The organism is Mesorhizobium sp. M4B.F.Ca.ET.017.02.2.1 (genome assembly GCF_003998955.1).
Classification (GTDB): Bacteria; Pseudomonadota; Alphaproteobacteria; order Rhizobiales; family Rhizobiaceae; genus Mesorhizobium; species Mesorhizobium abyssinicae.
Window position 1 is genome coordinate 1 of sequence record NZ_RZOF01000012.1, and the last position, 44,559, is coordinate 44,559.

Sequence of the window (44,559 nt, forward strand, 5' to 3'; positions counted from 1 at the left end):
CCCACCCCGGCACAGGATTTTGGCTTAATGTATAACCGCCACATTGAAGACCCAGATGGCTATGTTTGGGAGATCGTATGGATGAATCCGGCAGCCTGAACGCGGAAGGGCAACGCGATGAGAGATGACATAAAGGTGTGGGCGCACGGGTAGCGCCATGGCCTTCTAATAAGCCTTGACGGCCCAATGATCCAGGCGGCTGTCGCGCAACTCGCGCAGCGAACTCAGTCCTTCGCGCTCCACAAACCGCGCCATGCCGGCAACGATGCGCCCCGGCAGTGAAGGCCCGGCATAGATCATGCCGGTATAGAGCTGCACCAGATCGGCGCCGGCGCGGATCTTTTCCAGCGCTGTCTCCGTGGAATCGACGCCCCCGACGCCGATGATCGCCATCTCGGGACCGACGAGCTTGCGCATGCGTGCAAGGACAGCGGTCGAGCGCTCGAACAGCGGCTTGCCGGACAGCCCGCCGGCCTCGCCGGCGACGGTCGCGCTCCGCAGCCCCGTCCGCGCCAGCGTGGTGTTCGAGACGATGACGCCGTCGATCCTTTTCTCGGCGACCTCGGCGGCGATGTCTTCCAGTTCCGCTTCGACCAGATCCGGCGCGATCTTGAGGAAGACCGGCGGCGTTGCCGCAGCCGACGCCCGCGCCGCCATGACGCGCGACAGAAGCTCGCCGAGCTGCTCGCGCGCCTGCATGTTGCGCAGGCCCGGCGTGTTCGGCGAGGAGATGTTGACCGTGAGATATGTGGCATGGGGCGCGAAGCGGGCGACGCCGCGCTCATAGTCAGCGATGCGGTCGGCGCTGTCCTTGTTGGCGCCGATGTTGACGCCGACGATGCCAAGGCGACCCTTTCGGGCTGCAAGGCGCTTCTCGGCCGCCTCATGGCCCTCATTGTTGAAGCCCAGCCGGTTGATAACCGCTTCGTCGGCCGTCAGCCGGAAGATGCGCGGCTTCGGATTGCCCGTCTGCGCCAGCGGCGTGACGGTGCCGACCTCGGCGAAGCCGAAGCAGAGGCCGAGCAGCGCGTCCGGCACTTCGGCATTCTTGTCGTAGCCCGCCGCCATGCCGAGCGGGTTCGGGAAATCGAGGCCTGCGACGCGCAGCTTCAGCCGCTCGTCGCGCGGCGGGCGCGAGGTGACCGGCAGGCCACATCTCAACGCGGCGATCGACAGGCCATGCGCCGTTTCCGGATCGAGCGTGAACAGAACCTTTTGGCCGATCCGGTCGAGCACGCTCATTCGGCCTCCAGCGCGGGAAACTCGTGCCGGCCGTCGGCACCGAGCGGCAAGGGGCGGACCCAAAGCACTGCCGAGAGATCGAGCGGCGCATAGAGATGCGGGAACAGCGCGCCGCCGCGCGACACCTCGTATTTCAGCGCTTCGCCGAGGCGCTCGCCATCGATGGCGACAAGCAGCAGGCCGGTCTGGCCGGCAAAATGCTTCGCCGCCGTCTCCCGCACCTGATCGGCGGTCGAGAAATGGATGAAGCCGTCGGCGATGTCGATCGGCGCGCCGGTGAAGCGGCCGCTTCTCTCGGCCTCGCGCCAGAGCGCTTCGGGCGCGATCTTGTAGATAAACTGAGACATGGCTGCGCTATAGTCCGAACGAACCGCGCGGGAAAGGGTGCAGGCAAGGTCCGGAAAGATGTTGCACGGCTTTTCCGGCGGGAGCCTGCGTCGAGGCAAGGAACCACTCTTCCCCACTTCCGGCGCAAACCTATGGTAGAGTGCGCCTACTGGCTCATGGAGGACAACATGCGTCCGCAGCATATACTGATCCCCGCGGCACTTTTCTCGCTGGTCGCCGCGTCGGCCTTTTCCGAGGAAACCGACCGCTACCGGCTGGAAAAGTCGGCCAACGGCTATGTCCGCATGGACACCCAGACCGGCGCCATGTCGATCTGCGAGGAGCGCTCAGGCCAGCTCGTCTGCAAGACGGCCGCCGACGAACGCGCCGCCTACCAGGACGAGATCGACAAGTTGCAGGCCTCGGTCAAGGCGTTGGACGAGCGTGTCGCCAAGCTTGAGAACTCGCTTTCCGCCCGGCTCGAATCGCAACTGCCGAGCGAAGAGGATTTCAACAAGACGATGGGCTACATGGAGCAGTTCTTCCGGACGTTCAAGGACATCGTCAAGGACATGGACAAGGAGAGCGGCGACGACGGCGCCAGGCTCAACCAGCAAAAGACCTGAACTCCAAAGCGCTTCGCCTGAATCCGTTTCAGCGACGCGCCTTGTGTCCGCAAAAGGATGATTTGCAGACCTTCGACTGAATGGCCCCTACGCGTGGCGCCTCTCAAGGCTGGCGTCATCAGCCCGAGGGCGCACGGGTGAGAATGGAAGCATGCAGGTCGGTTCGACCTGAAATCTGGATCCGGCGCTAGGGTTGGGCATCTCAGGATGGTTCGCGTGTGTCGCGACGAACGACTGGGACGAAGAGCTACTTCACGATACGTTCCTGCATCAACAATAGCGCTTGGTCGTGTCCATACCGTGGAGCGGCCGGTCGGGTGCAGAGATAGAACTCGTCGCTCGTAGTCCGCATGACGCCGGGGTCGCCTTCATAGACATACTCCTTGCGGCTGGCGATGTATTAACCGCCGGGCTTGCGACGTCACTTAGCATCGTACACAGAAGCGATGGCCATATATTTCCTCTCACAAATGTAAGCGGTTGAGAGATATTTAAGACCGACAGGAGGAGTGGAAAATTCATATTGGCGTTTCAGGTATTTGCACTCGTCCTCTGAAACTAACACCTTGGGCGGGAAACCATTTTCATGATTGCCGACTACTACAGTGCCGTCAAAATTTAACAGAAGGGTAATTAAAAGAAACCGTTCCATCGCTATCTCCTAGTCTCCCTTGGTCAGGGCTGCAGAATTTCGCGATGCGGAATCCGCTTTTGCAGCCGTTTGCGCTGCCAAAAGAAGAGCGAGCGCGATGATGAGCTTGGTGCGATCCATGTCGCTCTCCGTCCCATCCGGTGCTGCTGGGATCGCTTGGAAGCGACGGTCGAATGGGCTAGGGTTAGGAAGCGCGCCAGGTGGGTGAAATGTCCCGAAAGGCTCCTGAAATTGACCCGAAACCTGCCGAAACGATCACGTTTGGCGGTTTTGTTTTCCTGACCAGAAACAGCGAACTCCGAACGGTCGAAGGCAAAGCGGTCGATCTCCGCAGCCAGTCCGCCGAGGTGCTCTCCGTGCTCGCGACGCGACCGGGCGAGATCGTGTCCAAGGATGCGCTGATGCAGGCGATTTGGCCCGATACCTTCGTGACCGACGACAGCCTTATCCAATGCATTGCCGATATCCGCCGCGCATTGGCGGACGACGCGCATGCGATCGTGGAAACCCTCCCCAGGAGAGGCTACCGGCTGAATGCCCATCCGTCGGATGCAACCGACCTAGACGCCGCGGCCGTCAAGGAGCGAGCCAAGACACGTCTTTCGCGACGCGGGGTCATCCTTGCTGCGATCGTTCTCGTCGCGGCGGCGATCGGCGCATACTACGGCGCGGAAGCATGGCGAGCCGCTCCGGTTCGATCGAGCGACATGCCGAGAATTGCGATCCTTCCCTTCGACGACTTCAGTGCCGGAGCGGACAAGGGATATCTCAGCGATGCCGTCGCCGAGGGGATCATCACCGAACTTGCGCGGAGCAAGACCTATGCCGTCATCGCCCGGAACTCGAGTTTCAGGTACCGAGGGAAGCCCACCGACACCAGGCAGATTGGCGATGAACTCGGCGTCGACTACCTGCTGGAAGGGAGCCAGCAGAAGATCGGAGACCGACTGAAAGTGGCCGCCCAGTTGTTGGATGCGCATGACGGATCGCTTGTCTGGGCCAACACCTACAACGGGGAGATTGGCGATCTTTTCGTCGTCCAGGAGAAGATCATCCGCACGCTTGCGGATCGGGTTGGACGGAGGATCGAGCGCCCCCTGCCACAGAGCGGTGCCGCCAAGGTCAGCGCGCTGCACTATCACCTGATGGGGATTGCCAAGATCCGAGAGGATTTCTCGGCCGCGAGGAACGAACTGTATCGGCAACTGAACCTCAAGGCGATCGAAGAGGATCCGAACTCGCAGTTCGGCTATATCGGGCTGGCCTGGTCCTATCGCAACGATGCGATGTTCGGCTGGAACGAACAGGACCGTGACGAGGCGTTGAAGCGCGCGGCCGAATACGCCGACAAGGCCATCCTGCTCGCCCCTGATGACGCTGAAGCGCATAATATCCGAGCCAGCATCCATACCGAAGCCGGCGAGGTCGAGCAGGCCCTTGCCCGGTACGATCAGGCAATCGCCCTGAACCCCAGCAATTCGGATATCCTGGTCCGCAGCACGGATCTGCTGCTCTATGTTGGCCATACAGACGAAGCGATCGATCGGATCAAGCAGGCCATGGGCATCGATCCCTTCTACCCGGACGATTTCAACTGGCAGATGGGCTGGGCGCTCTGGGAAAAGAACGATTGCGGGGCCGCGCTGGCGGCGATGCGGAAAATGTCCAGAATCCCGAGCGGCGCACACCGAATGCTTGCGGGCATCCACGCTTGTCTGGGAAACAAGCGAGAGGCAAAGGAAGCGCTTGCGGTTTTCCTCCAGAACACTCCCGACGAATCCATCAGTAAGGAGCGCAGGGAGTGGGAGAAGATATGGACCGCCCCCGGAAGCCTCGACCGCTGGATCGGACAGATGCGACTCGCGGGCTTGCCGGAGGAGTGATGGCTGACCGTACGCGGCCTGGCCGGGCGGCCGAGCAATGTCCAGGAAAACTCGGATCGCGACCTTGGCTGCGCCAACGCAAATGAGTTTCCGTCAAAACTGAACCGCCGTGGGAAAAACCCGCGCGCGGCCTTTGCCGCTTGAAAACGGCCAATATCGCCGCATAATCGGCCAGATCCCGTAAAAACAGACAAGCATGGGATTGGGGAGGACTATTTGCCGTCGGGTTACACCTTCGTCATCGCCGACGATCATCCGCTTTTTCGCGGCGCGCTGAAAGCGGCGCTTGTCGGCGTCGGTGACGTCGCCGCTATCCACGAGGCTGGGGATTTCGAAAGCGCCAAGGCGCTGGTCGTGGCCAATGAAGACATCGATCTGGTGCTGCTCGACCTGTCGATGCCGGGCGCCAGCGGCCTGTCCGGCCTAATCTCGCTGCGCGGCGTTCATCCGGCCGTGCCGCTGATCGTGGTCTCGGCGCATGACGATCCGGTGACGATCCGCCGCGCACTCGACCTCGGCGCCTCCGGCTTCATCTCCAAATCGGCCAGCATGGAGGAAATCCGCGGTGCCGTGCAGGCGGTGCTGGCCGGCGATATCGCCGCGCCCGTCGGCATCGATCTCGGCGTCGAGCGCGATCCCGAGATTTCTGACCTGATCAAGCGCCTGCAGGCGTTGACGCCGCAGCAAACGCGTGTGCTCGGCATGCTGGCCGAAGGCCTGCTCAACAAGCAGATCGCCTATGAGCTCGGCGTCTCCGAGGCGACGATCAAGGCGCATGTCTCGGCCATCCTGCAGAAGCTCGGCGTCGACAGCCGCACCCAGGCGGTGATCCAGCTTTCCCGGATCGGCGGCGACCCGCTGCAGCCCGCGAGCTGATTGGCGGGCGCCTGCCGTCGAAGCAGCATCAGCTGCTTGTAGCGAGGCTTGTTCAACTGAGCCGCACGGACAGCTCGACATCGTCGCCGAAGGGGGTGGAGATGTAGCCCGATGCCGGCGAGCGCACGCGCTCCAGATATTCGGGAGAGAGGTCGGCATTGTCGGCGATGACCAGCGCGCCCGGTTTCAACCGACTCTCGACCAGGCTCAAGATTTCCGGATAGAGCGCCTTGGCGCCATCCAGCAATAGAAGGTCTATCGCGTCGGGCAGGTCGGCGCTCAGCGTCTGCAACGCATCGCCCTCGCGGATTTCCACCAGGTCGATGAGGCCGCCTTCCGTCAGATTGGCCTTGGCGCGGACCACCTTGGACGGCTCGAACTCGGTGGTGATCAGGCGGCCGCCGCCATTGTCCCTGAGCGCCGCGGCAAGATAGAGCGTCGAGATGCCGAACGAGGTGCCGAACTCGATGATGACGCGCGCGCCGCTGCTGCGTGCCAGCATATAAAGCAGCGTGCCGGTTTCCGGCGAAACAGCGAGCCACAAATCCCTCAGCCGCCCGTAGAGATCGACATACTCGGTCTTGCTGCGCAGCAGGCGTTCCCGCTCGTCGTGCGAGATGCCGGCCATTGCCGGGCTGGTTGCGGTCTCGGCTTCCTTGAACAGGCGGGCGAGCAGGGGTGCAAGCGGGGCGTTTGTGAGCGTGATCATCGAAGTCTCCAATCGAAAATGGCTGTGTTCTTGTGTTGTGCTGAAAATACGAATAATCCTTCAGGTTTCCAATTCGCATTACCCGGCCGCGCCATGACCGAACGCTCAAGCCATTCTATTTCCTCGCGAAAGCAGCCCAAGCAGGCTCGCGCGACGGAGCTTGTTTCGGCGATCCTGGAGGCTGCTGTTCAGGTTCTGGCGAGTGAGGGCGCCCAGCGCTTCACCACCACGCGCGTGGCAGAAAGGGCCGGCGTGAGCGTCGGCTCGCTTTACCAATATTTCCCCAACAAGGCCGCGCTGCTGTTCAGGCTGCAGAGCGATGAATGGCGGCAGACGGGCGGTTTGCTGCGCACGATATTGGAGGACGACAAGCGGCCGCCGCTGGAGCGGATGCGCACGCTGGTCCATGCCTTTATCCGCTCGGAGTGCGAGGAAGCTGCCGTGCGCGTGGCACTCAATGACGCCGCCCCACTCTACCGCGACGCGCCCGAGGCGCACGAGGCAAGGGCCTCGGGTGAGCGCACCGTCCAGGCCTTCCTGCGCGAAGTTCTGCCCGGAACCCCGCAAGCAACCCAGGACCTGGCCGGCGATCTGATCACGATGACGTTGAGCGCGGCGGGAAAGGATTTTTCGGCAAGCCCGCGCACCGACGCGGAGATCGAAGCCTACGCCGATGCCATGGCCGACATGTTCTGCGCCTACATCGCAAGCCTTGGATACCGCTGAGACAGGCTCGGCCTGTGTTGTAAGCAGGCGCGGCTATTCCGCCGCCGAAGCCAGCGGCCTGATCCGCGCCATCATCGAGCGCAGCACGGCCGGCTTCAGCGGCTTGTTGATCACCGGCACGTCGAGCCGGCCTGCCGATGCGCGCACTTCGCTCGATCGGTCGGCCGTGACCAGCACGGCCGGCAAGTCCTGGCCGTGAAGCGCTCGCAGCGTCGCGATCACGTCGAGCCCGGTGCCGCCGTCGAGGTGGTAATCGGCCAGCACGATATCGGGCTTGCGGCCAACGGATGCCGCCAAATTCTCTGAGCCAGCGGCCGTCTCGACGCTGCATCCCCAACCCTCGAGCAAGAGCCGCATGCCGTCGAGGATGCGGGCATCGTTGTCGATGCACAGCACCTTGAGGCCGGCAAGCGAGGAGGCCGCGCGCGCCGGCGCCTTCTCGATCTCGCGCCGGGGCGCCGCGACCGCGGCCACCGGCAGGATGACGGAGAAGCGGGTGCCCTTGCCGGGATTGGAGAAGATGCGGATCTCCAGCCTCAGCACCCTGGCGATACGGTCGACGATCGAAAGGCCAAGGCCAAGCCCCTCGGCCTCGCGCGCGCCTTCGTCCAGCCGGGTGAATTCGTGGAACACCGTGTTCAGCTTGTCGCCGGCAATGCCGATGCCGGTATCGATCACTTGGATCTCGGCCAGCGACCCCCGCCGCCTGACGCCGACCAGGATGCGGCCATGGCGGGTGTATTTGATCGCGTTCGATACCAGGTTCTGGATCAGGCGGCGCAACAGGTTGCGGTCCGTCACCACGGTGAGCGACGACGGCATGATGGTGAGTTCGAGCTTCTTTTCGGCGGCCATCGGCCGGAAGTCGGTGCCGATCTGGCGCAGCAGCCCGTCGAGGCTGAAGGCGGTGTCGTCGGGCTTCATGGCGCCTGCGTCGAGGCGAGAAATGTCGAGCACGGCGCCCAAAATGGTCTCGACCGACTCCAGCGAGGATTCGATGTTGACCGCGGCCTTGCCGGCGGGACCCTTGCCGGCCTTCTCGATCAGCGACGAGCAGTAGAGCCGGGCGGCGTTGAGCGGCTGCAGGATGTCGTGGCCGGCGGCGGCGAGGAAGCGCGTCTTGCCGAGATTGGCCTCCTCGGCCAGCATCTGCGCCTGCGCCAGCTCCTCGTTGACGCGGGTCAGTTCGATGGTGCGGGTCTTCACCCGCTGCTCCAGCGATTCATTGGCCCGCTTCAGCGCCAGGTCCTGTTCGACGCGGCCGGAAATGTCGGCATAGGTGGCGACGATGCCGCCGTCCGGCATCGGGTTGGAGCGCAGTTCCAGGATGCGGCCGCTGGTCTTCAGTTCCATCTGCCAGGGGCCGGCAAAACTGGTCAGGCGGTTGAGCATCGCCACGCGCTGGTCGGCCGCGATATCGCCGCGCTCGGCGAGGTGGCGCAGGATCCGGTCGAGCGAGACGCCGACCTGGCCCATTTCGTCGGGCAGGCCGAACAGCGCCCGGTACTGGCGGTTCCAGCAGATGAGGCGGAAATCCCGGTCGAAGACGGTGATACCTTGCTCCATCTGGTCGAGCGCGATCTGCAGCAGGTCGCGATTGTGCTGCAGCGCCTCGGTGGCGTCGTCGAGCAGGCGGAAGGCGTCCTTGGAATCGCGGTCGTTGCGGCGAAACAGCAGCGACAGGATCAGCCGCGCCGAGGACGAGCCGACGGCGCTCGCCAAAAGCTGTTCCGAGAAACGAATGACATCCATGCTGGCCTGCTCGTTGCCATGCAGCGTCACACTGTTGTTCTTCTCGAACGACTGGAAGGAACGCTCGGTCCGCTCGACGCCGAGATAGCGGGAGATCGTGTCCTTGAGGTCGTTGACGGTCACGGCGGTGCGGAAGCGGCGCAGGCTCGGCATCGGGACGGCCTCACGCGGGACGAAGATCGCCGCCTGGATGCGCTCCAGCGGCACCGACGCGCGGGAGAGCGAGCCGAGCACGAAGAACAGCGCGTTGATCGACAGGCTCCACAGCACGCCATGGTTCAGCGGCTCGGCGACGGTACCGAACAGCGCCTGCGGCCGAAGCGCTTCGAAACCGAACAGGCCGTGGACGATGATGTCGGCGTCGGAACCCACCAGCGAAGGCAGGAGCAGCGTGTAAGCCCACACCAGAATGCCGGCGACCATGCCGAGCGCGGCCCCCCTGCCGTTGGCGCCGCGCCAGATCAGCCCGCCGATAAGGGCCGGCGCAAACTGCGCGATGGCCGCGAACGACATCAGGCCGATCGAGGACAGCCGCGCGCTGTTGGTGCTTTCGCGATAATAGAGGAAGGCGATGAACAACATGATGAAGATCGCGCCGCGCCGCACATTGAGGATCAGCGTGGACCAGTCCTCGTTTTCCGAGGTCGAGGTCCTGAGCAGGCGGCGCACGAACAGCGGAATGACGAGGTCGTTGGAGATCATGATCGACAGCGCCACGCTCTCGACGATGACCATCGCGGTCGCCGCCGAAAGGCCGCCGATGAAGGCGGCCATGGCCAGCAGATCATGGCCGCTGAACAGGGGCAGCGACAAGACGTAGAGGTCGCTGCTGGTCCTGTCGCCCACCAGCGCCAGGCCGGCGAAGGCGATCGGCAGCACGAACAGGTTGATCGCCACCAGGTAAAGCGGGAACACCCAAGTCGCGGTGCGCAGTTCCGCCTCGCTGCGGTTCTCGACGATGGTGACGTAGAACTGGCGCGGCAGCATCAGGATGGCAAAGCCGCTGAGGCAGGTCAGCACCAGCCAGGTGGCCAGCGAGGTGCCATAGCCCATCGCCTGACGCGCCTGTGCATTGTCGGCAAGCTTGTCGAACATGTCGCCGGGACCGCCGAAGATCAGGAACGTCACCATCAGGCCTATGGCGAGGAAGGCGGCGAGCTTGACCACGGTTTCCACCGCAACCGCCAGCACCAGCCCGTCCTGATGCTCCGTGGCGTCGGCATGGCGGGTGCCGAACAGCACCGCGAACAGCGCCAGCAGCATCGCCACCACCAGCGAGATGTCGCTCACAAAAGGATCGAAAGAGGGCGGCGAGCCGGTGTAATGCTCGACCATCAGGCTGACCGAGCCGGAGATCGCCTTCAATTGCAGCGCGATGTAGGGCACGGCGCCGATGGTCGCGATCAGCGTGGCGATCGCCGCGACGGTAAAACTCTTGCCGTAGCGGGCGCCGAGAAAGTCGGCGACGGAGGTGATCTTCTCGGTCTTTGCCAACCTGACTAGGCGGTTGAGCAGCGGAAAGCCGAACACGAACACCAGCACCGGGCCGGTGTAGATGCCGAGGAATTCCAGGCCGCGCTCGGAGGACAGGCCGACCGAGCCGAAGAAGGTCCAGGAGGTGCAGTAGATGGCAAGGCTGAGCGCATAGATGAAGGGTCGCGCCCGGCCGAGCCCGGCCGCCGCAGCGCGCCGGTCGCCGATGCTCGCTATGGCAAAGAGCAGCGTCACATAGGCGATCGCGATGATGACGATGAACCAGCCCTGCACGGTTCGAACCTCCTCCCTGGCCGGTCTCGCGTCGGCCCATGCCAGACGCAATCACAGCTTCGAGGTCGAGTCCATCGCGGCTTTCGGCGCATAGCGGCGGAGGGCAATGGCCGCGGGCGGCCAGCAGAAAGCGGTGCCCTGGCCCTTTTTCCCGTTTTGCAACCGGGGGTTTTTGTTATGCTAAGCGAGGGCCGGCGCCGAGTGGAAGCTGGGGACGGCAGCGTGGCCACGGCAAGGAGGGTCGAATGCTGAAAGAATTCCAGGAATTCATTTCCAAGGGCAATGTCATGGACTTGGCCGTCGGTGTCATCATCGGCGCCGCCTTCGGCAAGATCGTCACTTCGCTGGTCGACGACGTCATCATGCCGATCGTCGGTGCGATCTTCGGCGGGCTGGACTTCAACAACTACTTCTTCGGACTGTCCTCGAACGTCCATTCGCCCGCGCTGGCCGACGCCAAGAAGGAGGGCGCCGTTTTTGCGTATGGCAGCTTCATCACCGCGGTACTGAACTTCCTCATCCTTGCCTTCATCATCTTCCTGATGGTCAAGGCAGTGAACGGCATGCGCAAGCGGCTCGAGCGCGAGAAGCCTGCAGCACCTGCGGCGCCGCCGCCCGCCGATATCGCGCTGCTTACCGAAATTCGCGATCTCCTCGCCAGGAAATAGCGCGCAGCGGATTTCTGGACCAAAACCCCGGCCGCTCGCGGCCGGGGTTTTCTGTTTGCGGCCGTCGTAAAACACGCTAGCTGTCGGCAAACCAAGCGGATTTTTGCATGACCCTGATCCAGACCTTGCGCGCCGAGGCGCGCGCTGCGCCCGAAAGCGGCATCGTCGCCGTGATCAACCATGGCCGGCTGCGCGACGGCATGATCCCGCTTTGGGCCGGCGAGGGCGATCTGCCGACGCCTTCCTTCATCAGCGATGCCGCCGCCCGTGGGCTCGCCGCCGGCGAGACCTTCTACACCTGGCAGAAGGGCATTCCGGAGCTCAGGCAGGCGCTTGCCCGCTACTATGGCCGGCATTTCGCCAGGAGCTTCGCCGAGGAGGAATTCATCGTCACCGCGTCGGGCATGCACGCCATCCAGCTGGCGATCGACGCGCTTGCCGGCCAGGGCGACGAGGTGATCTATCTGTCGCCGGCCTGGCCGAATTTCGCCGCCGCGGCCGGTGTGGCGGGCGCCGTTCCGGTCGCGGTTACGCTCGATCCGTCCGGCAATGGCTGGTCCTGCGATGTCGACAAGATCGCCGCGGCGATCACGCCGCGCACCAAGGCGCTGTTCGTCAACACGCCGTCCAACCCGACCGGCTGGACCGCCGACAGGGAAACGCTGCAGGCGATCCTCGACCTTGCCCGCCAAAGTGGCGTCTGGATCATCGCCGACGAGATCTACTCGCATTTCCACTATGGACGCGGCCGCGCCCCGTCCTTCCTCGACATCGCGACGGCAGAAGACCGCATCCTGTTCGTCAACAGCTTCTCCAAGAACTGGGCGATGACCGGCTGGCGCGTCGGCTGGATCAAGACCCATCCCGCCTTGCAGCAGGTGTTCGAGAACCTGATCCAGTATTCGACCTCGGGTGTCGCCCAGTTCATGCAGCGCGGCGCCGTCGCCGCCCTCGACGAGGGGGATGCCTTCATCGTCGAACAGGTCGAGCGTGCGCACGCGGCGCGCGACCTGGTCTGCGGCATTCTGGGCGCGACCGGCAAGGCGCGCTTCACCGTGCCGCAGGGCGCCTTCTACCTGTTCTTCACCGTCGACGGCATCACCGATTCCCGAACTGCCGCCTTCGACATCGTCGACCATGCCAATGTCGGCCTGGCGCCCGGCACCGCCTTCGGCCCAGGCGGTGAGGCCTTCCTCAGGCTATGCTTCCACCGCCGCCTCGACCAACTCGAGGAAGCGGCGCATCGCCTGGCGAAGTGGATGACGACGATTTGAGCAAGGCTGGATTGTGGGTCAGGCAAGTTCTTGCCTGAACGGCTTACTTTCGAAGGGCGGTGCCGCCCCTCATCCACCTGCCGGCACCTTCTCCCCGTGAAGGACGGGGAGAAGGGAGGGCCGCAACCTCGCCGCTCTTTTCTGCGACGCGCCAAGTGGCGAAACCATCAACGCCAGCGCTTTTCTCCCCGTTCTTCACGGGGAGAAATGTCCGGCAGGACAATGAGGGGCAGCGCCAGCGTTCTATGATTGGCAGGACCTGTTACCCATCACCGCCCACAAACCACCAGCAGGTCACCCGCCCGACTTCGGCACCAGCAGGGGAATGATCCGGTCGGTCTTGGCGACGGCCGGCCGTCCTGTCGAGGCGTAGGGGATGCCGAGCGCGTCCCAGGTCTCGACCAATGCGTCCTGCAATTCGGCGATCAGCGCGTCCGAATGGAACGGCGTCGGCGTAATGCGTAGCCGCTCGGTGCCGCGCGGCACCGTCGGGTAGTTGATCGGCTGGATATAGATGCCGTGCACGCCGAGCAGGCGGTCGCTGGCCATCTTGCAGAGCTCGGGATCGCCGACCAGCACCGGCACGATGTGGGTGGGCGATTCCATCACCGGCAGGCCGGCGGCGGCAAGCACTTCCTTGGTCCGCGACGCCTGACGCTGCTGCGCCTCGCGCTCGGCCTGCGAGCGCTTGAGATGCCGGATCGAGGTGGTGGCGGCGGCGGCGACAGCCGGCGGCAGCGCCGTGGTGAAGATGAAGCCCGGCGCGTAGGAGCGCACGGCGTCGATCACAGCGCTGGTGCCGGTGATATAGCCGCCGAGCGTGCCGAAGGCCTTGGCAAGCGTGCCCTCGATGATGTCGATACGGTCGGCCAGCCCCTCGCGCTCGGTGATGCCGCCGCCGCGCGCACCGTACATGCCGACGGCATGGACCTCGTCGATATAGGTCATGGCGTTGTAGCGCTCGGCGAGGTCGACGATCTGCTTGATGGGCGCGATGTCGCCGTCCATCGAATAGACGCTCTCGAACACGATCAGCTTGGCGCGCTCGCGTCCCGCCGCCTGCAGCAGGCTTTCTAGATGCGCGATGTCATTGTGGCGGAAGATCTTCTTTTCGGCACCCGAACGGCGCACGCCCTCGATCATTGAGGCGTGGTTGAGCTCATCCGAGATGATCAGGCAGTTGGGCAGCAGCCGCGCGATGGTCGAGATCGAGGCCTCGTTGGAAACGAAGCCGGAGGTGAAGACCAGCGCTGCTTCCTTGTCGTGCAGGTCCGCCAGCTCCAGTTCGAGCTCGACCAGCGGGTTGCTGGTGCCGGAGATGTTGCGGGTGCCGCCGGCGCCCGAGCCCATCTTGCCGGCCGCCTTCTGGAAGGCGGCGATGACGTCCGGATGCTGGCCCATGCCGAGATAGTCGTTGGAGCACCAGACGGTGATTTCCTGGGCGCGGCCGTTGGAGCGCCAGATCGCGCGCGGAAACTTGCCGACGATGCGTTCGAGGTCGGCGAAGACGCGGTAGCGCCGCTCCGCGTGGAGCTGGTCGATCGCTTCCTCGAAGAACCGCTGGTAGTTCATGTCGCCTTCCCAATTTTGCGCCGGATCATAGTCACTGCCCAATTCGGCGTCCACCGGCCGCGTCCGGTCAAAATGCCACGCCCCGAGCCTGTTTCTAACGACCACGGATCGTGGCCTATTCCCTTGATGTGGATCAACTTTGTTTCAGTACGATGCCTTGGGCTCCGGCGACTGTTACGCATTTGACACTGGAGTTTTATTCGCCTTGCGGCGCGCTTTCCAGTAAGGCGGCCTTGAGACAGTTTCCAATAAATCTTGATCAGCGAGGATACGGATGGCGGTTTTGGTGACGGGCGGTGCCGGTTATATCGGCAGCCATATGGTCTGGGAGCTCCTGGACGCGGGCGAGAGCGTCGTCGTTCTCGACCGGCTTTCGACCGGTTTCGAATGGGCGGTGGCGCCGGAGGCCAAGCTCCTCGTTGGCGATGTCGGCGATCGTGAACTGGTCGGCCAGATCATCAGGGACTACAAGGTCGACGCCATTATCCATTTCGCCGGCTCGATCGTGGTGCCCCAATCGGTCGCCGACCCCCTCGGCTACTATGAGAACAACACTTCCAAGACGCGCACGCTGATCGAGACCGCGGTGCGCGAGGGCGTGCCGCATTTCATCTTCTCCTCCACCGCCGCCGTCTATGGCGGCGCCGGGCTGGAGCCGGTGCGCGAGGATGCGCGGCTGGCGCCGGTTTCGCCCTATGGCCTGTCCAAGCTGATGAGCGAATGGATGTTGCGCGACGCGGCGAACGCGCATGATATCCGCTACACGGCGCTGCGCTATTTCAACGTCGCCGGCGCCGACCCCAAGGGCCGTACCGGACAGTCGACGCCCGGCGCCACGCATCTGATCAAGGTCGCCTGCGAGACCGCGCTCGGCAAGCGCCCCCTCATGCAGGTGTTCGGCACCGATTATCCGACGCCGGACGGCACCTGCATCCGCGATTACATCCATGTCAGCGACCTGGCGGCGGCGCACCGGCTGGCGCTGCAGCGGCTGCGCGCCGGCGGCGAGAGCCTTGTCGCCAATTGCGGCTACAGCCACGGCTACTCGGTGCTGCAAGTCATCGACAGCGTGCGCCGCGCCTTCGGCCGTGATTTCGAGGTCAAGATGGGCGATCGCCGCCCGGGCGACGCCGCCGCCATTGTCGCCAATTCCGAGCTTGCCCGCGCTGAGCTTGGTTGGACGCCGCAGCGCGACGATCTCGATCGGATCGTTGCCGACGCGCTGGCCTGGGAACGGATTTTGACGGGGAAGAATTCGGCGAGGGGATAGGGGTGCTTTTGCCAGGGCCGAATTACATTTCGGTCCGCCAGCGCTGCCCCTCACCTGCCTGCCGGCATCCTCTCCCCGTATAGTGACGGGGAGAGGGGCGCTGTCACCAATGATTTCGCCAATCGCCAACGCTGCAGGGAAGGCGCCGGCGCCGCGGCAAGCCACCTTCTCCCCGTCACTATACGGGGAGAAGGTGCCGGCAGGCGGATGAGGGGCGGCGCGGCCCTCTGCAATCACAAGGGCTCGTCCCGCACCCCGAGACGCGCTATTGAAGGCATCGGAGGCGTGGAGGCGCTCCGCATATTTGTCTGGGGGGCGGCATGAAGGTTTTGGTGCTCGGGGCCGGCGTCGTTGGCACGGCGGCCGCCTATTACCTGGCGAGCGACGGCCATGAGGTGACGGTGATCGAGCGCCACCAGACGGCGGCGCGCGGCACCAGCCAGTCGAATGCCGGCCTTGTCTCGCCCGGCGACGCCACCGCCTGGGCCTCGCCGGCCGCGCTAAAGACCTTCCTGCGTGCGCTCTGGAACCACGATCTCGGCATCAAGGTCCGGCTGCGCTTCGATCCCTATTTCCTCGCCTGGAGCCTGCGCTTCCTGCGCCAGTGCACGGTGGCGCGCTTGCGCGCCAACAGCCAGGTCAAGTTGCGCCTGGCGCTCTATTCGCGCGACTGCATCAATTCGCTCTCCGAAGCGACTGGCATCCACTATGATGAGCGCAAGAAGGGCATCCTCTATTTCTTCCGCTCGCAGCACAGTCTCGACACCGGCACCGACAATTACCGCTACCTGGCCGAACATGGCCTGCCGATCGAGATCGTCGGCCGCGACCGGCTGATCGAGCTGGAACCCGGCCTCGCCGGCGCCAGGGACAAGATCGCCGGCGGCGTCTATTCGCCGATCGACCAGACCGGCGATTCCAGGCAGTTCGTGGAAAAGCTCGCCGCTTATTCTGCTGAAAAGCTTGGCGTCAAATTCCTTTTCGGCACGACCGTCGAGGGCCTCGACATCGAGGGCGACCGCGTGCGCGCGGTGATGACTTCTGCCGGCCCGGTCGCCGGCGACGCGGTGGTCATCGCCATGGGGCCGGAAAGCGGCCTGCTCGGCCGCCGCTACGGCATCGACCTGCCGGTCTATCCGGTGAAGGGCTACACCGCGACCATCCCGCTCGAGGACGAGAGCAAGGGGCCGACCATGGGCGGCGCCGACGAGGACCAGCTGATCGGCTACTCGCGGCTCGGCAACCGGCTGCGGCTTGCCTCGACCGCCGAGTTCACCGGCTTCGACCGCAGCTTCCGCCCGCGCGACTTCGCCGCCATGTTCAGGACCGGCAAGGATCTGTTTCCCGGCGCCTTCGACGAGAAGAAGGCGGAGCTTTGGGCGGGCCTCAGGCCAATGATGCCGAACTCCGTGCCGGTCATCGGCCTGGCGCGCTACACAAATCTTTATCTCGACACCGGCCACGGCCATGTCGGCTGGACGATGGCCTGCGGTTCGGGAAAATTCCTCGCCGACATCGTCGCCGGCCGCAAGCCGGAGATCGATCCGCAGGGGCTGGTCTACAGGAACTAGAGATGTCGGGACCGCAAGTCGCCATCGATCTCGGCCGCATCGAGCGCAATGCGCGCACCGTCGTCGAGCGCTGCGCGCAATCCGGCATCAAGGTCTTCGGCGTTACCAAGGGCATGTGCGGCATGCCGCAGGTGGCGCGCGCCATGCTGCGCGGCGGCGTTGCCGGCATCGCGGAGTCACGCTTCGAGAACATTCGCCGGTTGCGCGACAGCGGCATCAATGCGCCGATCATGCTCTTGCGCAGCCCGCCCATCGCCCGCGTCGAGGAGGTGGTGCGGACCGTCGACATCAGCCTGCAGTCGGAACTTTCGATCATTCGCGAGATCGCCCGCATCGCCGAACGCATGGGCCGCGTCCACGACATCATGCTGATGGTCGACCTCGGCGACCTGCGGGAAGGCATCTGGCCGAACGACCTTGTGCCGACTGTCGAGCAGATCCTGGAGATGAAGGGCGTGCGCATTGCCGGCATCGGCACCAATCTCGGCTGCTTCGGCGCCATCTTGCCGACCGAGGAGAATCTCGGCCAGCTCGTCGCCCATGCCTACAAGATCGAGCGTCTGTCGGGCAAAAGCCTCGATTGGATCTCGGGCGGTGCCTCGTCCTCGCTGCCGCTGCTGCTCGAAGGCCGGCTCCCCGCCGGCATCAACAATCTGAGGGTCGGCGAGGCGATCCTGCAGGGCGGGCTGGAAACTTTTCGCGATCCGCCCTGGGAAGCGCTGGAGCTCGATGCCTGCCGGCTTACCGCCGACATCATCGAGGTCAAGAAGAAGCCATCGCGGCCGATCGGCCAGTCCGGCTACGACGCGTTCGGCAACCAGCCGGTCTTTCCCGACGAGGGCGACAGGCTGCGCGCAATCACCAATATCGGCCGCGAGGACGTGCTGGTCGAAGGCCTGATGCCGATCGCCAAGGGCGTGCGCGTGCTTGGCGCCTCCAGCGATCATCTTTTGCTCGACGTGCAGGACGCCGATCCACCTCCCGTCGTCGGCGGCCGCCTCGCCTTCCGCATGAGCTACGGCGCCATGCTTCTCGCCATGACCTCCGAATATGTCGAGAAGGCCCCGATGCACGACGTCGAGGACTATTCCGGCCGCAAGATGGTGTCGATCTCGGCCGAGCCGTCGGCGGCGGGGATCCTCGCCCGAGAGGCGACTGGGGCGCGGCTTGAGGCGATGAACTTCGATGTCGTCGAATTGGCCGACGCGGAACGGCCGCCTTCGGGCCTGATCCGGCTGACCGCCGGCGCCGACCGCCGCATTGCCCACACGGCACTTGCCGCGACCGCGCGGGCGACACACTCATTTGGCCTGATCTGGATCGATTCCATCGCCGCGCTGATGCCGGAGGAGATCGAAGGCATCGACCTGCCCGAGGCTTCGGTGCTCGCCCGCATGTTGGGCCTGGATCACAAACCGGGCGCGTTGCAGCCGCAGCTTTCGCCGGAAAACATCGTCATCGTCGGCTTGCGCCACGCCGATCCGGCCGAGGCGCGCGTGCTGGCGGATTCGCGTGTCTCCGCCTTCACCATGACCGACATCGACGCCACGGGCATGGGGGAAGTGATGCGCGAGGCGATCCACATCGCCTCCTCAGGCACGCAAGGGTTCCACGTCGCCTATGCGCCCGAGGTCACCGAATTCGCCGGCTGGGCGGCAGGCTCGGGCGGGCTCACGGTGCGCGAAACGCATCAGGCGATGGAGGCGGTGGCACTCTCGGGCGGGCTCTTGTCGATGAGCGTCTCTGGCTTCACCGCCGATCTCGAACCCAGGATCGCCACCGATGCCGTCAGCTTCGTCATGTCGGCCTTCGGCAAGCGGATTCTATAGCTAAATTGACTTGCGATCGGCGCGGAACTTAACCTCAACCCAGAAATTTTGAATCCAGTTGGATGCGTGGGTGAGACTAATTGGGGACGTCGGCAGGGTTAATTCCATCTTGTTCGCTGGAATGGCATTTTTATCAGGATCGTCTGCTTGCATTTTTTAAAAAGCCAACAATTGTGGAAATTATGTTGAGGGGATGGAGGTTCGGAATGTGAATCGTATTTGTCTATTAAGTATTGCATAGATCTATTTCGCAATCCAGTGGCTTTCAGTTGGATTTCTTATTAATCCAGCTAATTATATACTTCTGTTTGGTTTCAATCATATTTTTAACATTTTCGTCAGTAAGCAAAGTGCATTTTCCGATCCGGCATGCTTTTTACGCCATTAATATGGCGATATTGTATTCTTCGTACTTCTTCTTATCATTCGTGACCTGATCAGATCCGCGCTTCGACCGCCCCGCGCCATGCGCTGAAATAGGCCGCCCAGATGGGATCAGTTTGCGGTTCTATTGTCTCGACCTTGCTGTGCGCGGGCGTCTCTTTGGATGCCAGAAGTGCTGCGCCGATGCTGGTGCCGGTGGCGGCCTCGGAGGCGATGACCGTGCGCCCCGTCGCCGCCGCCAGCATGCCGGTAAAGAGGCGGTTGCGGGCAAAGGGTCCTTCCACGGTTGTCGGCCCGTCGCCGCCGATGAGCCCAAGACAGGTCGCGGTCATCAGCGCCAGATAGAAGGAGATGGCGACGAAGCGCTCGCCGCCGCTCGTTCCGTCGGCATTGAGCCATTGTGCTTGCCGCAGCGGGAACGGCCCCGATCCCTGCTGGGTCGAGGGCAGAAGCAGCGTCCTGCGCGCCAGCACGGCGGCGACGCAGTCCTCGCTCCAGTCCTGCGGCTGACCGTCGGTCAGCAGCGAGAACTCGCGCCCGCCCATGAAGCGAGCCGAAGGCACCGGATCGCCGAGCGCGTTGACGTTGACCAGCGTGTCTCGGGCCGGATCGAGCTCGACCTTGCCGCCGCCGACCGCCATCGAAACCACCCAGGTGCCGGTCGAGACGACGGAGAAGGGTGGCCGGTCGGACAAGAGATGCGGCAGCAGCGAGGCGTTGGAATCGTGCAGCCCGCAGTACACCGGTGTCTGCGGGTCGAGCCCGATTCGCCGGGCGAGGGCCGGCAGGATCGGTCCTAGCCGCTCCTTCGCCGGTCGCACCGGCGCCATCAGCCGACGCCAGCCCATCTTGTCGACCAGCGACGAGTAGTCGGACGTCCACGGGTTCCACAGATCGGTGTGGCAGCCGAGCGATGTCACCTCGTTGACCGCGACGCCGGTTAGCCGAAGCGCCCAATACTGCGGGTACATCACAATTGCGGCCGCCTTGGCAAATTCCGCTGGAAAGCGCCTCTGCTGCCAGAAGAGCTGCGGGCCGATGTTCAGGCCGGCCGGCAGGCGCGGCGTGCCTGTCTCGACAAAGGGCGGACGGATGAGGTCATAGTCCTCGGCGAATTCGTCTGGTCCCGAAAATTCATAGTCGAGCACCGGCAGCGCCAGGCCGCCGTCGGCGTCGACCAGCACCGCCGTCGCGCCATGGGTGGTGATCGAGATGGCGTCGATGCGCTGCTCGCGGTGCAGTTCGGCGAGGCTATCGAGGATGAACGTCCACAGGCGCTCGATGTCGTGCTGCGGGTAGGGGCCGTCAGTGAGGGGCGCGTTGGCGCTGCGGCGCAGTGCCGTCTCGCGCAGGGTCGCGAGATCGACAAGCGCCACCTTGGCGTTGGTCTTGCCGATATCGATGACGGCGACGTGGCTTACCCGCATTTCTCACACTCGATCGAGGGTCGGTTGGAGAACCCGGCAGGCAGCGTGTGAGAAATGCGGGCCAATCATGCCATATGGAACACGGTTTCCAGCGGCACCGCCACCGGCTCGTTGTCGGCCCTGGTTTCCATCACATCGGCCATGTGCGCCCACCAGCGCTGCATCACCGGATGGCTGGGTAGCTCGGCCATGCCGTGGCTATCGCTGCGCCAGAGCACGCCGAACAAAATGTTGGTTTCCTCGTCGAGATGGATCGAGTAGTCGGAGACACCGGCTTGCTTCAAAAGCGCCACCAGCTCAGGCCAGATTTCGTCGTGGCGGCGCTTGTACTCGGCCTTCATGCCGGGATTGAGCTTCATCTTGAAGGCGTATTTTTCCATCAGGCGAAGCTTCCCTCGCGCAGGCGCCGCCAGACGATGGGCAGCGCAATGACGATGATCAGCAAGAGGCCGATGAAGATCGACATGACGATGCCCGGCACGTTGAGCAGCCCGAGCCCAAAAGTCACCAGCCCCATGATGAAGGCGGCGAGCACGACGCCCAGGATGCTGCCGGCGCCGCCGAGGATCGAGACGCCGCCCAGCACCACCATGGTGATCGCTTCCAGCTCATAGCCTTGCGCGATCGACGGCCTTGTCGAGCCGAGCCGCGAGGTAATCAGCACCGAGGCGATGCCGGACATCAGCCCCGTCAGGCAGAACAGGATGAACTTGATGCGGTCGACGCGCACGCCGGAGAACTGGCAGGCGACCGGATTGTTGCCGATGGCAAAGACGCGGCGGCCGAAGCTCGTGCGATGCAGCACGAACCAGTAGATGAGCGCGGCGACGAGGAACAGCGACAGTTCGAACGAGAAAACCCACCAGACATAGCCCTGGCCGAAGAAGGCGAAGCTCTCCGGATAGCCCTTGTAGGCCTGGTCGCCGAGGATGATGAAGGCGATGCCGCGGAACAGGCTCATCGTGCCGATGGTGACGACAATGGAAGGCAGGCCGAGCCGCGTGACGAGCAGCCCGTTGAAGGCGCCGCAGCCGAGCCCGACAACGATGCCGATGGCCACCAGCACCGGCGTTCCGGCGCCGGCCTGCACGGCCATCCCCATCATCGTCGAGGCGAGCGCCACGATCGCCGCGACCGATAGGTCGATCTCGCCGGAAATGATCAACAGCGCCATGGCGAGCGCGATCAGCGCCTTTTCGGTGAAGTTGAAAGTCAGGTCCGACAGCGACCACGGGTCGAGGAAATAGGGCGAGGCGAAGCTGTTGACCGTGAAGATGAGAACCGCGATGACGACGAGCAGCGCCTCCCAGGAAAAGATCGCGGACGAGAGCGGCTTGTCGAGCCGGGCGGGGGTGTGGCGCGGGTGAGGGGCGTCGGTCATGCCGCTTCCGCCTTTCTGAGGATGATGCGGCCCTGCCGGCGCTCACCGCGCGCATTCAGCACCACGGCCAGGATGATGGCGCTGCCCGATATCGCCATCTGCCAGAAGGGCGAGATGTTGATGACCGGCAGCGCGTTGGAAATGATGCCGAGAAACAGCGCGCCGAGCACCGCCCCGCCGACCGAGCCGATGCCGCCGGCGATCGAGATGCCGCCGATGACGCAGGCGGCGATGATGTTGAGCTCATAGCCGTTGGCGACCTCGACCGATGCGATCACATAGCGCGAGATCCACAGATAGCCGGCGAGCCCGCCGATCATGCCGGAAATGCAGAAGACGATGAATTTTGTCCGGCCGACATCGATGCCGGCATAGACCGAGGCGGTCGGGTTGACGCCGATGGCATAGATCGAGCGGCCGATCTGCGTGCGCGTCATCACCACGAAGAACAGCGCGATCACCAAAAGCGCGATCCACGAAAGCACCGGCAGGCCGAGGAAGGCGGCGCGCTGGAAGTTGATGAAGTCCGGACTCATCTGGTCGGCATTGACCCAGGCGCCGCCGGACACCACGAACGTCGCACCGCGATAGATGGTGAGCGTGCCCAATGTCACCACGATCGAGGGGATGTTCAGCCGCCACACCAGCAAGCCGTTGATGGCGCCGAGCACCAGTCCGACGAGAAGCGCGATGACGATCAGCACCGGGATCGGGATCGCCGGATGCGCGGCGTTGAGCATCGCCACCACCATGCCGGTGAAGCAGAGGTTCGACGCCATCGACAGGTCGATCGAGCGCGTCAGGATCACCACCATCTGGCCGAGCGCCAGGATCATCAGGATCGAAGTATCGTTGAACACCTGGCGCAGATTGGCCGGGTCGGCGAAACCCGGGAAGCGGGTCGAGATCAGGCCGATCAGCACCGCGATTGCCGCAAGCAGCCAGATCTCGCGGTATTTGCGCAAATTCTTCATGCCGCGATCCCCGCTGCGGTTCTAACCAGCGTTTCGGCATCGAGCCCCTTGTTGTCGTGGACGGCCGCGATGCGGCCTTCGCGCATGACGACGACACGGTCCGACATGCCGAGGATCTCCGGCAGTTCGGAGGACACCATGATCACCGACAGGCCTTGCGCGACGAGCTCGGCCATGAAGCCGTGCACTGCGGCCTTGGACCCGATGTCGATGCCCTTGGTCGGCTCGTCGAGGATGATCACCTTGGGCGCAGTCGCCAGCCATTTGGCGATGACCACCTTCTGCTGGTTGCCGCCCGAAAGCGTGCCGACATCCTGGCTGAGCGATGAGGCTCTGAGATCCAGCCGTTCGGTGTAGGAGCGGGCGAGCGCGAACTCCTCCGCCAGCCTGAGCACGCCGGATTTCGAGGTGTGCATGAGCGAGGGTAGCGAAACGTTCTGGAAGATCGGCATCCCGATCACCACGCCCTGCTTGCCGCGCTCCTCCGGCACGTAGACGATGCCAGCCTCGATGGAGTCGGCGGCGGATTTCGGCGCGATCGGCTTGCCGTCCAGCGTGATCGTGCCGCGGCTGGTGCGGGTGATGCCCGATATCGCCTGCATCACCTCGCTGCGCCCGGCGCCGACCAAGCCGTAGAAGCCGAGGATCTCGCCCTTGCGCAGCTCGAAGCCGATATCGTCGAACTCGGTCGGATGCGACAGGCCGGATACGGAAAGCACCGGCGCGCCGATCTTCGGCTCGCGCTGCGGGAAGATGTGGTCGACGTTGCGGCCGACCATCATGCGCACGATCTCGTTCTGGCCGGCATCCTTGAGCAGGCCCTCGCCGACCATCTCGCCGTCGCGGAAGACCGTGTAGCGGTCGGCGATGCGATAGATCTCATCGAACTTGTGGCTGATGAACAGCACCGCCTTGCCTTCGCTCTTCAGGAATTCGATCAACAGGAAAAGCTCCTCGATCTCCTTCATCGAGAGCGCGGCGGTCGGCTCGTCCATGATGACGATGCGCGCATCGATCGACATCGCCCGCGCCACCGCGACCAGATGCTTGTTGGCGATGCCGAGGTCCTTCAGCCTTGCGTCGGCATCGATATGGCCGGCGCGCATCGTCTCCAGCACCTCGCGCGCATTTTTCCGCATGGTGCGCCAGTCGATGGTGCCGAAACGGGTGCGCGGCGCGTGGCCGAGGAAGATGTTCTCGGCGACCGAAAGATCGTCGAACAGCACCGTTTCCTGATGGATGGCGGTGATGCCGTGGCCGAAGGCGGCATGCGCGCTGTGCAGCGTCGTCGCCTCGCCGTCGATGCTGATTTCGCCGGCGTCGGGCTGGTAGATGCCGGTCATGATCTTGACCAGCGTCGACTTGCCGGCGCCGTTCTCGCCGATCAGCGCCGTCACCTGGCCCGGATAGAGCGACAGGCTGACATTGTGCAGCGCGCGGACACCGGGGAAACTCTTCGAAATGCCGGAGAGCGTCAGGCGCGGGGTGGCCGGCTGGGCCGGGCCCGAAAGCGGCCGTTCCGTCTCCACTTTGTGCTGGGCTGTCGTGTCCATATCCGTATCAGGCCCTGAGAGAAGGTCCGTTTGAAGATGCGGCGGGACAATTGTCCCGCCGCACGAGCTTGAAGTCGACCAGGATCAATAGATCTTGGAGAACTTCTCGATGTTGGTCTTGTCGAACTGGAAGGGCGGAGCCATCGCAGCCGAGTTGGTGTCGTCGAGCGTCACCTTGCCGACGCGGCCGATCGACAGCGTGGCGCCGGGCTTGGCCTCTTCCTTCTTCACTGCCAGGTCATGGGCGAGGTAGATCGCCGAGTAGCCGAGGTCGATCGGGTTCCACAGCGCGACCGCCTGGCTGGCGCCGTTGTCGATGAACTTCTTGAACTCGGACGGCAGCGCCAGGCCAGTGACGTTGACCTTGCCGATCAGGTTCGCGTCGGTGACGACCTGTGCGGCGGCGACGACGCCGACGGTGGTCGGCGCGATGATCGCCTTGAGGTTCGGATAGGACTTCAGCAGGCCCTTGGCTTCGTCGGTGCTCTTGGCCGAGTCGTCATCGCCATAGACGGTGGCGACCAGCTTGATCTTCGGGAACTTCTCCGGCAGCACCTTCTTCGCCGCCTCGATCCAGGCATTCTGATTGGTCGCGGTCGACGATGCGGAGAGGATGGCGACGTCGCCGCCTTCCGGCAGGTAGTCGGCGGCGAGCTTGATGATGGTCTCGCCGATCAGGCCGGTGTCCGACGGGTTGAGGTGCAACTGCCGGCCTTCCTTGGCAACGCCGGAGTCCCACGAGATCACGGTGATGCCGCGTTCCATCGCCTTCTTCAGCACCGGCACCAGCGCGTCGGCGTCATTGGCCGAAACCGCGATCGCATTGACCTTCTGCGCGATCAGCGAGTTGATCACCTCGATCTGCGCCTCGGCGGTCGCCTTGGTCGGGCCCGTGTAGATCACCTCGACATCGCCCAGTTCCTTGGCCGCTTCCTCGGCGCCCTTGTTGGCGGCGTCGAAGAAGCCGTTGCCGAGCGATTTCACCACCAGCGCGATCTTGACGTTCTCTGCATAGGCGGCATTCACGAACATGGCGGCGGAAAAGGCCGCCGTAACCAGCAGTTTCTTCAAAAAGCTCATCGAATATCCTCCCTTGAGCGTTGCATTTCCATCGCCGCTGCGGGCCGCTCAGGCCTGCAGTGAAGATTCTTCCTGTGCCGCCTTGCGGGCGACGATCAGCGTTACCCCGGCGGTTTCGAGCATCTTGGCCTCGCGGTCCTCGATGCCGTCGTCGGTGATCACGGTGGCGATGCGCGTCAGTCCGCACAGGATCAGGCTGGAGCGCATGCGGAATTTCGAGGAATCGACCAACACCACCAACTCGTCGGCCTGGTCGATCAGCTTCTGCTCGGCCTGGATCAAGAGCGGGTCGCCTTCCATCAGGCCGAGCGGCCCCAGCCCTTGGGCGCCCATGAACATGCGGCGCGCGTAGAAGTTGCGCGTCACGTCATTGTCGAACGGCGACAGGATGATGTTCTGCTCGCGGTAGATGGTGCCGCCGGACAGCATCACCGTGTTCTTGGAATGCTTGAGCAGGTGCTCGGCGATCGGGAAGGAATTGGTGAAGATCGGCATGCGGCGGCCGGTCAGGAAATGCACCATCTGGAAAGTGGTGGTGCCGCCATTGATGATGATCGGTTCGCCGTCCTTGCACAGGTTCACCGCTTCCCGGGCGATCGCGCGCTTCTGCGCGGCGTTCAGCGTCTCGTTGACCGAGAAGGGGCGGCCGGCGAGGCCGATGAACTGCGGCGGCGAGATCGCCTCGGCGCCGCCGCGCACCCGGCGCAGGCGCTTCTGCACATGCAGCGCCGCGATGTCGCGCCGGATCGTCGCCTCGGAGGAGTCCGTTAGGTCGACCATCTCCTGCACCGTCACCACAGGCTTTTCCTGGACGGCGGACAGAATGATCCTGTGGCGCTCTTTTTCGTGCATGGTTCCTCCCTGCCTGAGCATCTAGGCACTCAAAACGAGCAGTGTCAATCATTTCCGATCATATAATTTCATTTGTGCAGTGCAATATGATCGATATTGATCGTTTATGATTGACAAGAGGGCGTCTTGCGTAGACATTCCCCGCGAAAAGGACCGCACCTTTTTGCGTCCCAAGGGAGGATACCTATGCTCGACAAGCGCTCCGGCTCGCGCCTCGCCAATCTGTGGGATGATGCGAAGGCCAAGGGATTGAGCGACCCGGAGCTGCTGGTCTATCGCTCCAACACGCTCGGCTCCGACAAGCGCGTCACCAACTATGGCGGCGGCAACACCTCGTCAAAGGTCTGGCAGAAGGACCCGCTGACCGGCGAGGAGGTCGAGGTACTGTGGGTCAAAGGCTCGGGCGGCGACAGCGCCTCGATCAAGCTCGACGGTTTCGCCACGCTCTACATGGACAAGCTGCGCGCGCTGAAAGGTCTCTATCGCGGCCTCGCGCATGAGGACGAGATGGTCGGCTACCTGCCGCACTGCACCTTCAACCTCAATCCGCGCGCGGCCTCGATCGACACGCCGCTGCATGCCTTCGTGCCGAAGCCTTGCGTCGACCATATGCATCCCGACGCTATCATCGCCATTGCCGCGGCGAAGGATTCCAAGGCGCTGACGAAGGAGATCTTTGGCGATGCTATCGGCTGGCTGCCCTGGAAGCGGCCAGGCTTCGAGCTCGGCCTGTGGCTGGAGAAATTCTGCCTGGAAAACCCCGAGGCGAAAGGCGTCATCCTCGAAAGCCACGGCCTGTTCAGCTGGGGCGACACGCCGAAGGAGTGCTACGAGACGACGATCTCGGTGATCAACCAGGCGATCGAGTGGTTCGAGCGTCGGTCCGAGGGCGTGGCTATCTTCGGCGGCGAAGTGGTGAAGTCGCTCGATGCGCCTGCGCGCCGCGCGATTGCCGCGAAGCTGATGCCGAGGATCCGCGGCCTGATCTCGGAGAAGAGCCACAAGCTCGGCCATTTCGACGACCAGCCCGCCGTGCTCGAATTCGTCAATTCGAGGGATCTGCGGCCGCTGGCAGCACTGGGCACTTCATGCCCTGACCATTTCCTGCGCACCAAGATCCGGCCGCTGGTGATTGAATTCGACCCGGCGAAACCCGACGTCGACGCCGTCATTGCGCGTCTCGCCGACGACATCGCCGAATATCGCGTCGGCTACCAGGCCTACTACGACAGCTGCAAGCATGCGGACTCGCCCGCCATCCGCGATCCCAATGCCGTTGTCTATCTGATGCCTGGCGTCGGCATGTTCACCTTCGCCGGCGACAAGGCGACGGCGCGTATCTCCGGCGAATTCTATGTCAACGCCATCAACGTCATGCGCGGCGCCTCGACCGTCTCGTCCTATGTCGGCCTGCCGGCGCAGGAGGCCTTCGACATCGAATACTGGCAGCTCGAGGAAGCCAAGCTGCAGCGTCTGCCGAAGCCGAAGGCGCTGGCAGGCCAGATCGCGCTGGTCACCGGCGGCGCCGGCGGCATCGGCCGCGCCACCGCCAACCGGCTGCTGCGCGAAGGCGCCTGCGTGGTGCTGGCCGACATCGACGAGGCTGCGCTCGCCAGCGCCAATGACGAACTGTCGAAAGCCTATGGCAAGGATTTCGTCCGGCCGGTGGTGATCAACGTCACCTCGGAGGACCAGGTCGTCGCGGGCTTCGCCGAGACTTCGGTCGAGTTCGGCGGTGTCGACATTCTCGTTTCGAATGCCGGCCTCGCTTCCTCGGCGCCGATCGAGGAGACGACACTGGCGCTGTGGAACAAGAACATGGACATCCTGTCCACGGGCTATTTCCTCGTCTCGCGCGAGGCCTTCCGGCTGTTCCGCGCCCAGAAGATCGGCGGCAACGTCGTCTTCGTCGCCTCCAAGAACGGGCTTGCCGCCTCGCCCAACGCCGCCGCCTATTGCACGGCCAAAGCGGCGGAGATCCATCTCGCGCGCTGCCTGGCGCTTGAGGGCGCTGAGGCGCAGATCAGGGTCAACGTCGTCAATCCCGACGCCGTGCTGCGCGGCTCCAAGATCTGGTCCGGCGAGTGGAAGGAACAGCGCGCCGCCGCCTACAAGATGTCGACCGACGACCTGGAAGAACACTACCGCTCGCGCTCGATGCTGAAGCGCTCGGTCTTCCCCGAAGACATCGCCGAGGCGATCTACTTCTTCGCCTCCGACATGTCGGCGAAGTCGACCGGCAACATCGTCAACGTCGACGCCGGCAACGCGCAGAGCTTTACGCGGTAAATTGTCAATGACGGCGCTGCCCCTCACCCTTACCCTCTCCCCGTAAGGACGGGGAGAGGGGGCTCGCCAGCGCTGGAGCGCTTCCCTTCTCCCCGTCACTCTACGGGGAGAAGGTGCCGGCAGGCGGATGAGGGGCAGCGCCGGCCGAACGCATTCTTGGGAGGAACAGCATTGTCTGAAGCCATAATTTCCGCCGACCTCGTCGCCAAACATAACGCCGCCCGCAAGGTCGACCTCGAGCGCGACTACGCCTCGCTCGGAGAGCGGCTCGACCGGCGCGGCATCGCCATCGACGCCATCCGCGACAAGGTCGAAAAATTCGCCGTGGCGATCCCGTCCTGGGGCGTCGGCACCGGCGGCACCCGCTTCGCCCGCTTTCCCGGCGCCGGCGAACCGCGCGACATCTTCGACAAGATCGAGGACTGCGCCGTCATCAGCCAGCTGACACAGGCGACGCCGACCGTCTCGCTGCACATCCCCTGGGACAAGGCCGACCCGAACCGGCTGAGGCAGGCGGCGTCCCGCTTCGGCCTTGGCTTCGATGCCATGAATTCGAACACCTTCTCCGATGCCAAGGACCAGGAGCTTTCCTACAAGTTCGGGTCGCTGTCGCACGCCGATGCCGGCACGCGCCGCCAGGCCGTCGAGCACAATCTCGAATGCATCGAGATCGGCGAGACGCTCGGCTCCAAGGCGCTGACGGTGTGGATCGGCGACGGCTCGAACTTCCCCGGCCAGGTCAATTTCGCCAAGGCCTTCGAGCGCTACCTCGACGCCATGCGCGAGATCTATGCTGGGCTGCCGGACGACTGCCGGCTGTTCACCGAGCACAAGATGTACGAGCCGGCCTTCTATTCGACGGTGGTGCAGGACTGGGGCACCAACTACATCATCGCCAGGGAACTCGGCGACAAGGCCTACTGCCTGGTCGACCTCGGCCACCATGCGCCGAACGTCAACATCGAGATGATCGTATCGCGGCTGATCCAGTTCAAAAAGCTCGGCGGCTTCCACTTCAACGATTCCAAATATGGCGACGACGACCTCGATGCCGGCTCGATCGACCCCTACCGGCTGTTCCTGGTCTTCAACGAACTGGTCGATGCCGAGCTTTCCGATGCCAAGGGGTTCGATCCCGCGCACATGCTCGACCAGAGCCACAACGTCACCGACCCGATCGAAAGCCTGATGCTGTCGGCGGTCGAGGTGCAGCGCGCCTATGCGCAGGCGCTGCTGGTCGACCGCAAGGCGCTGGAGGGTTCCAGGAAGCGAACGACGCGCTGATGGCGACGCAGACCCTGAAAGCCGCCTATCGCACCGACGTCGAGCCGATCCTGGCCATGGCTCGGCTGAGGACCGGCGGCGCCATCGATCCGGTCGTCGCCTATCGCGCCGCCGGCTACCGGGCGAAGGTCGCGGCCGAACGGCCGGCTGTCGCCGGCGGCGGTGGTGGGATTGTTTGAGGCCAAGTCGGCGATTGCTCCAGGCAGTTTTTCGATAATCGTCACTGTCGACGCTGCCCCTCATCCGCCTGCCGGCACCTTCACTCCGTGAACGGGGAGAAGAGCGCTGGCTGCGACCTCGGCGTCTGCTCTGCCAGCTTGGCGATTGGCGAAGCCACCGACGAGAGCGCCCCTTCTCCCCGTCACTATACGGGGAGAAGTGCCCGGCAAGGCGATGAGGGGCAGCGCTGACCTCGGCCATTTCCTATCCTTCGGACAAAGACCGAAGCGGAGGCCGGCCCAGCGGGCCGTTTCGATTATTCAATTGTTATTGGACTATCGCGCTCCAAGGGTCTTTCCTAGGCGTCCCCCACGCCCCGGAGTCCCCGCCATGCAACTCACCCGTCGGACGCTGATCGCCGTCAGCCTTTCGCTTACCCTCACCCTCACGCCATCGGCCGCCGTCTTCGCCGCCTCGCCGGCCCCAGCCAAGGGCGAGAACGGCATGGTGGTGACGGCCCAGCATCTCGCTTCGGAAGTCGGTGTCGATGTGCTGAAGAAGGGCGGCAACGCTGTCGATGCCGCGGTCGCCGTCGGCTACGCGTTGGCCGTCGTCTATCCCAACGCCGGCAACATCGGCGGCGGCGGCTTCATGACCATCCGCCTCAAGGACGGCCGTTCGACCTTCCTCGATTTCCGCGAGCGCGCACCGCTCGCCGCGACCAAGACCATGTATCTCGACAAGGACGGCAAGCCGGTGAAGGGCGCCAGCCTCGACGGCTATCTCGCCGTCGGCGTGCCGGGCTCCGTCGCCGGTTTCGAGATGGCACGCCAGAAGTATGGCACGCTCACCAGGCAGGACCTGATGGCGCCGGCGATTGCCTACGCCAGGGACGGCTTCGTCCTCAACCAGGGCGACGCCGCCTCCTTCGCCGGCGGCGCCGAACGGCTGGCCAAGGACCCGGCGGCGGCCGCCATCTTCCTGAAAAAGGACGGCAAGCCCTATGGCATCGGTGAGAAGCTCGTTCAGCCGGACCTCGCCGCTTCGCTGTCGTCGATCTCGGAAAAGGGGCCGGACGCCTTCTACAAGGGCGCGATCGCCGATGCGATCGTCAAGGCAAGCGGGGCCAAGGGCGGCATCCTCGCCAAGAGCGATTTCGAGCAATATGCCGTGCGCGAGCTGAAGCCGGTGACCTGCTCCTATCGCGGCTACGAGATCATCTCTTCGCCGCCGCCGAGTTCCGGCGGCGTCATCATCTGCGAAATTCTCAACGTGCTCGAGCTCTATCCGCTGTCCTATCTCGGCGCGGGGTCGGCCGGAACGGTGCATGTCATGGTCGAAGCCATGCGCTACGCCTATGTCGACCGCAACTCGGCGCTCGGCGACCCGGATTTCGTCGACAATCCGGTCGAGAAGCTGCTCGACAAGGGTTACGCCAAGGACATTCGTGACAAGATCGATCCGTTCCGCGCGGGCGTGTCGAAAGACCTGATGCCGAAAGGCTTCGGCGAGTCGAAGGAGACTACCCACTATTCGATCATCGACAAGGATGGCAATGCCGTCGCGGTGACCTATACGCTGAACGGCTCCTTCGGCGCCGGCGTCGTTGCCGACGGCACCGGCATCCTGCTCAACAACGAGATGGACGATTTCACCCAGAAGCCGGGCGTGCCCAATCTCTACGGGCTGGTCCAGGGCGAGGCCAACGCGATCGAGCCGAAGAAGACGCCGCTATCCTCGATGAGCCCGACCGTGGTCACCAAGGACGGCAAGCCGTTCATGGTCATCGGCAGCCCCGGCGGCTCGCGCATCATCACGATCACGCTGGAGGCGATCGTCAACGTCATCGACCATGGCATGAACATCCAGGAGGCGATCGACGCCCCGCGCATCCATCACCAATGGCTGCCGGACACGGTCTATGTCGAGCCGTTCGGGCTGTCGCCGGATACCGAGAGGCTGCTTGCAGGCATGGGCTACCATCTCGAACTCGCCGACAAGACCTGGGGCCAGGCAGCCGGCATCCTGGTCGGCGGCAAGAGCCTGGGCGAAATCGAGAAGGGCGGCGGCGCCCGCTACAACGGCGCCATCGACAGCCGCGCCGCGGCAGGCGAGGCGCTTGGATACTAGAGCAATTTCAGGAAAAGTGTGTAACGGTCAGGCTCGGCGACTTCGCCGTAGCCTTCCGTCCGGAATTGCGTCAAACCAAAGAGATAAAGCGGTTCCGCCGTTTCCGTGAAACGGTGAAACGCTAGGACTGGTCTAGGCCCGGGTCAGATGACCAGCGTCAGCGTGGAAGCCAAGAGCATAAGGGCGGCGATGCCGACGAACAGGGCATAGAGGCGGGGACGGTCGAGAAGCAGCGCGTTGCCCGATATCCAGGCGGATGTCGCGCCGCCAAGCGCGAACAGGAAGCCGTTGCGGTGGCCGAACGTCATCGAGGCGGCCATCAGCCCGCCAATGATCAGCGCGCCGAACACGATGATGACCGCGACGGCGTATTTCTCGAAGTCGTTGCCACTCCCCATGGCCGGGCCGATCGCGTTCAAACTCGACAGCTCGTCCGGATCGAAGGGGCTGGTCGACCCATATTCGTCATGACCGACGGGTTCTCGCATCACTCAATCTCCGCTGCCCGGCAACAAACCATCAACATCCGCCGAGCGCAACCCGAACGCGCCTTGCCGGGGGCATCCGCCGCGATCTTCAACATCTTCTGGTGCCGACGTGCCACGGTTTGCGGGCGCCATTCAACGATTGCGGCATGGCTTCCGTTCCACGCGCTTGAATTATCTGGAAAAATCGCTGCGCACGATGCCGTGCCGCTGCAGCTTGTCGTAGAAGGTCTTGCGCGGAATCCCCAGCGCCTCGATCGTGCGCCGGACATCGCCGTCATTGCGGCCAAGTGTCTCGCGGATGATCTCGGCCTCGTAGCGCTCGAGCCGTTCGGGCAGCGCCATGGCCGCATCCGATTCGGCCGGGGCAGGGCCTTCGGCGTGGCCGGCATCTTCAAGCCCCAGCACGAAGCGTTCGGCGAAATGGGCGAGCTCTCGCACATTGCCGGGCCAATCATGCTCCCTCAAATGCCGGTGCACGGCCGCCGGCACGGCCGGCATCGCGCGCCGGAAACGGGCGGCTGCGCGCTCGGCGAAATAGCCGAACAAAAGGGCCACGTCGTCGCGGCGCTCGCGCAGCGGCGGGATCGACAGCGTCACCACGTTCAGCCGGTAGTAGAGGTCCTCGCGGAAGGCGCCGCGCTGGGCTGGATCGCCGAGATCGACCTTGGCGGCGGCGACGACGCGCAGGTCTACAGGCCGAATTTCGTTGGTGCCGAGCGGCGTCACCTCGCGCATTTCCAGCACCCTCAGCATCTGCACCTGGGTCGAGGGCGGCATGCTCTCGATCTCGTCGAGGAACAGCGTGCCGCCGCTCGAATGCTCGATGCGGCCAATGCGCTTCTTCTGCGCGCCGGTGAAGGCGCCGGCCTCATGGCCGAACAATTCGCTCTCGATCACGGTCTCCGGCAGCGTGCCGCAGTTCAGCGCCACGAAATTGCCCTGCGCGCGGCGGCTCCAGCGGTGCAGAAGGCTCGCCACCACCTCCTTGCCGGAGCCGGTCTCGCCGGTCACCAGCACGTCGACGTCGGTGTCGGCGATCTGCCTCAGCGTCCGGCGCAGCCGCTCCATCGCCGGTGTCTGGCCGATCAGCGGCAGGCTGTCCTGTGCCTGCTCGGCCGCCTCGCGCAAGGCGCGGTTCTCCATCACCAGTCGGCGCTTCTCCGCTGCCCGCCACACACTCTGGGCCAGCCGGTCGGCGGCGAAGGGTTTGGTGATGAAGTCGTAGGCGCCGTCCTTGATCGCCTTCACGGCCATGGCGATGTCGCCATGTCCGGTGACGAGGATGACTGGAATGGCCGGATCTACCTCCACGATGTGGTCGAAAAGCTGCAATCCGTCGATCTCGGGCATGCGGATGTCGGACACCACCACGCCGGCGAACCCGGCGTCGAGCCCGGCCAGAGCCTCCCTCGCCACCGAAAACGCCGATACCGCGAAACCGGCGAGCTCCAGCGTCTGCCGCGTCGCCTTCAGGAGATCGGCGTCGTCGTCGATCAGGATGACCGGGGTGGGCTGGTTGGTCGTCATGCTAGGCTGCTTTCGCAAGATGGATGGTGAAACGGGTGCCCCCCGCGCCGCTCGCGACCTCGATGCGCCCGCCATAATCGGCGACGATGTCCTTCGAGATGACGAGGCCTAGCCCAAGCCCTTTTTCCTTCGAGGTGTTGAAGGGCGTGAACAGCGATTTCAGGATCGCCGGCGGAATGCCAGGGCCGTTGTCCGAGACGCTGAGCACCACGCCGTCGTCTCTTTCCTCGACCGAAACCTCGACCCTGGCGCCGTCGCGGCCGTCCAGTGCCTCTAGCGCGTTCTGGAACAGGTTGATCAACACCTGTTCCAACCGCACCCGATTTCCCATCACCTTGAGCGCAGGCGGCGGCAGCGTGATCTCGAGCGCGTCGAGCCGGCCGGCGAAACGGCTCCTGAGCAGCACCACCGCGCCCTCGATGACGCCGCGCAACTCGACCGGCTCGGCCGCGGTGCGGCCCTTGCGGGCGAAGGTTTTCAACTCTTCAGTGATGGTGCCGATGCGCTCGGTCAGCGCCGCGATTGCGCCGAGGTTTTCTCCGGCCGGGGCAGTCTGCTTGCGGTCGAGGAAGACGCGCGCATTGTCGGCATAGGCGCGGATGGTCGCCACCGGCTGGTTGATCTCATGCGCGACACCGGCGGCGACCTGGCCGAGGATGGCTAGCCGATTGGCCTGCACCAGCTCCTGCTGCACCACCTGCAGCTTGGCCTCGGTGCTGCGATGGTCGGTGATCTCCGCCTGCAGACGGTCGCGGGCGCGGCTCAGATCCTCGGTGCGCTCGACGACTCGACGTTCGAGCTCGGCGCGCGTCGCCTGTTCGGCGGCGATCCGCATCTGCGCGGATTGCCGGCGCCATAAGAGATAGGCGGCAAGGCCGATGAGCGGCCCGATGACGCCAAGCGCCAGGAGCCGCATCTCGCGCTGGGCGGCGGCGATCGGCGCCTCGGCCGGAACGAGATAGTCGAGCCGCCACGGCGTCGAGGCGACCGGCGTCGACAGCCTGAGATACTCGCCGTCGCTGCCGCCCGGCGTGATCGCATGCACTATGGACACGTCGGCGCTCAAGGTTTCCGGCCGCGCGATCGGCAGCGGCACCAGCGGCGCGTCGCCGAACTGCTGGCTGTCGCGGATTTCGGCAAGGGTGGCGCCGGCAAGCGGCGCCGTCGTCATGAAACGCCAGGACGGCACGCTGGTGATCAGCACGACGCCATGCTCGTCGCTGACATAGGCCGGGCGGTTCGCCTCGTGCCAGTCAGCCTCGAGCTGGTCGAACTCCATCTTGACGACGACGACGCCGAGCGGCGCCGAGGCGCTGCCGACCCGGCGCGAGATGTAGAGGCCCGGGCGCTTGCTGACATTGCCGAGCGCGAAATATTCGGCCGTCCCCGTCTGCATGGCGCGGGAGAAATAGGCGCGGAAGCCGTAGTCGTTGCCGACGAAGCTGGTCGGCTCGCGCCAGTTGCTCGACGCGACCGCCAGGCCGTTGGTGCCGGTGACGTAGAGCACCGACGCCTTGGTGCCTGACACCAGCCCTTCGAGCTTGCGGTTGAGCACGTCGATCGCGGCAGCGCTGCGCGCGGCCAGCGCGTCATGCACCTGCTGGTCCTCGGACAGGAGCAGCGGCAGCGCGCGCGGGTTTTCCAGCACGGCGCGCAGCAGCGCCACCTTCAGATTGGCGTCGGTGCGCCCCTGTGCGGCAAGCGCGTCGACCTCGACCGCGCGGCCATAGAGGCCGGCGCCGTAGAGTGCCGCGGCGATGATGGCGAGCGCCACGCCGGCAAACAGCAGCCAGGCCCGGCGCGCCCTTCTGCCGAGCTGCTCGGGCGTTGGAGAAAGGCCGGCAATAGAGCCGGCGGCGGGGCGCTGCAGCATCGCCCATCTGTGCATGATTTCGCACAAAACACAATTCGACCCATGCGGATGGCCGCACGTAGCCATCAGACCGGGCGGCCAGCGGATCGAAAAAAGCCAACAAAATCAAAGCAGCTGCCCGCCGGCGGAAACTGGCACGCGGGTTGCAACGACGGAGTCGGCAGTCGCGAGGCTGTTGGAGGTCAAATGCCCCGGGAGGTCGAGCCTTTCGATCGGGGCGCAACGGAGGACGTCATGCAGACAACATTCGCTGCCGCCGAGCCGCGCGGCAAAATGCCCTTTTATCGGCATCTCTATGTGCAGGTCCTGGCGGCCATCGCCGCCGGCATCCTGCTTGGCCACTTCTATCCCGAACTCGGCGCGTCGCTGAAGCCGCTCGGCGATGCCTTCATCAAGCTGGTCAAGATGGTGATCGCGCCGGTGATCTTCCTGACGGTGGCGACCGGCATCGCCGGCGTCTCCGACCTGCACAAGGTCGGCCGCGTCGCCGGCAAGGCGATGATCTACTTCCTGTTCTTCTCGACGCTGGCGCTGATCGTCGGCCTCGTCGTCTCCAACGTCGTCCAGCCCGGCGCCGGGATGCACATCAATCCGGCGACGCTCGATGCCAGCAAGGTGTCGACCTTCACCGAGAAGGCGCATGACACCACCATCGTCGGCTTCCTGATGAACATCATTCCCGACACGATCACCGGCGCCTTCGCTCAGGGCGATATCTTGCAGGTGCTGTTCTTCTCGGTGCTGTTCGGCGTCGCCCTCGCGCTGGTCGGCGATCGCGGCCGTCCTGTGGTCGACTTCCTGCAGGCGCTCACCGCGCCGATCTTCCGCCTCGTCGCCATCCTGATGAAGGCCGCCCCCATCGGCGCCTTCGGCGCCATGGCCTTCACCGTCGGCAAGTACGGCATCGGCGCGATTGCCAACCTCGCCTTCCTGATCGGCACCTTCTATCTGACGTCGCTGCTCTTCGTGCTGGTCGTGCTCGGCGCGGTGGCATGGTACAACGGCTTCTCGATCCTGGCGCTGATCCGCTACATCAAGGAAGAGCTGCTGCTGGTGCTCGGCACCTCGTCCTCGGAAGCCGCCCTGCCTGGCTTGATGGCCAAGATGGAGCGCGCCGGCTGCAACCGCTCGGTGGTCGGCCTGGTCATCCCGACCGGCTATTCCTTCAACCTCGACGGCACCAACATCTACATGACGCTGGCCGCGCTGTTCATCGCCCAGGCGACCGACACGCCGCTCACCTTCGGCGACCAGATCCTGCTCCTGCTCGTCGCCATGCTGAGCTCCAAGGGTGCCGCCGGCATCACCGGCGCCGGTTTCATCACGCTCGCCGCCACGCTCTCGGTCGTGCCTTCGGTGCCGGTCGCCGGCATGGCGCTGATCCTCGGCGTCGACCGCTTCATGTCGGAATGCCGGGCGCTGACCAACTTCGTCGGCAACGCGGTCGCGACCATCGTCGTGGCGCGCTGGGAAGGCGAACTCGACCAGACGCAATTCGCCGCCGCCATGGCTGGCCAGTTGCCGGAAGAGGCCGACCTGGCGCTGTCCGGGGGTCTCCAGCCCGCCTGATCCAGTCAGGCGCCTCCCAAGCCTGGAGAGGCCGCGGCCGGTAAAACCGGTCGCGGCCTGTTCTTTTTGCCGGTCGCCGCATAGGGTGGCGCGGGCCTTTCGTCCGGCCTGGTCGCAAGCGGCGAGGGGCCGGCATGAGCAGCACGTTTCCCGAGATCTACCTGATCCGCCATGGCGAAACCGAATGGAGCGCCTCGGGCAAGCACACCGGCCGCACCGACATTCCGCTGACGGCGAAGGGCGAGCAAGCCGCCCGCGGCCTCGCCGATCGGCTCAAGGGCCTCACCTTCCAGGCCGTATGGTCGAGCCCTTCGCAACGCGCCTTCAATACCTGCACCTTGGCCGGCTTCGGGGCGGCCGCGATCAAGAAGCTCGACCTGCAGGAATGGGACTACGGCGCCTATGAAGGCGTGACGACGAAGGAGATCGTCGTCGGTCGCCCTGGCTGGAACGTGTTTCGCGACGGCTGTCCGGGCGGCGAGCAGGCCAGCGATGTCGGCGCCAGGGCCGACGCCATCATCGCCGCGCTTCGCGCTGTCGCCGGCAATGTGCTCATATTTTCGAGCGCGCATTTCCTGCGCGTGCTAGCGGCGCGATGGATCGGACTGCCGCCTGACGGCGGCGAGCATTTCGTGCTGGACACCGCAAGCCTCAGCATCTTCGGCTACGAGCATGACCTGACCGAGCCGGTGATCCGCCGGTGGAACCAGAAATAGCTTGGCTTGGCAAAATCGATACCTTGGCGTTGGCCGAAACACCCGTCGGTTCGTCATTCTAGGGCGAAGCAAGGAGCGAAGCGACGCAGCGCAGACCCTAGAATCCATGCCGTTACTTCAACGCGTTGCAACGGTGCAGAACGATCTCAGTTCTGCACAGCCTCTACCTTTCGAGTGAGGTCACGGCATGGATCCTCGGGTCTGCGCGTTCGCTTCGCTCCCGCTCCGCCCGTGGATGACGAAGTTCGGGGCGCAGCCACTAGGCAACTAGCATCGCTACTTCCTCCGCCGTCAAATGCCGCGCCTTGCCCTTGGCGAGATCGCCGAGCTGCAGGCGCCCGATCGCCACCCTGATCAGCCTCAACACCTCGACGTCGAAGGCGCCGAGCAGCCGGCGGATCTGGCGGTTGCGGCCTTCGTCGAGCACGACCTCCAGCCAGGCCGTGCGGCCGCCGCTGCGCAGCAGCTCGATCGAGCGCGCCGTCAGCAGTTCGCCGTCGACCGTCGCGCCGTCGCGAAACCGTGCCAGCATGGCGTCGTCGGGCGCGGTGCCGATCTGCACGTGATAGGTCTTGTCGACATGCGAGGCCGGATCGAGCAGTCCGTTCGCCCAGCGCGTGTCATTGGTCATCAAAAGCAGGCCTTCGCTGGCCTTGTCCAGCCGCCCGACGGGCGACACGAAGGGCAAGTCGAGCCCCTCGAGGCAATCGTAGACCGTGCCGCGTCCTTCGGGATCGTCGCGGGTGGTGACCAGCCCGCGCGGCTTGTTGATCATCAGATAGACCTTGCGCTCGGCAACGACCTGCTCGCCGTCAACCGCGATGCGGTCGCGGTCGAGGTCGACGCGCAGCGACGGATCGCGCGCGACCTTGCCCGCCACCCGCACGCGGCCTTCCGCGATCAGCACTTCTGCCTGCTTGCGCGAGCACAGCCCAAGCTTCGACAGCGCGCGGCTGAGGCTGACACCCGCGCCCGGAGGTCGTCTGATGCTGTGCGGCGGCGGTCGTGCCATGATCCGGCGTTCTTTCCCGATGGACGGCGACAGATGCCACGGGCGGCGGCGGGATCGCAAGCCGCAGCGTTTGCGGTGAGGTGGGCCGGTTTTTGCCGAATGCCTGTCGGGCAGGATGATCGACGCGTTAAGACGTCATTCCACTGGCGGCGCGCTCAGTCGCCGGAAGGAAACGCCGTCGAACACTGCTGTCACGAAGTCGGTGACGGACATCTTGCGCTTGCGCCCGTCGCTGCAGGCATAGACCGGCCAGCCGTCGTCGCTGCATTCGCTGGCCAGGCAGATCTGGGCGAGGCAGTTCCCCGCGGTCAGCCGGAAACCGCCCTTGCCGGCGAAGCCCTGCAAGAGACTGCCGTCCGCCGCGCGCCACGTCCGTTGGCTGAATTCCGTCCGCAACAGGCGTGGTTCCAGGGGGACCGCAAGGTCGGCATCGCCGGAGCGCCCGGCAAGCTGAAACCGGAACCGCGCCATGGCGGTCGTGTAGGCCGTGACGGTATCCGATTCATGCGCATAGGCAGTCGCCAGACTGGCATGGTCGAGCAGATGAGACACACGCTCGCCTGCCTCGACCGGCATCATCAAGGCAACGATGGCAACAAAGGCGAAGCAAGCTCGCGACATCGATCTTCCAGCAGCCATACCGATCCGGCGTGCCGGTCTGCCCCCCGGTTCGCCTGCGGCAGCATCGTGCCAATCGGCGCACGGCGCAAGCCGCCCAAAAGCGGTTGGTTGCGCCTGGCGCAACATAAGAAATACGAGAGGCGATCGTTGCCTATGGCTCTTGATTCTTGTGGGAGAAAAATGGTGCCCAGAGGCGGATTCGAAGCGAAGGAAATCTGGCTTTGTTTCCAAATAGTTGACGCCCACACAAGAGCAGGGATAGCCAACAAAAATACCAACAAAATATTTCTGTGGATTGGTTCGGTTCCCGGAAATCGCTCTATTCGCTCAATGCCATCGCATCCCAACCTTATCTCAGAAGCGGAGCGTTGAGCAAGTCGCAGGTCCGCTGCTGCCTCCAATTTCCCCGAGATCTGATCGCCCTTACCACTTGAAGATGGCGGCGAGAGCGTCTTTCGACTTGACGCTTACGTCCTTGAAAATATTGAACTTTTCGCGGCATTTGTTACACAGTCTGTTACACGGCTACAGCGTTAATTTAAGCTCTCGGCATCTGAGCTCGCGCGCCCGAGCATCGACCTAATCCGATACTGGCTCGGGGCATCGTTGCTCCCGGAGCTTCAGCGTAGTCTCGCAAAAATTCCCAAGCCGCTTCGGGGCTGACGAGTCTGCGAAGCCGACGAGCGATAGGCAATACCGAGACGCAGACATTACGTGACGGCACTTGATATTGCAGTGCAGCAAGCGTAGAGCACCGCCCGCTTATGGGAGTGTCGTCCATGGCCCTTACCAATGCTGGTAACGAGGCAGAACCTGTCGAACAATCGAGCCATTCTGAGGTCGAGCAGCACAGCACCAAGGTGCTGATGCTGGGCGCGTTGGGCGTGGTTTACGGCGATATCGGCACCAGCCCGATCTATGCATTCCGAGAGGCGTTGCACGCATCGGCCGGTGGCAACGTCGCCAACCGTGGCGACATCCTCGGCGTACTCTCGCTGATCATCTGGTCGCTGACGATCACCGTCACCATCAAATACATCATGTTCGTGCTCCGTGCCGACAATCGCGGCGAGGGCGGGGTGCTGTCGCTGATGGCGCTGGCGCGCAACAGTTTCCCGACGCGCTCGGCGGTGATCCTCGGCATCGGCATTGTCGGCGCGGCGCTTTTTTTCGGCGACGCAGTCATTACGCCGGCGATCTCGGTGCTGTCGGCGGTCGAAGGTATGAATGTCGTCACGCCGACCTTCCAGCCCTATGTGGTGCCGCTGACACTGGCCATTCTGGCGGTCGTGTTTGCGGTACAGCGGTTTGGCACCGGCGGCGTAGGATTGGTGTTCGGGCCCGTTACCGCGCTGTGGTTCCTGGCCATCGGCCTTTCCGGCCTCAACCACATCATGGACGACCCGGAAATCCTGCTGGCAATCAGCCCGCATTATATCGTGTCATTCCTGATCAACTCGCCCGAAGTCGCCTTCGTCACGGTTGGTGCGGTTTTTCTCGCCGTCACCGGCGCTGAGGCGCTCTATGCCGACCTCGGCCATTTCGGGCGCAAGCCGATCGTGCTTGCCTGGCTGGCCATCGTGTTTCCTTGCCTGTTGCTCAACTATGTCGGGCAAGGCGCCTTCGTGCTGGCGAATGGCGGTGTCGTCGGTCATCCCTTCTTCGAGATGAACGAAGGCCGGATGCTTATCCCGATGGTGGTGCTGGCGACGGCGGCGACCGTGATCGCCAGCCAGGCGGTGATCTCCGGCGCTTTCTCGCTGACCAGGCAAGCAGTGCAGCTCAACATGCTGCCGCGCCTGGAAATCCTGCATACGTCGGAAAGACAATCCGGCCAGATCTATATGCCGCGCGTCAACATGCTACTGGCGCTCGTGGTGATGCTGCTGGTGGTCGGCTTTGGCGAATCTAGCAAGCTTGCCTCGGCCTACGGCATTTCGGTGACAGGCAACATGCTGGTGACGAACATACTGCTTTATGTCGTCATGACGCGCATCTGGAAATGGCCGCTCGGCGTCGCGATAGCCTTAATGGCGGTGTTCGTCTTCATCGATACCGGCTTCTTTGCAGCCAACATCGTCAAGGTATTCGAAGGCGGCTGGGCCTCGCTTGCCATTGCCGCAGTGATCGTGATGACCATGTGGACTTGGATAAGAGGCACCAGGTATCTATTCGACAAGACGCGCAGGAACGAGATTCCGCTCGATTCCCTTGCAGGCAATCTGTTGAAGAGGAAACCGCAGCTGATGTCCGGTACGGCCGTGTTCCTGACCAGCGATCCCGCCAGCGCGCCGACCGCGTTGATGCACAGCCTGAAGCACTACAAGGTGCTGCACGAACAGAATGTCATCCTCTCGGTGGTGACGGCGCAACAACCCGTCGTGCCCGACAGTGACCGGGTCAAGATGGAAACGATCAACGAGCTGTTCATGCGGGTGACGCTGACCTTCGGCTATATGGAGCAGCCCAATATCCCGCGCGCGCTGGCGATCTGCCGCAAGCAGGGCTGGAAGTTCGACATCATGACGACCTCTTTCTTCCTGTCGCGGCGCTCGCTCAAGGCCTCGCCCAATTCCGGCATGCCGGTCTGGCAGGACAAGCTGTTCATCGGGCTGGCGCGCACGGCGGCCGACGCAACGGAATATTTCCAGATCCCGACCGGACGCGTCGTCGAGATCGGAACACAGGTGGCGATTTAGTGCATGCCGCAGTTCAGCAGCTGAGAAGCCACTTGAGCGTGTCCATAGAAAGCGCCTCACTGAATACCAAACATCCCCATCCTCTGTTTGGTACGTTTCCAACTCTTGATATCTTGGAATTGACCAAGGATCGCTGCTTGGGTTCTGTCTCGGGAGGCGCGACTTCGGTGAGCAGAACTCTAGCAGCCCTTTCCCAGACTCTCCGCATGAATCGGAGTAGCCTGCTTCCATCGGCGATTTACATGTGGCATCGCCGTTGAGCGACGGCCACCCTTCCGCCCTAATGGGAGGAACAGCTATGGTCAGTAACACCAGCTCAATGAGTGGCATTGCCTATCCCAGCGACCTGGCTTTGTTGAAGCAGGTCTTTGATCGTGTCTGCGCCGAGGCAGGTATCTCCGTTAGTAGCATGCAGGCGGAGCGCCTGAGCGTGAGCGTAATGGCACTGTTCTCGGACGGCGAGTTCGATGAGGCCGTTCTTTATGAACGCCTTAAGCTTGATGCCCGCTCCTTGCCCAGAACGGGCAGCGTATGACCTCCGATCATCAGGAAGTCCTCACGAGCCTTGTAGCTCGTTATGAAACCGTAGTGTCGATACAGGACCGGATCGTTGAGCACGACCGGCGTTTCGGGCCTAGCATCCGAATTGGATGAAGTCCTACTGGAGCGGCTGCTCGTCTCGTTACGGAAGGCCCGCGTCGCCCTGGAGCTGGGCGGTGATCAGGGTGGATTTGCGGCGATAGCGTTCCTCGACGATTTCGAACAGATGGAAGCGCTGTTGGTCGGTGAGGCTGTGAGTTCCGAAGTCATCGAGGATGAGCAGTTGCGCGCGGGTGAGTTTGTCGATGAGGCGTGGGAAGCGGCCATCGAGACGAGCGAGCGCCAAATCCTCGAACAGGCGCGGCACGCGCACATAGAGCACGGAATGATCGAGCCGTGCCGCTTGCCGTCCGAAGGCGCAGGCCAGCCACGACTTGCCGGTTCCGGTCTGGCCGGTGACGATCAGGTTCTCATGAGTTTTCAGCCATTTGCCCTGGGCGAGCGCCATGGTGCTGCGCCGGTCGAGTCCGCGCGGCGCGGCAAAGTCGATGTCCTCGATGCAGGCTTCGGGAAAGCGCAGCCTGGCTGAGGCGAGCCGGTTCCGGACGCGCTTGTCGGCCCGCATGGCGACCTCGCGGTCGAGCATCAGGCCGAGCCACTCGTCACGGCTGAGTTCGTTGGCGTTGTTGCGTTCGGCCAGTTCGCGCCAGGCGGCAGCCATGCCGGCCAGACCGAGGGCCTGCATCTGGTCGAGGGTAGGGTTCGTCAGCATTCTTTCTTTTTCCTTCACGGTAATAGGTGGAGCCGCGGATGTTGGCGTCTGGGGTGTCGGCTTTGCCGGTTCTGCGGAGCTGGCCCGGTCGAGGCCGGCTTTGAGGATGGCGGTGACGGAGGAGTAGGCGATCGCGTTGATCAGCAGCGCCCGCTCGCAGGCGGCATCGAGACGCTCCGGCCCATAGCGCGGCGCCAGCGACAGGATGCCCATGGCCGAGCGATATCCCTGTTCCGGATGCGGCCGGTCGCGCATCATGCGCTCGACCAGGATGGCGGCGTTGGGGCCGATCCTGGCCGCCCTGCTGATCAGGCTGGCCGGCGTGGTGTTGGCGTAGCGCTGGTGCGCCTTGGGCATGTGTTCGTTGACGGTGACATGGCCGGAACGCTGTGAGCGACGGACATGGCTGGCGACACGCTGGTGATCGTGGAAGATCTCGACCACTCGATGCGTGAGCCGCACCTCGACGGTGCGCCCGATCAGCC

General features: G+C 64.0%; 33 protein-coding genes and 4 pseudogenes. 17 read left to right on the forward strand and 20 right to left on the reverse strand.

The annotated features are described in order from the left end of the window. Window positions 1–99, forward strand: a pseudogene (locus EN738_RS36100) (lactoylglutathione lyase); the annotation flags it as partial. Window positions 100–165: 66 nt separating this feature from the next. Here the strand turns inward: EN738_RS36100 and EN738_RS03170 are convergent. Next, window positions 166–1,242 carry a quinone-dependent dihydroorotate dehydrogenase gene (locus EN738_RS03170; protein WP_127282416.1) on the reverse strand — a complete coding sequence of 359 codons (1,077 nt, stop codon included), beginning with the start codon at window positions 1,240–1,242 and terminating at the stop codon, window positions 166–168. Then, complete coding sequence (locus tag EN738_RS03175; RefSeq protein ID WP_127282417.1) at window positions 1,239–1,589, reverse strand: DUF952 domain-containing protein; 351 nt, start codon at window positions 1,587–1,589, stop codon at window positions 1,239–1,241. Before EN738_RS03175 ends, EN738_RS03170 begins: the two co-directional genes overlap by 4 nt. A gap of 168 nt (window positions 1,590–1,757) precedes the next feature. Between EN738_RS03175 and EN738_RS03180 the strand changes: the two genes are divergently transcribed. After that, complete coding sequence (locus EN738_RS03180; RefSeq protein WP_127282418.1) at window positions 1,758–2,195, forward strand: hypothetical protein; 438 nt, start codon at window positions 1,758–1,760, stop codon at window positions 2,193–2,195. 421 nt (window positions 2,196–2,616) lie between these two features. Here EN738_RS03180 and EN738_RS03185 read toward each other — a convergent pair whose 3' ends face one another. Further along, the gene (locus EN738_RS03185) at window positions 2,617–2,847 is read right to left on the reverse strand and encodes a hypothetical protein (protein WP_127282419.1); all 231 of its coding nucleotides are present in this window, start codon (window positions 2,845–2,847) and stop codon (window positions 2,617–2,619) included. 209 nt (window positions 2,848–3,056) lie between these two features. On the opposite strand from EN738_RS03185, the gene EN738_RS03190 reads away from it, so the two are divergent. Together EN738_RS03190 and EN738_RS03195 are read left to right on the forward strand one after the other, a co-directional pair. Further along, window positions 3,057–4,730, forward strand: coding sequence for a winged helix-turn-helix domain-containing protein (locus EN738_RS03190; protein ID WP_245494332.1), 1,674 nt, complete (start codon window positions 3,057–3,059; stop codon window positions 4,728–4,730). A 216-nt stretch (window positions 4,731–4,946) separates the two neighbouring features. Beyond that, complete coding sequence (locus EN738_RS03195) at window positions 4,947–5,606, forward strand: response regulator transcription factor (protein ID WP_127282421.1); 660 nt, start codon at window positions 4,947–4,949, stop codon at window positions 5,604–5,606. Window positions 5,607–5,658: 52 nt separating this feature from the next. On the opposite strand, the gene EN738_RS03200 is transcribed toward EN738_RS03195, so the two are convergent. After that, window positions 5,659–6,315: an O-methyltransferase gene (locus EN738_RS03200; protein ID WP_127282422.1), complete on the reverse strand. Its 657-nt coding sequence runs from the start codon at window positions 6,313–6,315 to the stop codon at window positions 5,659–5,661. A gap of 93 nt (window positions 6,316–6,408) precedes the next feature. Between EN738_RS03200 and EN738_RS03205 the strand changes: the two genes are divergently transcribed. Further along, complete coding sequence (locus tag EN738_RS03205; RefSeq protein WP_127282443.1) at window positions 6,409–7,041, forward strand: TetR family transcriptional regulator; 633 nt, start codon at window positions 6,409–6,411, stop codon at window positions 7,039–7,041. 33 nt (window positions 7,042–7,074) lie between these two features. Here the strand turns inward: EN738_RS03205 and EN738_RS03210 are convergent, their stop codons facing one another. Continuing rightward, window positions 7,075–10,560 carry a PAS domain-containing hybrid sensor histidine kinase/response regulator gene (locus EN738_RS03210; protein WP_127282423.1) on the reverse strand — a complete coding sequence of 1,162 codons (3,486 nt, stop codon included), beginning with the start codon at window positions 10,558–10,560 and terminating at the stop codon, window positions 7,075–7,077. 245 nt (window positions 10,561–10,805) lie between these two features. Here EN738_RS03210 and mscL point away from each other — a divergent pair, with 245 nt between their 5' ends. After that, a complete protein-coding gene (mscL, locus tag EN738_RS03215) occupies window positions 10,806–11,228 on the forward strand; it encodes a large conductance mechanosensitive channel protein MscL (protein ID WP_127282424.1) in 423 nt (140 codons plus the stop codon). Between the two features lie 107 nt (window positions 11,229–11,335). Then, a complete protein-coding gene (locus tag EN738_RS03220; RefSeq protein WP_127282425.1) occupies window positions 11,336–12,502 on the forward strand; it encodes a pyridoxal phosphate-dependent aminotransferase in 1,167 nt (388 codons plus the stop codon). A 294-nt stretch (window positions 12,503–12,796) separates the two neighbouring features. Here EN738_RS03220 and hemA read toward each other — a convergent pair whose 3' ends face one another. Then, window positions 12,797–14,074, reverse strand: a complete 1,278-nt coding sequence (gene hemA / locus EN738_RS03230; RefSeq protein ID WP_127282444.1) for a 5-aminolevulinate synthase — start codon at window positions 14,072–14,074, stop codon at window positions 12,797–12,799. 274 nt (window positions 14,075–14,348) lie between these two features. Here hemA and galE point away from each other — a divergent pair, with 274 nt between their 5' ends. From galE to EN738_RS03250, 3 genes are all read left to right on the forward strand, one after another. Next, entirely contained in the window at window positions 14,349–15,344 is a 996-nt protein-coding gene (galE, locus tag EN738_RS03235; RefSeq protein ID WP_127282426.1) for a UDP-glucose 4-epimerase GalE, read from the forward strand. 320 nt (window positions 15,345–15,664) lie between these two features. Further along, entirely contained in the window at window positions 15,665–16,915 is a 1,251-nt protein-coding gene (locus tag EN738_RS03245; RefSeq protein WP_127282427.1) for a D-amino acid dehydrogenase, read from the forward strand. Window positions 16,916–16,917: 2 nt separating this feature from the next. Next, complete coding sequence (locus EN738_RS03250; RefSeq protein ID WP_127282428.1) at window positions 16,918–18,744, forward strand: alanine racemase; 1,827 nt, start codon at window positions 16,918–16,920, stop codon at window positions 18,742–18,744. A 437-nt stretch (window positions 18,745–19,181) separates the two neighbouring features. Here the strand turns inward: EN738_RS03250 and EN738_RS03255 are convergent, their stop codons facing one another. The 7 genes from EN738_RS03255 to EN738_RS03285 form a co-directional block, all read right to left on the reverse strand. Then, on the reverse strand, window positions 19,182–20,555 hold the full coding sequence (locus EN738_RS03255) for an FGGY-family carbohydrate kinase (protein ID WP_127282429.1): 1,374 nt from the start codon (window positions 20,553–20,555) through the stop codon (window positions 19,182–19,184). 65 nt (window positions 20,556–20,620) lie between these two features. After that, a complete protein-coding gene (rhaM, locus tag EN738_RS03260) occupies window positions 20,621–20,935 on the reverse strand; it encodes an L-rhamnose mutarotase (protein WP_187331374.1) in 315 nt (104 codons plus the stop codon). Beyond that, window positions 20,935–21,936 carry an ABC transporter permease gene (locus EN738_RS03265; protein ID WP_127282431.1) on the reverse strand — a complete coding sequence of 334 codons (1,002 nt, stop codon included), beginning with the start codon at window positions 21,934–21,936 and terminating at the stop codon, window positions 20,935–20,937. The genes rhaM and EN738_RS03265 overlap by 1 nt, the downstream gene beginning before the upstream one ends. Then, a complete protein-coding gene (locus EN738_RS03270) occupies window positions 21,933–22,910 on the reverse strand; it encodes an ABC transporter permease (RefSeq protein WP_127282432.1) in 978 nt (325 codons plus the stop codon). The genes EN738_RS03265 and EN738_RS03270 overlap by 4 nt, the downstream gene beginning before the upstream one ends. After that, window positions 22,907–24,463 (reverse strand): sugar ABC transporter ATP-binding protein, encoded by a 1,557-nt coding sequence (locus EN738_RS03275; protein ID WP_127282433.1) that lies wholly within the window; start codon window positions 24,461–24,463, stop codon window positions 22,907–22,909. The genes EN738_RS03270 and EN738_RS03275 overlap by 4 nt, the downstream gene beginning before the upstream one ends. 84 nt (window positions 24,464–24,547) lie before the next feature. After that, window positions 24,548–25,543, reverse strand: coding sequence for a rhamnose ABC transporter substrate-binding protein (gene rhaS / locus EN738_RS03280; protein WP_127282434.1), 996 nt, complete (start codon window positions 25,541–25,543; stop codon window positions 24,548–24,550). A 48-nt stretch (window positions 25,544–25,591) separates the two neighbouring features. Continuing rightward, window positions 25,592–26,395: a DeoR/GlpR family DNA-binding transcription regulator gene (locus EN738_RS03285; protein ID WP_127282435.1), complete on the reverse strand. Its 804-nt coding sequence runs from the start codon at window positions 26,393–26,395 to the stop codon at window positions 25,592–25,594. A 186-nt stretch (window positions 26,396–26,581) separates the two neighbouring features. Here EN738_RS03285 and EN738_RS03290 point away from each other — a divergent pair, with 186 nt between their 5' ends. From EN738_RS03290 to ggt, 3 genes and pseudogenes are all read left to right on the forward strand, one after another. Continuing rightward, window positions 26,582–28,684: a bifunctional rhamnulose-1-phosphate aldolase/short-chain dehydrogenase gene (locus tag EN738_RS03290; protein ID WP_127282436.1), complete on the forward strand. Its 2,103-nt coding sequence runs from the start codon at window positions 26,582–26,584 to the stop codon at window positions 28,682–28,684. A gap of 171 nt (window positions 28,685–28,855) precedes the next feature. Next, window positions 28,856–30,147: pseudogene (rhaI, locus tag EN738_RS03295) on the forward strand (L-rhamnose catabolism isomerase). A gap of 370 nt (window positions 30,148–30,517) precedes the next feature. Next, window positions 30,518–32,257, forward strand: coding sequence for a gamma-glutamyltransferase (gene ggt / locus EN738_RS03300; RefSeq protein WP_127282437.1), 1,740 nt, complete (start codon window positions 30,518–30,520; stop codon window positions 32,255–32,257). A gap of 143 nt (window positions 32,258–32,400) precedes the next feature. On the opposite strand, the gene EN738_RS03305 is transcribed toward ggt, so the two are convergent. The 3 genes from EN738_RS03305 to EN738_RS03315 form a co-directional block, all read right to left on the reverse strand. Then, entirely contained in the window at window positions 32,401–32,745 is a 345-nt protein-coding gene (locus tag EN738_RS03305) for a hypothetical protein (protein WP_127282438.1), read from the reverse strand. A gap of 171 nt (window positions 32,746–32,916) precedes the next feature. Further along, window positions 32,917–34,272 carry a sigma-54 dependent transcriptional regulator gene (locus EN738_RS03310; protein WP_127282439.1) on the reverse strand — a complete coding sequence of 452 codons (1,356 nt, stop codon included), beginning with the start codon at window positions 34,270–34,272 and terminating at the stop codon, window positions 32,917–32,919. A 1-nt stretch (window position 34,273) separates the two neighbouring features. After that, the gene (locus tag EN738_RS03315; protein WP_127282445.1) at window positions 34,274–36,145 is read right to left on the reverse strand and encodes a sensor histidine kinase; all 1,872 of its coding nucleotides are present in this window, start codon (window positions 36,143–36,145) and stop codon (window positions 34,274–34,276) included. Between the two features lie 234 nt (window positions 36,146–36,379). Here EN738_RS03315 and EN738_RS03320 point away from each other — a divergent pair, with 234 nt between their 5' ends. Continuing rightward, on the forward strand, window positions 36,380–37,714 hold the full coding sequence (locus tag EN738_RS03320; protein WP_127282440.1) for a dicarboxylate/amino acid:cation symporter: 1,335 nt from the start codon (window positions 36,380–36,382) through the stop codon (window positions 37,712–37,714). A 134-nt stretch (window positions 37,715–37,848) separates the two neighbouring features. Continuing rightward, window positions 37,849–38,430 (forward strand): histidine phosphatase family protein, encoded by a 582-nt coding sequence (locus EN738_RS03325; protein ID WP_127282441.1) that lies wholly within the window; start codon window positions 37,849–37,851, stop codon window positions 38,428–38,430. A 259-nt stretch (window positions 38,431–38,689) separates the two neighbouring features. Here EN738_RS03325 and EN738_RS03335 read toward each other — a convergent pair whose 3' ends face one another. Beyond that, window positions 38,690–39,442 carry a pseudouridine synthase gene (locus EN738_RS03335; protein ID WP_127282442.1) on the reverse strand — a complete coding sequence of 251 codons (753 nt, stop codon included), beginning with the start codon at window positions 39,440–39,442 and terminating at the stop codon, window positions 38,690–38,692. A gap of 135 nt (window positions 39,443–39,577) precedes the next feature. Further along, a complete protein-coding gene (locus EN738_RS03340; RefSeq protein WP_128272899.1) occupies window positions 39,578–40,021 on the reverse strand; it encodes a hypothetical protein in 444 nt (147 codons plus the stop codon). A gap of 821 nt (window positions 40,022–40,842) precedes the next feature. Here EN738_RS03340 and EN738_RS03345 point away from each other — a divergent pair. Together EN738_RS03345 and EN738_RS03350 are read left to right on the forward strand one after the other, a co-directional pair. Continuing rightward, entirely contained in the window at window positions 40,843–42,762 is a 1,920-nt protein-coding gene (locus tag EN738_RS03345; protein ID WP_091600265.1) for a potassium transporter Kup, read from the forward strand. A gap of 298 nt (window positions 42,763–43,060) precedes the next feature. Beyond that, the gene (locus EN738_RS03350; RefSeq protein ID WP_091600251.1) at window positions 43,061–43,297 is read left to right on the forward strand and encodes a hypothetical protein; all 237 of its coding nucleotides are present in this window, start codon (window positions 43,061–43,063) and stop codon (window positions 43,295–43,297) included. A gap of 174 nt (window positions 43,298–43,471) precedes the next feature. Here EN738_RS03350 and EN738_RS03355 read toward each other — a convergent pair. Both EN738_RS03355 and EN738_RS03360 read right to left on the reverse strand, forming a co-directional pair. Next, window positions 43,472–44,074: pseudogene (locus EN738_RS03355) on the reverse strand (ATP-binding protein); the annotation flags it as partial. Between the two features lie 16 nt (window positions 44,075–44,090). After that, window positions 44,091–44,559, reverse strand: a pseudogene (locus EN738_RS03360) (IS21 family transposase); the annotation flags it as partial.

Bases quoted from the DNA above. Each gene is read 5' to 3' on its own strand.
- EN738_RS03170 (WP_127282416.1), bottom strand. From the start codon at position 1,242: ATGAGCGTGCTCGACCGGATCGGCCAAAAGGTTCTGTTCACGCTCGAT.
- EN738_RS03175 (WP_127282417.1), bottom strand. From the start codon at position 1,589: ATGTCTCAGTTTATCTACAAGATCGCGCCCGAAGCGCTCTGGCGCGAG.
- EN738_RS03180 (WP_127282418.1), top strand. From the start codon at position 1,758: ATGCGTCCGCAGCATATACTGATCCCCGCGGCACTTTTCTCGCTGGTC.
- EN738_RS03185 (WP_127282419.1), bottom strand. From the start codon at position 2,847: ATGGAACGGTTTCTTTTAATTACCCTTCTGTTAAATTTTGACGGCACT.
- EN738_RS03190 (WP_245494332.1), top strand. From the start codon at position 3,057: ATGTCCCGAAAGGCTCCTGAAATTGACCCGAAACCTGCCGAAACGATC.
- EN738_RS03200 (WP_127282422.1), bottom strand. From the start codon at position 6,315: ATGATCACGCTCACAAACGCCCCGCTTGCACCCCTGCTCGCCCGCCTG.
- EN738_RS03205 (WP_127282443.1), top strand. From the start codon at position 6,409: ATGACCGAACGCTCAAGCCATTCTATTTCCTCGCGAAAGCAGCCCAAG.
- mscL (WP_127282424.1), top strand. From the start codon at position 10,806: ATGCTGAAAGAATTCCAGGAATTCATTTCCAAGGGCAATGTCATGGAC.
- EN738_RS03220 (WP_127282425.1), top strand. From the start codon at position 11,336: ATGACCCTGATCCAGACCTTGCGCGCCGAGGCGCGCGCTGCGCCCGAA.
- hemA (WP_127282444.1), bottom strand. From the start codon at position 14,074: ATGAACTACCAGCGGTTCTTCGAGGAAGCGATCGACCAGCTCCACGCG.
- galE (WP_127282426.1), top strand. From the start codon at position 14,349: ATGGCGGTTTTGGTGACGGGCGGTGCCGGTTATATCGGCAGCCATATG.
- EN738_RS03245 (WP_127282427.1), top strand. From the start codon at position 15,665: ATGAAGGTTTTGGTGCTCGGGGCCGGCGTCGTTGGCACGGCGGCCGCC.
- EN738_RS03250 (WP_127282428.1), top strand. From the start codon at position 16,918: ATGTCGGGACCGCAAGTCGCCATCGATCTCGGCCGCATCGAGCGCAAT.
- EN738_RS03255 (WP_127282429.1), bottom strand. From the start codon at position 20,555: ATGCGGGTAAGCCACGTCGCCGTCATCGATATCGGCAAGACCAACGCC.
- rhaM (WP_187331374.1), bottom strand. From the start codon at position 20,935: ATGGAAAAATACGCCTTCAAGATGAAGCTCAATCCCGGCATGAAGGCC.
- EN738_RS03265 (WP_127282431.1), bottom strand. From the start codon at position 21,936: ATGACCGACGCCCCTCACCCGCGCCACACCCCCGCCCGGCTCGACAAG.
- EN738_RS03270 (WP_127282432.1), bottom strand. From the start codon at position 22,910: ATGAAGAATTTGCGCAAATACCGCGAGATCTGGCTGCTTGCGGCAATC.
- EN738_RS03275 (WP_127282433.1), bottom strand. From the start codon at position 24,463: ATGGACACGACAGCCCAGCACAAAGTGGAGACGGAACGGCCGCTTTCG.
- rhaS (WP_127282434.1), bottom strand. From the start codon at position 25,543: ATGAGCTTTTTGAAGAAACTGCTGGTTACGGCGGCCTTTTCCGCCGCC.
- EN738_RS03285 (WP_127282435.1), bottom strand. From the start codon at position 26,395: ATGCACGAAAAAGAGCGCCACAGGATCATTCTGTCCGCCGTCCAGGAA.
- EN738_RS03290 (WP_127282436.1), top strand. From the start codon at position 26,582: ATGCTCGACAAGCGCTCCGGCTCGCGCCTCGCCAATCTGTGGGATGAT.
- ggt (WP_127282437.1), top strand. From the start codon at position 30,518: ATGCAACTCACCCGTCGGACGCTGATCGCCGTCAGCCTTTCGCTTACC.
- EN738_RS03305 (WP_127282438.1), bottom strand. From the start codon at position 32,745: ATGCGAGAACCCGTCGGTCATGACGAATATGGGTCGACCAGCCCCTTC.
- EN738_RS03310 (WP_127282439.1), bottom strand. From the start codon at position 34,272: ATGACGACCAACCAGCCCACCCCGGTCATCCTGATCGACGACGACGCC.
- EN738_RS03315 (WP_127282445.1), bottom strand. From the start codon at position 36,145: ATGCTGCAGCGCCCCGCCGCCGGCTCTATTGCCGGCCTTTCTCCAACG.
- EN738_RS03320 (WP_127282440.1), top strand. From the start codon at position 36,380: ATGCAGACAACATTCGCTGCCGCCGAGCCGCGCGGCAAAATGCCCTTT.
- EN738_RS03325 (WP_127282441.1), top strand. From the start codon at position 37,849: ATGAGCAGCACGTTTCCCGAGATCTACCTGATCCGCCATGGCGAAACC.
- EN738_RS03335 (WP_127282442.1), bottom strand. From the start codon at position 39,442: ATGGCACGACCGCCGCCGCACAGCATCAGACGACCTCCGGGCGCGGGT.
- EN738_RS03340 (WP_128272899.1), bottom strand. From the start codon at position 40,021: ATGATGCCGGTCGAGGCAGGCGAGCGTGTGTCTCATCTGCTCGACCAT.
- EN738_RS03345 (WP_091600265.1), top strand. From the start codon at position 40,843: ATGGCCCTTACCAATGCTGGTAACGAGGCAGAACCTGTCGAACAATCG.
- EN738_RS03350 (WP_091600251.1), top strand. From the start codon at position 43,061: ATGGTCAGTAACACCAGCTCAATGAGTGGCATTGCCTATCCCAGCGAC.